Source organism: Streptomyces sp. Ag109_O5-10 (assembly GCF_900105755.1).
Taxonomy (GTDB): Bacteria; Actinomycetota; Actinomycetes; order Streptomycetales; family Streptomycetaceae; genus Streptomyces.
Genome location: NZ_FNTQ01000001.1, coordinates 563,832 through 621,502, shown reverse-complemented (window position 1 = coordinate 621,502; position 57,671 = coordinate 563,832). Strand labels below are relative to the sequence as shown.

44 protein-coding genes and 3 pseudogenes (1 of these 47 only partly in view) are annotated in these 57,671 nt (G+C 72.2%); 32 read left to right on the top strand and 15 right to left on the bottom strand.

Translation table 11 applies throughout. The features are described from left to right. Together BLW82_RS02990 and BLW82_RS02985 are read right to left on the bottom strand one after the other, a co-directional pair. On the bottom strand, positions 1-308 hold the start of the coding sequence (locus BLW82_RS02990) for an N-acetylmuramoyl-L-alanine amidase (protein WP_093497332.1). It extends 1,711 nt beyond the left edge of the window; only the first 308 of its 2,019 coding nucleotides appear in the window; it begins with the start codon at positions 306-308; its stop codon lies beyond the left edge, outside the window. A 275-nt stretch (positions 309-583) separates the two neighbouring features. Further along, positions 584-1,723, bottom strand: a complete 1,140-nt coding sequence (locus tag BLW82_RS02985) for an aminoglycoside phosphotransferase family protein (RefSeq protein ID WP_093497331.1) — start codon at positions 1,721-1,723, stop codon at positions 584-586. Between the two features lie 265 nt (positions 1,724-1,988). Here BLW82_RS02985 and BLW82_RS02980 point away from each other — a divergent pair, with 265 nt between their 5' ends. Continuing rightward, complete coding sequence (locus BLW82_RS02980) at positions 1,989-3,485, top strand: DNA-binding protein NsdB (RefSeq protein WP_093497330.1); 1,497 nt, start codon at positions 1,989-1,991, stop codon at positions 3,483-3,485. Between the two features lie 80 nt (positions 3,486-3,565). On the opposite strand, the gene BLW82_RS02975 is transcribed toward BLW82_RS02980, so the two are convergent. Then, positions 3,566-4,987, bottom strand: coding sequence for a PP2C family protein-serine/threonine phosphatase (locus tag BLW82_RS02975; RefSeq protein WP_093497329.1), 1,422 nt, complete (start codon positions 4,985-4,987; stop codon positions 3,566-3,568). 348 nt (positions 4,988-5,335) lie between these two features. Between BLW82_RS02975 and BLW82_RS02970 the strand changes: the two genes are divergently transcribed. Beyond that, positions 5,336-5,749: an SsgA family sporulation/cell division regulator gene (locus BLW82_RS02970; RefSeq protein ID WP_093497328.1), complete on the top strand. Its 414-nt coding sequence runs from the start codon at positions 5,336-5,338 to the stop codon at positions 5,747-5,749. A 140-nt stretch (positions 5,750-5,889) separates the two neighbouring features. Beyond that, positions 5,890-6,096: pseudogene (locus tag BLW82_RS45085) on the top strand (alkaline phosphatase family protein); the annotation flags it as partial. A gap of 102 nt (positions 6,097-6,198) precedes the next feature. On the opposite strand, the gene BLW82_RS02965 reads toward BLW82_RS45085, so the two are convergent. Together BLW82_RS02965 and BLW82_RS02960 are read right to left on the bottom strand one after the other, a co-directional pair. Continuing rightward, complete coding sequence (locus tag BLW82_RS02965; RefSeq protein ID WP_093497327.1) at positions 6,199-7,224, bottom strand: Gfo/Idh/MocA family protein; 1,026 nt, start codon at positions 7,222-7,224, stop codon at positions 6,199-6,201. A 66-nt stretch (positions 7,225-7,290) separates the two neighbouring features. Continuing rightward, positions 7,291-8,385, bottom strand: a complete 1,095-nt coding sequence (locus tag BLW82_RS02960; protein ID WP_093497326.1) for a baeRF3 domain-containing protein — start codon at positions 8,383-8,385, stop codon at positions 7,291-7,293. A gap of 168 nt (positions 8,386-8,553) precedes the next feature. Between BLW82_RS02960 and BLW82_RS02955 the strand changes: the two genes are divergently transcribed. Beyond that, positions 8,554-9,333, top strand: a complete 780-nt coding sequence (locus tag BLW82_RS02955; RefSeq protein WP_093497325.1) for an alpha/beta fold hydrolase — start codon at positions 8,554-8,556, stop codon at positions 9,331-9,333. Between the two features lie 323 nt (positions 9,334-9,656). Further along, on the top strand, positions 9,657-11,495 hold the full coding sequence (gene asnB, locus BLW82_RS02950) for an asparagine synthase (glutamine-hydrolyzing) (RefSeq protein ID WP_093497324.1): 1,839 nt from the start codon (positions 9,657-9,659) through the stop codon (positions 11,493-11,495). Positions 11,496-11,521: 26 nt separating this feature from the next. On the opposite strand, the gene BLW82_RS02945 is transcribed toward asnB, so the two are convergent. Next, complete coding sequence (locus BLW82_RS02945; RefSeq protein WP_093497323.1) at positions 11,522-13,141, bottom strand: alpha/beta hydrolase; 1,620 nt, start codon at positions 13,139-13,141, stop codon at positions 11,522-11,524. Positions 13,142-13,455: 314 nt separating this feature from the next. On the opposite strand from BLW82_RS02945, the gene BLW82_RS02940 reads away from it, so the two are divergent. From BLW82_RS02940 to BLW82_RS02930, 3 genes are all read left to right on the top strand, one after another. Beyond that, positions 13,456-14,136 carry a chaplin gene (locus BLW82_RS02940; protein ID WP_093497322.1) on the top strand — a complete coding sequence of 227 codons (681 nt, stop codon included), beginning with the start codon at positions 13,456-13,458 and terminating at the stop codon, positions 14,134-14,136. Between the two features lie 626 nt (positions 14,137-14,762). Further along, positions 14,763-15,617: a GNAT family N-acetyltransferase gene (locus BLW82_RS02935; RefSeq protein WP_093497321.1), complete on the top strand. Its 855-nt coding sequence runs from the start codon at positions 14,763-14,765 to the stop codon at positions 15,615-15,617. Positions 15,618-15,691: 74 nt separating this feature from the next. Next, positions 15,692-16,468 carry a GNAT family N-acetyltransferase gene (locus tag BLW82_RS02930; protein ID WP_093497320.1) on the top strand — a complete coding sequence of 259 codons (777 nt, stop codon included), beginning with the start codon at positions 15,692-15,694 and terminating at the stop codon, positions 16,466-16,468. 104 nt (positions 16,469-16,572) lie between these two features. Here the strand turns inward: BLW82_RS02930 and BLW82_RS02925 are convergent, their stop codons facing one another. Then, positions 16,573-16,836, bottom strand: coding sequence for a hypothetical protein (locus tag BLW82_RS02925; protein ID WP_093497319.1), 264 nt, complete (start codon positions 16,834-16,836; stop codon positions 16,573-16,575). Positions 16,837-17,053: 217 nt separating this feature from the next. On the opposite strand from BLW82_RS02925, the gene BLW82_RS02920 reads away from it, so the two are divergent. Continuing rightward, positions 17,054-18,487 carry a hydrolase gene (locus tag BLW82_RS02920; RefSeq protein WP_093497318.1) on the top strand — a complete coding sequence of 478 codons (1,434 nt, stop codon included), beginning with the start codon at positions 17,054-17,056 and terminating at the stop codon, positions 18,485-18,487. Here BLW82_RS02920 and BLW82_RS02915 read toward each other — a convergent pair. Beyond that, positions 18,474-21,221: a glycoside hydrolase family 2 protein gene (locus BLW82_RS02915; protein WP_093497317.1), complete on the bottom strand. Its 2,748-nt coding sequence runs from the start codon at positions 21,219-21,221 to the stop codon at positions 18,474-18,476. The genes BLW82_RS02920 and BLW82_RS02915 overlap by 14 nt on opposite strands. Positions 21,222-21,333: 112 nt before the next feature. Continuing rightward, the gene (locus BLW82_RS02910) at positions 21,334-22,521 is read right to left on the bottom strand and encodes an ROK family transcriptional regulator (protein ID WP_093497316.1); all 1,188 of its coding nucleotides are present in this window, start codon (positions 22,519-22,521) and stop codon (positions 21,334-21,336) included. Between the two features lie 140 nt (positions 22,522-22,661). On the opposite strand from BLW82_RS02910, the gene BLW82_RS02905 reads away from it, so the two are divergent. From BLW82_RS02905 to BLW82_RS02895, 3 genes are all read left to right on the top strand, one after another. After that, the gene (locus BLW82_RS02905; protein ID WP_093497315.1) at positions 22,662-24,131 is read left to right on the top strand and encodes an APC family permease; all 1,470 of its coding nucleotides are present in this window, start codon (positions 22,662-22,664) and stop codon (positions 24,129-24,131) included. 60 nt (positions 24,132-24,191) lie between these two features. After that, positions 24,192-24,704 carry a GNAT family N-acetyltransferase gene (locus BLW82_RS02900; RefSeq protein WP_093497314.1) on the top strand — a complete coding sequence of 171 codons (513 nt, stop codon included), beginning with the start codon at positions 24,192-24,194 and terminating at the stop codon, positions 24,702-24,704. An 84-nt stretch (positions 24,705-24,788) separates the two neighbouring features. After that, entirely contained in the window at positions 24,789-25,556 is a 768-nt protein-coding gene (locus BLW82_RS02895) for an ArsR/SmtB family transcription factor (protein ID WP_093497313.1), read from the top strand. Between the two features lie 76 nt (positions 25,557-25,632). Here BLW82_RS02895 and BLW82_RS45080 read toward each other — a convergent pair whose 3' ends face one another. Then, positions 25,633-26,073 (bottom strand): SPW repeat protein, encoded by a 441-nt coding sequence (locus BLW82_RS45080; RefSeq protein WP_256215609.1) that lies wholly within the window; start codon positions 26,071-26,073, stop codon positions 25,633-25,635. A 171-nt stretch (positions 26,074-26,244) separates the two neighbouring features. Then, a pseudogene (locus tag BLW82_RS46155) lies at positions 26,245-26,490 on the bottom strand (FAD-binding domain-containing protein); the annotation flags it as partial. A gap of 272 nt (positions 26,491-26,762) precedes the next feature. Here BLW82_RS46155 and BLW82_RS02885 point away from each other — a divergent pair. After that, entirely contained in the window at positions 26,763-26,966 is a 204-nt protein-coding gene (locus tag BLW82_RS02885; RefSeq protein ID WP_093497311.1) for a hypothetical protein, read from the top strand. On the opposite strand, the gene BLW82_RS02880 is transcribed toward BLW82_RS02885, so the two are convergent. Further along, the gene (locus BLW82_RS02880) at positions 26,952-29,393 is read right to left on the bottom strand and encodes a SpoIIE family protein phosphatase (RefSeq protein ID WP_093497310.1); all 2,442 of its coding nucleotides are present in this window, start codon (positions 29,391-29,393) and stop codon (positions 26,952-26,954) included. The genes BLW82_RS02885 and BLW82_RS02880 overlap by 15 nt on opposite strands. Positions 29,394-29,643: 250 nt before the next feature. Between BLW82_RS02880 and BLW82_RS02875 the strand changes: the two genes are divergently transcribed. The 4 genes from BLW82_RS02875 to BLW82_RS02860 all read left to right on the top strand — a co-directional run bounded on the left by BLW82_RS02875 (position 29,644) and on the right by BLW82_RS02860 (position 33,699). Continuing rightward, entirely contained in the window at positions 29,644-30,729 is a 1,086-nt protein-coding gene (locus BLW82_RS02875; protein ID WP_093497309.1) for an S-(hydroxymethyl)mycothiol dehydrogenase, read from the top strand. A 261-nt stretch (positions 30,730-30,990) separates the two neighbouring features. Continuing rightward, positions 30,991-31,353: a bifunctional 3-phenylpropionate/cinnamic acid dioxygenase ferredoxin subunit gene (locus BLW82_RS02870; RefSeq protein ID WP_093497308.1), complete on the top strand. Its 363-nt coding sequence runs from the start codon at positions 30,991-30,993 to the stop codon at positions 31,351-31,353. Further along, positions 31,350-32,513, top strand: a complete 1,164-nt coding sequence (locus BLW82_RS02865; protein ID WP_093507814.1) for an NAD(P)/FAD-dependent oxidoreductase — start codon at positions 31,350-31,352, stop codon at positions 32,511-32,513. The genes BLW82_RS02870 and BLW82_RS02865 overlap by 4 nt, the downstream gene beginning before the upstream one ends. Positions 32,514-32,565: 52 nt before the next feature. Beyond that, positions 32,566-33,699 carry an aromatic ring-hydroxylating oxygenase subunit alpha gene (locus BLW82_RS02860; RefSeq protein ID WP_093497307.1) on the top strand — a complete coding sequence of 378 codons (1,134 nt, stop codon included), beginning with the start codon at positions 32,566-32,568 and terminating at the stop codon, positions 33,697-33,699. Positions 33,700-33,758: 59 nt separating this feature from the next. Here BLW82_RS02860 and BLW82_RS02855 read toward each other — a convergent pair whose 3' ends face one another. Next, positions 33,759-34,556, bottom strand: coding sequence for an IclR family transcriptional regulator (locus tag BLW82_RS02855; RefSeq protein ID WP_093497306.1), 798 nt, complete (start codon positions 34,554-34,556; stop codon positions 33,759-33,761). A gap of 149 nt (positions 34,557-34,705) precedes the next feature. Between BLW82_RS02855 and betA the strand changes: the two genes are divergently transcribed. The 11 genes from betA to BLW82_RS02800 all read left to right on the top strand — a co-directional run bounded on the left by betA (position 34,706) and on the right by BLW82_RS02800 (position 52,098). Further along, the gene (betA, locus tag BLW82_RS02850) at positions 34,706-36,376 is read left to right on the top strand and encodes a choline dehydrogenase (RefSeq protein WP_093497305.1); all 1,671 of its coding nucleotides are present in this window, start codon (positions 34,706-34,708) and stop codon (positions 36,374-36,376) included. Positions 36,377-36,382: 6 nt separating this feature from the next. Next, positions 36,383-37,219, top strand: coding sequence for a methylenetetrahydrofolate reductase (locus BLW82_RS02845; RefSeq protein WP_093497304.1), 837 nt, complete (start codon positions 36,383-36,385; stop codon positions 37,217-37,219). Between the two features lie 142 nt (positions 37,220-37,361). After that, positions 37,362-38,831: an aldehyde dehydrogenase family protein gene (locus BLW82_RS02840; protein WP_093497303.1), complete on the top strand. Its 1,470-nt coding sequence runs from the start codon at positions 37,362-37,364 to the stop codon at positions 38,829-38,831. A gap of 21 nt (positions 38,832-38,852) precedes the next feature. Next, the gene (locus tag BLW82_RS02835) at positions 38,853-39,944 is read left to right on the top strand and encodes a quaternary amine ABC transporter ATP-binding protein (protein ID WP_093497302.1); all 1,092 of its coding nucleotides are present in this window, start codon (positions 38,853-38,855) and stop codon (positions 39,942-39,944) included. Then, positions 39,944-41,917 (top strand): ABC transporter permease, encoded by a 1,974-nt coding sequence (locus BLW82_RS02830; protein WP_093497301.1) that lies wholly within the window; start codon positions 39,944-39,946, stop codon positions 41,915-41,917. The genes BLW82_RS02835 and BLW82_RS02830 overlap by 1 nt, the downstream gene beginning before the upstream one ends. Positions 41,918-41,930: 13 nt before the next feature. Then, positions 41,931-42,896 (top strand): ABC transporter substrate-binding protein, encoded by a 966-nt coding sequence (locus BLW82_RS02825; RefSeq protein ID WP_093497300.1) that lies wholly within the window; start codon positions 41,931-41,933, stop codon positions 42,894-42,896. A gap of 232 nt (positions 42,897-43,128) precedes the next feature. Next, positions 43,129-45,567, top strand: coding sequence for a GcvT family protein (locus BLW82_RS02820; RefSeq protein ID WP_093497299.1), 2,439 nt, complete (start codon positions 43,129-43,131; stop codon positions 45,565-45,567). 142 nt (positions 45,568-45,709) lie between these two features. After that, positions 45,710-46,993, top strand: coding sequence for a serine hydroxymethyltransferase (gene glyA, locus BLW82_RS02815; RefSeq protein ID WP_093497298.1), 1,284 nt, complete (start codon positions 45,710-45,712; stop codon positions 46,991-46,993). Continuing rightward, the gene (locus BLW82_RS02810; RefSeq protein WP_093497297.1) at positions 46,990-48,222 is read left to right on the top strand and encodes a sarcosine oxidase subunit beta family protein; all 1,233 of its coding nucleotides are present in this window, start codon (positions 46,990-46,992) and stop codon (positions 48,220-48,222) included. Before glyA ends, BLW82_RS02810 begins: the two co-directional genes overlap by 4 nt. Positions 48,223-48,233: 11 nt before the next feature. Continuing rightward, a complete protein-coding gene (locus tag BLW82_RS46030; protein ID WP_093497296.1) occupies positions 48,234-51,497 on the top strand; it encodes a sarcosine oxidase subunit delta family protein in 3,264 nt (1,087 codons plus the stop codon). After that, positions 51,490-52,098 (top strand): sarcosine oxidase subunit gamma, encoded by a 609-nt coding sequence (locus BLW82_RS02800; RefSeq protein WP_093497295.1) that lies wholly within the window; start codon positions 51,490-51,492, stop codon positions 52,096-52,098. Before BLW82_RS46030 ends, BLW82_RS02800 begins: the two co-directional genes overlap by 8 nt. A gap of 59 nt (positions 52,099-52,157) precedes the next feature. Here the strand turns inward: BLW82_RS02800 and purU are convergent, their stop codons facing one another. Beyond that, on the bottom strand, positions 52,158-53,030 hold the full coding sequence (gene purU, locus BLW82_RS02795) for a formyltetrahydrofolate deformylase (RefSeq protein WP_093497294.1): 873 nt from the start codon (positions 53,028-53,030) through the stop codon (positions 52,158-52,160). Positions 53,031-53,171: 141 nt separating this feature from the next. Next, positions 53,172-54,224, bottom strand: coding sequence for an acyl-CoA dehydrogenase family protein (locus tag BLW82_RS02790; protein ID WP_093497293.1), 1,053 nt, complete (start codon positions 54,222-54,224; stop codon positions 53,172-53,174). Positions 54,225-54,381: 157 nt separating this feature from the next. Here BLW82_RS02790 and BLW82_RS02785 point away from each other — a divergent pair, with 157 nt between their 5' ends. The 4 genes and pseudogenes from BLW82_RS02785 (at position 54,382) to BLW82_RS02770 (ending at position 57,568) form a co-directional block, all read left to right on the top strand. Next, positions 54,382-54,732, top strand: a complete 351-nt coding sequence (locus tag BLW82_RS02785; protein WP_093497292.1) for a YciI family protein — start codon at positions 54,382-54,384, stop codon at positions 54,730-54,732. After that, positions 54,732-55,925, top strand: a complete 1,194-nt coding sequence (locus tag BLW82_RS02780) for an RNA polymerase sigma factor (RefSeq protein ID WP_093497291.1) — start codon at positions 54,732-54,734, stop codon at positions 55,923-55,925. Before BLW82_RS02785 ends, BLW82_RS02780 begins: the two co-directional genes overlap by 1 nt. Positions 55,926-56,064: 139 nt before the next feature. Further along, a pseudogene (locus BLW82_RS02775) lies at positions 56,065-56,286 on the top strand (aldehyde dehydrogenase family protein); the annotation flags it as partial. Positions 56,287-56,662: 376 nt separating this feature from the next. Continuing rightward, positions 56,663-57,568, top strand: a complete 906-nt coding sequence (locus tag BLW82_RS02770; RefSeq protein WP_093497290.1) for an aldo/keto reductase — start codon at positions 56,663-56,665, stop codon at positions 57,566-57,568. Positions 57,569-57,671 lie beyond the last annotated feature (103 nt).

The window sequence follows — 57,671 nt, the reverse complement described above, 5'->3', positions numbered from 1 at the left end:
AGCGCGGTGTGCGCGTCGGTGAGGTGCATCGGGCCGTAGCCGCCGGTGACGCTGGGCGCGCCGCCGTGGCTGTCCCAGCGGGACTGGAGGTAGGAGACGGCGAGCAGCACGCTCTGCGGCACGTGGTACTCGTCGGCGGCGGACGCGAACGCCTGCTGGAGCGGTCCGGCGGACGACTCGTCGGTGTCCGGTGGGGGTGCCGCGCCCAGCAGCGGCAGCAGCAGGGCCGCGGCGGCGACGGCTCCGGCCGTCCTGCGCCTGCGTCTGCCGCTGTGTGGGGGTGCGGGCTCGGTGACGGATCCGCGCAAGGCAGCCTCCTGGGGCGATGGGGCGCGACGGGGCGTGCGGGGCTGAGCGTGGCTCAGTGGTACCGGCTTGCCGACGATCCGTCAATCATGCCCAGCGAGGCCTGAATTCCCATGTCATGCGGTGATCGTGGGAGTTTCGCGGTGGCGGCCCGCGGGCCTGCGGGGCGTCAGTGGCGTACACCAGTGGACGGCCGTGACACCCTCGCGGACACCCCGGACATGCGAGGACCCGCGGCGCGCAGTTGCCCTGAGCGCACCGCGGATCCTCGTCCCCGTCAGCGAGTGCCGACCGCCGCGCGCACGGCCCGTCGGGCCAGCTGGCAGTCGTCGTGCAGCCGCCGGAGCAGCAGCCGCTGTTCCTCGCCGGTCGGCGCGGCGCCCGGGTGGGCCGTACCCGGTGCCGCCGGGGTCGCGTCGTGCATCGAACGCTGCACGGCGGTCTCGTAGGTCCGGATCTCCCGGGTGAGCACCAGCATCAGGTTCACCAGGAAGGCGTCCCTGGACGCGGGCCCCGCCGACTGGGCGATCTGGCTGATCTGACGGCGCGCCACCGGGGCATCGCCGAGGACCGACCAGAGCGTGGCCAGGTCGTACCCCGGCAGGTACCAGCCCGCGTGCTCCCAGTCCACCAGCACCGGACCGGCCGGGGACAGCAGGATGTTCGAGAGCAGGGCGTCGCCGTGGCAGAACTGGCCCATCCCCTGGCGGCCCGCCGCGACCGCGATGCCGTGCAGCAGCTTCTGCAGGTCACCCATGTCCCGGTCGGTGAGCAGACCCAGCTCGTGGTACCGGGCGATCCGGGCCGGGTAGTCCACCGGGGCGTCGAAGGTGCCCGCCGGGGGCCGCCACGCGTTCAGCCGGCAGATCGCCCCCAGGGCGGCCCGGATGTCCGCCCGGGGCGGAGCCTCCGCCGGGTGGCGCTGGACCGCCGCCACCCGGCCGGGCATCCGCTCGATCACCAGCGTGCAGTTGTCCGGGTCCGCCGCGATCAGCCTCGGCACCCGGATCGGCGGCCGGTGCCGGACGAACGAGCGGTATGCGGCTATTTCGTGGCGGGTCCGCTCCGCCCAGGCGGGGGAGTGGTCCAGCAGACACTTCGCCACGGCTGTGCTGCGCCCCGTCGTGCCGACGAGGATCACCGACCGCCCGGTGCGGCGCAGCACCTGCACCGGAGCGAACTCCGGACAGATCCGGTGCACCGACGCGATCGCGGTGCGCAACTGCGCACCCTGGGGGCCGGACAGGTCGAGTCTGCCGCTGAGGGGCTGGGGGCCGAGACCCGCGGGGCGGCGCTGCCGGCCCACGACCGGTACGGCGGCCCCCGGACGTGCGGGGTCGAGGTAGGGTCCGCCGCCCGCCGGGCGGGGGCGCAGCGACCGGGGCGGAGCGGACACGGAGGACGATGCTGCGTACATGGGAGATACAGATCCCTTCGTGTGCCTGCGGTGCCTGCCTGAGAAGTCCTGTGAGGGGTTCTCGCGCCCAGCCCGTCCCGGCCGCCAGGGCACACCCTGGGGAGTGTGCCCGTCAGTGGCGACCGGGTCGGGGTGGCGCGTTCCTACCTGACACCCGTTGCCCACTGGCACACCATCTGGCGCACCCTGGCGAACCGTGGCGAATAGTCGCCCGGCAACCGGCACCGGGCTACTGTCAACTCAGCCGAGAACCTGGGGGCTTGACGTGACCGGAGAACCCAACACCCGCCTCTCGGACCTGTTCGGCCTGGCCGGCTGGTCCAAGGGCGAACTCGCGAGGCTGGTCAACCGGCAGGCGGCGGCCATGGGCCACCCCCAGCTGGCGACCGACACCTCCCGGGTGCGGCGGTGGATCGACATGGGAGAGATCCCGCGCGATCCGGTGCCGCGGGTGCTGGCGGCTCTGTTCACCGAGCGTCTCGGCCGTGTCGTGACCATCGAGGACCTCGGTCTGGTACGGCACGGGCGTACGGGAAAACGGCCGGACGGCGGGAACGTGGAACATCCCGACGGCATGCCGTGGGCGCCCGAACGAACCGCCGCGGTCCTCACCGAATTCACGGGAATGGACCTCATGCTCAACCGACGCGGCTTGGTGGGCGCGGGTGCCGCGCTCACCGCGGGATCCGTACTCAGCAGCGCCATGTACGAGTGGCTGCACACCGACCCCACACTCAAGGCCGACGCCCCCGTCCTCGACGATCCTCTGCACGCCGACCCCGCCGGGTTCGACCGCTACGAGGCCGCCCCCATCGGGTCCGAGGAGATGGAGGAACTGGAGCGCTCCGTGGAGGTGTTCCGTGCCTGGGACGCGGCCCGCGGCGGCGGCCTCCAGCGCAAGGCCGTGGTGGGACAGCTCAACGAGGTGGGCGGCATGCTCGCCTACCGCCACCCCGAGCACCTCCAGCGGCGCCTGTGGGGCGTCGCCGCCAACCTCGCCGTCCTCGCGGGCTGGATGTCGCACGACGTGGGCCTGGAGCCCACGGCCCAGAAGTACTTCGTCATCGCCGCCCACGCGGCCCGTGAGGGCGGCGACCGGCCGCGTGCCGGGGAGGCGCTCTCCCGAGCGGCTCGCCAGATGGTGCACCTCGGCCGGCCCGACGACGCACTCGACCTGATGAAGCTCGCCAAGTCCGGCTCGGGCGACGAGGTGCTGCCGCGCACCCGGGCGATGCTCCACACCATCGAGGCCTGGGCACAGGCGTCGATGGGCAAGGGCCAGGCGATGCGCCGCACCCTCGGGCAGGCGGAGGACCTCTTCGTCTCCGACCGGGGCGACGTGCCGCCGCCGAGCTGGATGCAGATGTTCAAGGAAGAGGACCTGTACGGCATGCAGGCCCTCGCCTACCGCACGCTGGCCGAGCACGACCCGGCCGCGGCCGTGCACGCCCAGCACTACGCGGAGAAGGCACTGGCCCTCAGGGTCGACGGCCGGCAGCGGTCGAAGATCTTCGACTTCCTGTCCATGGCCTCCGCCTGCTTCATCGCGGACGACCCCGAGCAGGCTGACCGTTACGCCCGGCTGGCCCTGATGTCGATGGGGTCGAACTCCTCCCACCGCACCTGGGACCGGCTGCGCGAGATGTACCGGCTCACCGCCGAGTATTCGAGCTACCCGAGGATCCAGGAACTGCGGGAGGAGATCAAGCTGGCCCTGCCCAGGGCCAGGACCAAGGGGAGCCACAACAGCGCACAGGCATAGGGGCCGGTGCGCCCGACACGGGCCGGCTGACCGCAGCAGGGCGGCACCCGCTGCCTCGCTCCGCGCTGTCTTCCGCCTGCCTATTCACTCACCTTGGCGACGAGCACGCAGGCCTGGTCCGCGCGGCCGCTCTCGCCGAACTCCTCGACCACGGCCCGGACACAGTCCTGGGCGGTGCGCGCCGCCCCGAACCGGGGGGCCAGGCCGAGGAGCGCGTCCAGGGAGTCCGCTGCGCTGTGCCCGGGCACCACTCCGTCGGTGTGCAGCAGAAGCAGATCGCCCGGTTCCAGGGTCACTTCGGCCTGCCCGTAACCGGCTCCCGAGGTGACACCGAGCAGCACGCCGTCCGGCGCGCTGAGCGCACGCCCCGTCCCGCCGCGGAACAGCAGCGGGGCGGGGTGTCCTGCCTGCGCCCAGGCCAGGGTGCGGGTGGCCGGCCGGTAGCGGCAGCAGACCGCGCTGCCCAGCGCGGGTTGCACGGTGGCGTCGAGCAACTGGTTCAGCAGGGACATGAGCTGCCCCGGCCGGGTGCCGGCCATCGCCATCCCGCGTACGGCGCCCAGCAGCATCGTCATGCCCGAGGCGACGGCGACGCCGTGGCCGGTGAGGTCGCCGACGCTCAGCAGGGTGTCGCCGTCGGACAGCTCCAGCGCGTCGTACCAGTCGCCGCCCAGCAGGGCTCCGGCCCCCGAGGGCAGATGGCGGGCGGCGACGTCGAGCGTGCCAGGACCCCGGCCCGGCAGCCGCAGGGCATCGCGTCCGGGCGGCAGGACGGCCTCCTGGAGCTGGACGGCGAGCCGCTGTTCGGTCTCGGCCCGGCGGCGGTGCCGCTGCATCGTGTCGCGGGTCTCGCGCACCGTCCGCTGGCTGAGCCGCAGTTCGCTGACGTCGCGCAGCACGGCCCACATCGAGGCGGTACCGCCGTCGCCGTCGAGCACCGGTTCGCCCATCATGTGGACCGTCCGCACGCTCCCGTCGGGCCGCAGGACACGGAACTCGCCGTCGATCGGCCTGGCGTCGACCAGGCAGTCGGTGACCATCGCGGTCAGCCGGGGCCGGTCCTCGTCCAGGACCAGGGCGGGCAGCTCGTCGAGGGTGAGCGCCGACCCGGCCGGGTCGCGGCCGAGGATCTGGAAGAGCTCGCCGGACCAACTCGCCTCGTCCGTCAGGAGGTTCCACTCCGCGCTGCCGACCCGGCTGAGCAGCGAGCCCGCAGCGGGCGCGGCGCCGCCGGCGGGTGGCGCCTCCGCGCGGGCCGGCAGGGGTGCCGGTCCGTCCCGCAGCTGGGCCAAGTGCTCGTCCAAATCGTTGAGCTGATGGAGTGCCAGGTCGTACAGGGCCCGCTGCCAGCGCTCCTCGGGGTCCGAGCCCGCGCTTCGGGTGTCCCGCCGCACCGCGTCCACGTCGCCCTTGAGCCGCCGTGTCTGCGATATCAACGCCTCGACGGAGCCGCGCCCGGGCGGCTGCGCTGCGGGGCGGTCCGCGGAGACATGGGACGGCATGACGCACTCCGATGCGGGGACTGAACGGCCAAGGCGGACGGGGGGACCTGTTACGACTGTTGCACAGCCTGCGACGCCCTGTAAGGGATTTGGCAACACACGATACGGTGGTGCTTCTGGCATATGCCAGAGTCTTCATGGGCTGGTCGACACCCATGAAGGGTGTACGCGAGCGGTGGCGCACGTCGTAGTGGGACTACGTGATTCGGCGGACTTCGCGAGCTCTCCGTGTCGCGCTCGGTCGACTGTTCGACGCCTCTGTGTTCACAGTGTCGCGGTCTCGGCCAACCGCGGCAACTCTGTCCGGATTTCGCGTCATGCGGGGAGCCCTCCCGGAGTCCTACAGGCATGGACATCTCTTTCGAGCAAGCCGCCCGCGCCCGGCTGATCACCGCCGAGGACGAGGAGGTCCCGGTGCCCGCCACGCTCCGGTACACCTCCGGTGACCCGCTGGCCGTCTTCGTCGACTTCCCGGCCGAGGTCACCCTCGGCGGCGAGGAGGTCACCTGGACCTTCGCCCGCTCGCTCCTCGACCAGGGGATCAGTGCTCCGGCCGGGCGCGGGGACGTCCACATCTGGCCCTGCGGACCGGGCCGTACGGCCGTGGAGTTCCATTCGCCGCACGGCCTCGCCCTGCTCCAGTTCGACACCCAGGCCCTCTTCCGGTTCCTGCAGCGCACCCATGAGGTGGTGTCCCCGGGACAGGAGGACGTCGAGGCCGTCGTCGAGCGGGGCCTGAGCGCGCTCTTCGGGGGCGTGTGAGGCGCACGGCGCGCTGCCGACCCGGACCTTGACCTCTGCTCACTCCCGCCTCACCGATCCGGCCCGGAGCCTGCCGACCGCCTGGTGCACCCTGTCGCGCGGCGCGCCGCACGGGCGCTCCGGTGACGAGGACGGGGACAATGACGCCGATCAGCCGAAGAGGCTTCGTAGAACTGGGCGCTTCCGTCGCGGCGGCCATGACGGCGGGCGACGCCGGCCCACGGACCGCGGCCCGGAGCACGGCGACCGGCACGGTCCCGGACGTCGGGCACAGGGTGATCCTCATGCAGGAGAACCGCAGCTTCGACCACTGTTTCGGGCGTCTCAAGGGCGTCCCCGGCTTTCGCCGTCCGCGGCGCCCCACCCTGAGCGGCGGCTGTCCGGTCTGGACTCCGACGCGCCCTGGTCGCCCCGGTTCACCGGCCACCTGGAGACCGGCGCCGCGTCCGTCAGCGGCCGGCGTCCGCGTACAGCTCCGGGCGCGGGGCGAGCCCGACGGCCGTACGGCCGCCGCTCTCCAGTGCCCGGACCCCGGCCTCGGCGACCGCCGAGGAGGCGTAGCCGTCCCAGGCGCTGGGGCCGGTGACCCGGCCCTGCCGGGTGGCGTCCACCCAGGCCTGCACCTCGCGGTCATAGGCGTCGGCGAACCGCACCAGGTAGTCCTGGGCCACCTCCTCGCGGGCGCCGCCGGCCGCGGTGACCAGCATGCCGTGGTCCTCGCCGATCCGGGCGCTGCCCTGCTCGCACACGGCCTCGCAGCGCACCTGGTAGCCGAAACCGCAGTTCACGAAGACCTCGACGTCGACGACGGCGCCCCCGTCGGTCTCGAAGAGCACCAGCTGCGGGTCGAGCAGCCCCTCGGGGGCGCCCGCGGAGGGCCGTGGCCGCAGCACGGTCACCGCGGTCAGCTCCTGGTCGAGCAGCCAGCGGGCGGCGTCGATCTCGTGCGACACCGAGCTGTTGATCAGCATGGCGCTGGTGAAGCCGGGCGGCGAGGACACGTTGCGGTGGGTGCAGTGCAGCATCAGCGGCCGGCCCAGGCTGCCGCCGTCCAGCAGCGACTTCAGGCGCCCGTACTCGGCGTCGTAGCGGCGCATGAACCCGATCTGCGCCAGCCTGCGCCCGAGTCCCGCCTCGGCCTCCACCACCCGCAGCGCACCGGTGGAGTCCGGCACCATGGGCTTCTCGCACAGCACCGGGAGCCCGCGCTCGAAGCACGAGAGCAGCGGTTCCTCGTGCGCCGGGCCCGGAGAGGCGATCAGCACGGCGCCGACCCCCGGCGCGGCCAGGGCGGCCAGCGGATCCGCGTGCACGGTGACGCCGTCCAGACCGGCCGCCGCCTCCTTGGCGCGGTCGAGGTCGGGATCGGCCACCGCGGCCACCCGCGCACCGCTCACCACCTGGTCCAGCCGTCGTATGTGGTCGGCTCCCATGTGTCCGGCACCCAGCACCGCGACGCCCAGCAACTCAGCCACGCCCACACACTCCCTCTCGGCCGACGATCACGCTCCAGAGCCTACGTCGGCCGGTAGGGGGGCCCGTCAGTAGCGCAGCACGCCGGCGATGCCGTCCTCGTCGCCCAGGGTGCCGTCCGGGACGAAGCGGACGTCGGCGCCGGTCTCCAGGCACTGTTCGACGATCTCGTCCACGATGTCGTCACGGGCGTCGAGGTCGCCGCTGGCGGCCGGGACCAGGTGGTCGCCGTCGTCGCGGACGGTGGTGCGGTAGTTCTCCTCGACGGCGAGCAGCCGGATGCGGCCCTCGCGGGCGCTCTGCCAGACCTCGTCGACACCGGCCGCGAACGTCTTGTGGCCCCGTGCGGAATCGAGCTCCCGGGTCACCGACGCGGTGTTCCGGCGGGACTCCGCCTGGAGAAGCGGGGTGATCGCCTGCCACACGGCCTCCGGGCCGGCGTGCGAGAGACCGCCGTGCCGCACGGGGACGCTGTGCTTCGCGACGTTGCCGAGCTCCTCCCACAGCGAGAGGGCGGCCTGCTCGCCGGTGACGTACAGCGGCCGCGGCTCGTCGCGCAGCAGCGCGGCCATCGCGGTGTTCGCGTCCCGCAGGAAGTGCTTGGTGCCCTCGTCGCGGAAGGTGCTGGGCGTGTCGCCGATCTGCTCCTGGCGCTCGCCGTCGGCGTTCCGCAGCGGGCGGGTCATCGGGAAACCGCCGGTCCGGCTCTCGGTGACCCGGTCGACGCCGCCGTTCCACAGCGTGATGCGATCGGCCGAGATCGAGAGGACCCAGAACGGGCGCTCGGCGGCGTGTGCCGAGACCAGGTTGCGGGTCAGGAAGGTGTCCGAGAGCACCACGCGCTCGGGCACACTGCGGGCCAGCGACCACACCTGGTGCTCACCCGGCGCGGCGAAGATCACCAGGCCGTCCTCGGTGTAGGTCAGGTCGACCTCGGCGAGCGCCTGTTCGAGCTGGCCGACCACGTCGGAGCGCCGGTCCCGGGTGACCGCGGGATCCGCCTCCAGCTGCTTCTTGGCCTCGGCCACGACATTGCGCAGCCGGACGGGGTCCTGGGCGCTGTCGGGCTCACGGCGGTGCGTGGGAGTCAGCACCGACACGGCCGGATAGGGGCGCGGGCGGCGCAGCTCGGCAAGGGTCGAAGGACTGAGTGCGTGCTCCATACCAGCACCATAGGACCGATTCGCCATTGCGGCATTTGGGGTAATTCTCCAGCGCCTTCGGATCCGCGGTGCGCCGTAACCGTGTTGAGGCCCGGCGGCCGGTGACGGCGGGCGGGACGGGCGGTTACCGTACCCGGCAGTAACCGGATCACGCCCCAGGAGGCCCGCATGCCGCAGCTCGAAGTCGACGGAGCGGCACTGACGTACGACGACGAGGGCCCCCGCGACGGTGGCGCCGCGCCGCTGGTGTTCATCCACGGCTGGACCGCGAACCGGCACCGCTGGGACCACCAGGTGGCGCACTTCGCCGCAGACCGCCGGGTGATCCGGCTCGACCTGCGCGGCCACGGCGAGAGCACCGGGGCCGGTGTGCGGACGGTCGCCGAGCTGGCCCAGGACGTGGTCGCGCTCCTCGACCACGTGGAGGTGGACCGTTTCGTCCCCGTCGGCCACTCCATGGGCGGCATGATCTCCCAGACCCTCGCGCTGGCCCACCCCGAGCGGGTCGAGCGGATGGTCCTGGTCAACTCCATCGGCCGGATGACGTACAGCCGCGGTCGCGGGCTGCTGCTGGCGGCCTCGGCCCTCGTGCCGTTCAGGCTGTTCGTCGCCGCCAACATCCAGCGCGCCTTCGCCCCCGGCTTCCCGCGCGAGCAGATCCGGGAGTACGTCCGCGCCTCCGCCGGCACCCCGCGCGAGGTCGTCATGACGCTGTACGGCGCCATGCGGGCCTTCGACGTCCTCGACCGGGCCGGCGAGATCACCGCGCCCACCCTGATGGTGCACGGCTACCACGACATCCAGCTGCCCGTGGGGCAGATGCTGCGGATGGCCAAGGCCTACCCGGACGCGGAGGTCCGGATCATCGACGCGGGCCACGAGCTGCCGGTGGAGCGGCCGGCCGAGCTGACGGCGGTGCTGGACAGGTTCCTGACCCCGGCCGCGTAGCGCGAGCTCCCGACAGCACCAGGCGACCGGCGCCCGGCGAAAGCCGCGGCGCCGACCCGTTTGGGGAACTTTTTGCGCTTGGCCTGTTCGTGGCGGAAGGGGCCTGCCGTGAGGCGGCTTTGCGGGCCTCGCGCGGGCAAAACGCGTCCGAAAGTGGAGGCGGGGTACTCCGTTCGTGTTACGGCCAGGTTGACCGGCCCGGGTCCCGGGCGCACGCTCGTCATATAGGTGCTGAATACAAGTGGTTCGCTCGGGCAATTGCCTGCGCCGCAGAACCGCAGGTGGCGCGCATGACCCGGCTGACCGGCAGCAGGAGGTAACGCATGTGTGGCATCACCGGCTGGGTCTCCTTCGACCGTGACCTCACCACCGAGCAGCGCGCATTGGATGCGATGACGGAGACCATGGCCTGCCGCGGCCCCGACGACCGCGGCACCTGGAGCGAGGGGCCCGCGGCCCTGGGGCACCGCCGGCTCGCGATCATCGACCTGCCCGGCGGCCGGCAGCCGATGACCGTCCGCACCCCGGACGGCACCGTCGCGATGGTCTACTCGGGCGAGGCCTACAACTTCACCGAGCTCCGCCGCGAACTCGCCGCCCGAGGACATGAGTTCACCACCGACTCGGACACCGAGGTCGTGCTCCGCGGCTACGTGGAGTGGGGCGACGCCATCGCCGAGCGGCTCAACGGCATGTACGCCTTCGCCGTCTGGGACGCCCGCCGCGACGAACTCGTGATGATCCGCGACCGGATGGGCATCAAGCCCTTCTACATGTACCCGACCCCGGACGGCGTCCTGTTCGGCTCCGAGCCCAAGGCGATCCTGGCCAACCCGCTGGTCCGCCCCCGGGTCGGCCTGGACGGCCTGCGCGAGCTGTTCACCATGGTGAAGACACCCGGGCACGCCGTGTGGGAGGGCATGCGCGAGGTGGAACCCGGCACCGTCGTCACCGTCGACCGCCACGGACTGCGCACCCGCGCCTATTGGCGGCTGGAGACCCGCCCGCACACCGACGACCGTGCCACCACCGTCGCCACCGTCCGTGAACTCCTCGACGACATCGTGCGCCGCCAGTTGGTCGCCGACGTGCCGCGCTGCACCCTGCTCTCCGGCGGGCTCGACTCCTCCGCCATGACCGCGCTGGCCGCCCGCCAACTCGCCGTGCAGGGCGAGAAGGTCCGCAGCTTCGCCGTCGACTTCGTCGGCCGGACCGACAACTTCGTCGCCGACGAACTGCGCACCACCCCCGACACCCCCTTCGTGCACGACGTGGCCCGCCTGGCCCGCACCGACCACCAGGACATCGTCCTCGACGTGGCCAGCCTGGCCGACCCCGCGGTCCGCGAGCGGGTGATCGGGGCCCGCGACCTGCCGGCCGGGTTCGGCGACATGGACACCTCGCTCCTGCTGCTGTTCCGGGCCGTCCGCGACCAGTCCACCGTCGCGCTGTCCGGGGAGTCCGCCGACGAAGTGTTCGGCGGCTACCTGCAGTTCTTCGACGAGGAGGCGCGCACCGCCGACACCTTCCCGTGGCTCGTCCAGTTCGCCCGGCACTTCGGCGACGACGCCGGCGTCCTGCGCGCGGACCTGGCCAAGTCCCTCGACCTGGAGCACTACATCGCCGACGCCTACCGCTCCGCCGTCACCGGCGTCGAACGCCTGGACGGCGAGAGCGACTTCGAGTTCCGGATGCGGCGCATGAGCTACCTGCACCTCACCCGCTTCGTCCGCATCCTGCTCGACCGCAAGGACCGCACGAGCATGGCCGTCGGCCTGGAGGTCCGGGTGCCGTTCTGCGACCACCGGCTCGTGGAGTACGTCTACAACGCGCCCTGGGCCCTCAAGTCCTTCGACGGCCGCGAGAAGACCCTGCTCCGGGAGGCCACCCGGGACGTCCTCCCGCAGTCCGTGTACGACCGGGTCAAGAGCCCCTACCCGTCCACCCAGGACCCGGAGTACGGCCGCGCCCTCCAGGAGCAGGTCAAGGACCTGGTCGCCCGGCCCGACCACCGGGTGTTCGACCTCGTCGACCGGGAGAAGGCCGACCGGGCGGCCCACCGGACCGCGCTGAGCACCCAGGCCGACCGGCGCGGCCTGGAACGCACCCTCGACCTGGCCCACTGGATCGACCTGTACGACCCGGAGCTCACCCTCTCCTGAGCCCGGAGCCCCGGCCCCCGGCGGCCTCAGCCCGGCGAGTCGGTGACGGAGCCGCGGTCGTCGTCCGCCGGACAGGAGCTGCCGTCGGGCGGCAGCGTGCCGTACAGCAGGAAGTCGTCGATCTTGCCGCGCACGCACCTGGACGACGTGTACCCGGTGTGGCCGTCGCCCCGGTTGTCCAGCACCACGGCCGAAGGACCGAGCCGCTTCGCCGTCTCGACCGTCCAGCTGTACGGCGTCGCCGGGTCACCGCGGGTGCCCACCAGCAGCATCGGCGCGGAGGGCACGTCCTTCACCTCGTTCCGGATGAAGTCCGTGCCGCGCGGCCGGCCGTAGCACAGCAGCACCTGCGTCAGCCGGAACCGGCCGAACACCGGGGACGCCTGCTGGTACTCCTGGTTCAGCCGGGCGAGATCCCGGGTGAGCCGCAGGGCGCTCGGCCGGTCCGGGTCGTCGGCGCAGTTGATCGCCATCAGCGCGGCCGACAGGTTGTCCACGGGGACGGCCGCGCTGTCCACGAGCCCCCCGTCGTGCGCGTGCCCGTGCCCGTGCGGCAGCGCGGAGCCGCCGGACGCGAGGTTCTGCACCCCCCGGGTGTCGCCGTCCTCGATCAGCGAGGCCAGCGCCCGCTCCATCAGCGGCCAGAGGTCCTTGCCGTAGAGTCCCTGCCCGATGGCGTCCACGAGGTCCTGGCCGGTGAACGGGCCGCCGAAGTCGGAGGGCACCGGGTCCTCGTCCAGGGAGCGCACCAGCTTCACGACCGCCTCCCCGGCCTTGCGCCGGTCCTGCCCGAACGGGCACCCCCGGTCGGTGACGCACCAGTCCAGGAAGTCGTCCAGCGCCGTCTGCTGCCCCCGGGCCCCGGCCACCCCCTGCTCGGCCAACGACTCGGTCAGCGTGTCCACTCCGTCCAGCGCCATCCGGCCCACGTTGTACGGGAACTGCGCCGCGTACACGGCGCCGAGCCGGGTGCCGTACGAGAAGCCCAGGTAGTTCAGCTTCCTGTCGCCGAGCGCCTGGCGGATGACGTCCAGGTCCCGGGAGGCGTTCACGGTGCCTATGTGGGACAGCACCGGCCCGGAGTTCCTGGTGCACCGGAGCGTGAGCTGCTTCAGCTCCTTCATCAGGGCCTGCGGGCGCGCGACGTCGGGCGGCTCGTCGTCGCTCGCGCCGTCCGAGGGGCTGCCGGTGCCGTCGCCGCAGCTGACGGGGGAGGAGCGGCCGACACCGCGCGGGTCGAAACCGACCACGTCGTAGCCGTTGGTCAGGCTCATGAACTCCTTGCCGTCCTGCCCGAGCTGGCTGACGCCCGAGCCGCCCGGGCCGCCGAAGTTGAGCAGGACCGAGCCCTGTGACTTCCCGGTCGCCCGGTAGCGGGCCAGCGCCAGATCGAGGGTGCCGGCGGCCGGGCGCGCGTAGTCGAGGGGGACGGTGACCCTGGCACACTGCATGTCCTTGGGCAGCTCCACGTCCTTGCACGCCGCCCACCTGACCTTCTGCCGGTAGAACAGGGTCAGGTCCGGCTGCTCCCCATCGCTCTCGGCCGCCGTGGTCGCGGGCAGCCCGCCGCCCAGCAGCGCCAGCGCCAGGGCGCCGGTGCCGGCGCAGCGCCGCAGGGCGGGCCGGGTACGGGGCACGGCAGGCATCGAGGGCCTCCAGGGACGCTCCGTGGCGGACCGGTTACAGGGCTTTCGCTCACCATAAGCGGGGTGCGCGGGGCCCGCCTCCCGGCGGGCGGGCCGGGCCGGGTGTCCTGCTCTCCGCCGGTCCGCCGCCCGCCCTCGCACGGGCGTCCCTCTCGGCCGCCCCCTTTCGATGACCTTGCATACTTTTACTGCCGGTTCGAGTTCACTGTCGCTCGATGGGGTGAAATGTGGATAAGCCATAACTCAGATGGTTCGTCTGCGTTTTAACCGTTGCGGGCGAGCGCCCGCAATCATGTCTGGAAGGCAGGGAACCTATGAAACGGGTTACCCGAAACGGTGTGATCGCAGTCGCTGCCGCCTCTGGGGCGATGGCCGTGGCGGTTCCGGCCTGGGCCGACGCGGGCGCGGACGGTACCGCGGCCGGTTCGCCCGGGGTGATCTCCGGCAACGGCATCCAGTTGCCGGTCGACCTCCCGGTGAACGTGTGCGGGAACACCGTGAACGTGGTGGGGCTCCTGAACCCGGCGGCAGGCAACACCTGCGTGAACGAGGGCGGCGGCGACGCCACCGACGGCGCGCCCGGCGGTTCGGCCACATCCGGTGGCGCGACCGCACAGGGCGCAGAGGAGGGCTCGCCCGGGGTGATCTCCGGCAACGGCGTCCAATTGCCGGTCGACCTCCCGGTGAACGTCAGCGGCAACAGCGTGAACGTGGTCGGCGCCCTGAACCCGGCCACCGGCAACACGTCGGTGAACACCTCGGGGGACCACCCGAGCCCGCCGAAGACCTCAACCCCGGAGCCGCCCGTCAAACCGCCGGCCCCGCCGAAGACCCCCACGGAGCCCAAGGCGCACCACCCCGCCGCGCCGCCGCCCCGGGCCACCCTCGCCCACACCGGCGCGGACCTCACCGGTGCCGCCGCGGCGGGCAGCGCGGCGCTGCTGCTCGCCGGGACCGCCCTGCACCGGCGCTTCCGCCCGGGCCGGACGCACTGACCGGCGTGATACCGAGGCGGGCCGAGGCACCGCGCACCAGCAGGCCCCACCGGACCAGAGCCGGTGGGGCCTCCGCCGTTTCCGCGGGTCGCCCGACCGGCAGGCCGGGAGCCCGGCAGCCCCGCAGGCCCGCAGACCGGCAGGCCGGGAGCCCGGCAGCCCCGCAGGCCCGCAGACCGGCAGGCCGGGAGCTCGGCAGGCCCGCAGACCGGCAGGCCGGGAGCTCGGCAGGCCCGCAGACCGGCAGGCCGGGAGCTCGGCAGGCCGGCAGGCCGGGAGCTCGGCAGGCCGGCAGGCCGGCAGGCCGGGAGCTCGGCAGGCCGGCAGGCCGGGAGCTCGGCAGGCCGGCAGGCCGGCAGCCCCGCAGACCGGCAGTTCGGGAGCCCGGCAGGCTGGCAGCCCCGCAGCTCGGCAGCCCGGGAGCCCGGGAGCCCGGGAGCCCGGGAGCCCCGCAGACCGGCAGACCGATGAGACCGGCTGTCCGGCGGACCGGACCCGGAACCGTGCGCAGCACGTCAACGGCTTGATCCCGTCGTGGCACGGCGCCCGGTGATCGGGAAGGATGCTGCGGGCGCGCGGCGCCGGTCGCCGCGCGAACGGACCCCGTCACGGAATGGAGCGCATCGATGACCTCTCCGGCCCCGCAGGACCTCGTCGTCACCCGGGCCACGCCCGACGACTGGCCGGTGATCGTCGGCTGGGCGGCGGACGAGGGCTGGAACCCCGGTCTGTCGGACACCGCCGCCTTCTTCGCCCAGGACCCCGACGGGTTCTTCGTCGGCCGGATCGACGGCGAACCGGTGTCGGCGGTCTCCGTCGTCAACCACGGCGCCGACTACGCCTTCCTGGGCTGGTACCTGGTCCGCCCCGACCTGCGCGGCCAGGGCCACGGCCTCACCACCTGGAAGACCGCACTCGCCCACGCGGGCAACCGCACCGTCGGCCTGGACGGCGTGGTGGCCCAGCAGGACAACTACCGCCAGTCCGGCTTCGAACTCGCCTACCGCACCGCCCGGTTCGTGGGCGAGGCCCGCGCCGCCGGGACCCCGGCCGGCGTCCGGCCCGCCCGCGCCGCCGACCTGGCCGCCGTCACGGCGTACGACAGCGCCTGCTGCCCGGCCGACCGGCCGCGCTTCGTGGCCGCGTGGCTGACCACCCCCGGGCACCGGGCGCTCGTGCGCCACGACGGCGACCGCCTCACCGGTTACGGCGTGATCCGCCCCGGCCACGACACGCTGCGCATCGGCCCCCTCTTCGCCGACACCGCCGAGGACGCCCGCGCCCTGTTCACCGCCCTCACCGCCGAGGCGGCGGGCGGCCGGGTCGCCATCGACGTACCCGAGACCAGCACGGCGGGGATCGCCCTCGCCGAGCAGGCCGGGTTCACGCCCTCGTTCGAGACCGCCCGCATGTACACCGGCCCGGTCCGCGACCACGCCCGCGAGCGGGTCTTCGGGGTCACCACACTCGAACTGGGCTGACCTGCGGGCCCGGCCGTCCGGCGGCCACGGGAAAAGGTGTTGCCGCCGTCGCGCCCGGATGGTGGAGTGCTCGGATGGATCACCGAGCCGTACTCGCCCTGTACGACCGCGACATGCGCGAGGGTGCCAAGCCCGACGGGCCCGGCGCCCGGATCGAGCGCGTGGGCGCGGTGGTGCGCCACGTGGCGGACGCCGGGGGATGGAACGGCGTCCTCTGGTCGGACCTGGACGCGGCGACCGCGGACCGGGCGATCGCCGCACAGGTCGAGTTCTTCGCCGCCCGCGGGCAGGAGTTCGAGTGGAAGGTCTACGGCCACGACCTGCCGCCGGACCTAGGTGACCGGCTGACCGCGGCCGGGTTCCGGCCGGAGCCGCAGGAGACGCTGATGATCGGTGAGGTCGCCCGGCTGAGCCTCGACACCGGACTGCCGGACGGCGTGCGCGTGGTGCCCGCCACCGACCGGGCGGGCATCGAACTCGTGGTGGACGTGCACGAGAAGGCCTTCGGAACCGACGGTTCGCGGCTGCGCCACCAGCTGCTGACGCGGCTCGCCGACCAGCCGGACAGCATGGTCGCGCTGGTCGCGCTCGCCGGGGACGAGCCGGTCAGCGCGGCCCGGGTGGAGCTGGTGCCCGGGGCGAGGTTCGCCGGTCTGTGGGGCGGCGGCACGGTGGCGCAGTGGCGCGGACGCGGTGTGTACCGTGCCCTCGTCGCCCACCGGGCCCAGGTCGCCGCCGCCCACGGTTGCCGGTACCTCCAGGTGGACGCCTTGCCCACGAGCCGGCCGATCCTCGAACGGCTGGGCTTCCACGCCCTGACCACGACCACCCCGTACCTCTCCCCGGTGTAGCCGACACGAGGCGTCGGCCGCCGCCGGCCGGGTGCGGGGCGTGCCCGCGCGGCGGGGCCGCACCACCTCCGATGCCGTCCCGCCGCGCCCGGGGCGCGCTCAGGTCACCGGCGTGCCCTGCTGCGGTCGAGCGCCGCGATCCCCAGCGCCGCCAGGGCGATCTGGATGAACCACTCGATCCAGTCCGGGCCCTTGGTGTCGGCCACACCGAAGCCCGCCGCGAGCGCCGAGCCCAGCAGCGCCGCCACGATGCCGACGACGATGGTCCACAGAACGCCGATGTGCTGGCGGCCGGGGACGACCAGGCGCCCCAGCACACCGATGATGAGTCCGATGATGATGGCGCTGATGATGCCCGAGATCTCCATTTCCGCCCCTCTTCGTCTGTACCCCGCTGCTGTCCAATCTGCCCGCTGAATCCGGCGGCAGTCCCGTCCGGTTGTTACAGCGGTTTTCTGTTCACCGACCTGACATGCCATGTACCTTTCAATGAGTTGACGCGTGTAGAAATCTCAAGCACGTTCTACGCGCGCAGAGTTGGCGCCCCCACCGCCCCTACCCCACCCCCTCACGGAGGTTCGCCGGATGCTTGGATCCAGCAGATCCCGCCACAGACTCACCACCGCCCTGGCCGGGTTCGGACTGCTCGTCACGGGAGCCGCCCTCCAGGTCGGCACCGCGGCCGCCCCCGCCCACGCGGCCACCACCTACCGCGTCCTGTTCGACGACGGCCACGCCGAGGAGGCCGGCAACGCGGACTGGATCATCTCCACCAGCAAGCCCGACCCGCTCGCCCAGAACTCCTCCCCGTCCTCGGACAAGGACTGGACCGGCGCGCTCTCCTCGTGGGGCGTGGCCCTGCAGAAGACCGGCAGCTACAGCCTGAAGACGGCGACCAGCGCGCTCACGTACGGGGGTTCGTCGACGACCGACCTGTCGAAGTTCGACGCGCTGGTGCTCCCCGAGCCGAACACGCTGTTCACGACCGCCGAGAAGACGGCGATCATGAACTTCGTGAAGAACGGCGGCGGGCTGTTCATGATCTCGGACCACACGGGGGCCGACCGCAACAACGACGGCTACGACGCGGTCGAGATCCTCAACGACCTGATGACGAACAACAGCGTGGACTCGACCGACCCGTTCGGCTTCTCCATCGACTCGCTGGACATCAGTTCCGGCTACCCGGCCGCGATCAGCGACAGCGGCAACGCGGTGCTGCACGGCGGGTTCGGCACGGTCACCAAGAGCCTGATCGCCGACGGGACGACGGCCACGCTGAAGCCCTCCGACAACTCCGCCGTCAAGGGTCTGGTCTACCGCAGCGGTTACTCCGGCAACACCGGCGCCTTCTTCGCCACCAGCACCTTCGGCAGCGGCCGGGTCGCCTTCTGGGGCGACAGCTCGCCCATCGACGACGGCACCGGCCAGTCCGGCAACACGCTGTACGACGGCTGGAACGACAGCGGCGCCACCAACGCCGCCCTCGCCCTCAACGCCACCGCCTGGCTCACCGGCGCGTCCAGCGGCGGTGGCGGTGGCGGTGGCGGGGGTGGCGGTGGCACCTGCACCTCCGCCCAGATCCTCGGCAACCCCGGCTTCGAGTCCGGCAACACCACCTGGACCGCCGGCAGCGGGATCATCACCAACTCCAGCGGCGAGGCGGCCCGCACCGGCTCCTACAAGGCCTGGCTCGACGGCTACGGGTCCGCCCACACCGACACGCTGTCCCAGTCGGTGACCATTCCGTCCGGCTGCTCCGCGACGCTCAGCTTCTACCTGCACGTGGACACCGCGGAGACCACCACGAGCACCGCCTACGACAAGCTGACCGTGACCGCCGGATCCACCACCCTGGCCACGTACTCCAACCTCAACGCGGCCTCCGGATACGTCCTCAAGAGCTTCGACGTCTCCTCCCTGGCCGGTACCACGGCCACCATCAAGTTCTCCGGTGTCGAGGGCTCGACCCTCCAGACCTCGTTCGTCGTCGACGACACCGCGCTCAACGTGAGCTGAGCGGGACGGACGGTTCCGGCGCTCCCGCCGGAACCGTCCGATCCAGCGCGTTCCAGCCGGAGACCCGCACCTGGGGCGACGACCCGTGCAGGTCGGCGGTCCGGTAGGTGGCCGTCAGGGTCGCCGACTCGCCCGGCCACAGGCTGACCGCGTTGTCCGACCACCGGACCGGCAGCACGGGCCTGCCGTTCGCGTCGACCAGATGGACGTCCGTCAGCAGGGACGGGGTCTTGCCGGTGCCCGTGTTGCGGACGGTGACCGTGGTCGTCGACATGCCGTCGGCCTCCGTGGTCGACGCCGTCGCCGTGACCGGGACCTGGGCCATCGAGGACAGCCCGGTCAGGTCCGCGTAGCCCGTCGTCGGCGTGTGCCACCAGTCGGTCTTCGCCCAGTCGAGGGTGTCGGACCTGGTGGAGAGCCAGTAGACGTTGCGGCTCACCTCCCTGCCGTCGGCGTCGGTCAGCGTCAGCCGGGCCAGGTAGGTGGACGCCAGCCCGCTCACCGACGCCGGCAGCGCGAGCGCGGTGCTGTGCGCGCCATCGCCCTGGACCGAGACACCGGTGACCGTCCTGTCGTACTTCTGGGTGCCGTCGGGGTTGAACAGGGTGGCCCGCGCGGTGAGCCCCGAGACCGGCGTGTGCCGGTTGTTCACCACGGCCACCGAGCGGTCGTCGTACGAGTACTGGACGTGCAGCGGCTCGTTGGCCTTCTTCGCGCCGAAGTAGGCGCCGCCCTGGTCCAGGTAACGGTCCATCAGCTGCCAGTGCAGGGAGGTCCAGCCGCTGTTGAACATCCAGTACACGACCCCGGTGGACGGCTTCGAGGCGTCGGTCTGGTGGCGTTCGTACGCCTCGTACTGGGCGCGGACGTTCTCGTACTGGGCGAGCTGGGCCTTCCTGACGTAGTCGGTGAGGCTCTTGGGGGCGCCGTAGCGGCCGGTGAGGGCGGCGTCGTAGACCTTCAGGGTGCCGAAGGTCGCGGACGGCGAGCGGTGGTACTGCTTGGCGTCCGGGTTCTTCCAGAGGGTGTCGAGTTCGGCCGGGGTCATCATCCGGCGCAGGGTGTCGAGGGTGGGGATGTCCGGTCCCGCGCTGGTCTCCGAGTTGAAGCCGGTGGCGCCGCCCTCGCGCTTGGCGTACCAGTAGCCCGGCGGGACCCAGTCGTAGGGGCCGGTCATCTTCATGCCCGAACTGCCCAGCTGGGGCGTCGACTTGTCGGAGGCGGCGGGCACCACCGGGACGGTCCAGTCGGCGGCGTCCAGGGCGTCCAGATAGTTCTTCTCGATCGTCGCGTCGGGCGCGGCGTCGCTGCCGATCAGGAAGGAGGCCACGCTCGGGTGGTCCCGCAGCCGGGCGGCCTCGGCGGCCATCGAGGCCTGGGCGACCCGGTAGTCGGCGGCGGTCCACTTCTCACCGCTCTCGCCGGGGTTGGTCTGGCCCTCCCACTTGTCGCAGCACTCCCAGCCGGGCAGGGTGAGGACGCCGAGGCGGTCGGCGAGGTCGAAGAACTCGTCGGGCTCGATGTGGCCTTCCAGCCGGATGGCGTTGAGGCCCAGATCCACGGCGTACTTGAGCCGGTCCTCGACGTACGCGCGGTCCCACCGCAGGAACTCGTCCGGTGACCAGCCACCGCCCTTGATCAGCAGCCGGCGGCCGTTGATCGAGTACTGGCGGGCGCCGTCGGAGTTCAGCGGGGCCCGGACGTCCCGGATGCCGAAGCTCTCGTGGGCGGTGTCCGAGGCCGTGCCGCCCACGGACGCGGTGAGGTCGAGGTCGTAGAGGGGCTGGCCGCCCATGCCCGCGGGCCACCACACCTTCGGGGAGGTCAGGTGCAGCCCCGGCGTGTCGGTGGGGGCGAAGGTGACGGTCCTGGTCTGGTGGGCCGCGAGCTCGACCGACCTGGTGAGGGTCACCCCGGCGACGGTGCCGGAGACCTCGGCGGTGACGGGGGCGTCCGAGTCGTTGCGGGCCTGTGCCTTCACCGTCAGGTCGGCCGTCTCGAGGGACGGCACCGCGAGCTTGGTCACCACGTGCGCGTCGCGCAGCGCGACCGGACCGCCGCGCCGGACCAGGACGTCACGGACGATGCCCATGTTCTGGTCGGGCGGGGGCTGGAGCCAGTCGAGCCAGCCCATGGTGAGGTTCTTGTTGGGGTTGTTGGGCTGGATCCGGAAGGCGACCGTGTTCGTGCCGTCCTTCACCAGCGAGGTGACGTCCAGCTCGTGACGGGTGTAGGCGCCGGTGACGTCGGCGGTGGTGGCGACCTGACGGCCGTTCACGTACACGTCGGCCGCCGAGATCACCCCGCTGAAGTCCAGGTAGGTGCGGTGCGCGGGGTCGGCCACCGTGAAGTCGCTGCGGTACCACCAGGGGACCTGGAAGAGCGACTTGGGGATCTTCTGGAGGTTGGTGGAGACGAACGGGTCGTCGTAGACGCCGTCGGCGAGCAGCGCGGCCAGGACCGTGGAGCGGGGGCCCGCCGGATACCAGCCCTTCGCCGGGTAGCCGGGGGAGGAGACCGCCGCCGCGGAGTCGCCCACGTCTGCCGTCGACCGGATCGCGAAGCCCGACAGCGGGGTCTCGGAGCCGGCGGCGGACGGCACACGGGTGATCCGGGCGGACCCGTGGGCCGGGTCGCGGGCCCCGGCCCAGGCGCTGGTGTTGAGTGAGCAGAGCAGTCCCAAAGCCACGGCGGCCGTGGCGAGGCGGTGTCCGGGGGCACGGCGAGGGAACACGATGGTCTCCAGGCTCGTAAAGTTAGGAAACTTTACTAACCCGGCTCAAGCTAGGGTGCCACGGAGACCGTGTCAATCACCGTGGCGCCCGCGCGAGTTGGTGGCGCGGTGCTCAGGAAGCGCCCGACCTGCGATCGAACACCATGTCACGGGCGGTGCCCAGGGCGGTCGCCACCGCGCCGAGCAGCACCGCGTCCTCGCCGAGCCGGCTCGGTGCCAGCTTCGGGCGCAGCGGGGTGAGGGTGCGCAGGTGCTCGCGCACCGGGCGCAGCAGCAGGTCGACGCTGTGTCCGACGCCGCCGCCGAGCACCACCAGGTCGGGGTCGAGCACGGCCGCGGCCGCGGCCACCGTGTGCGCGATCCGCTCGCCCTCGAGGCGTACCGCCTCGGCGGCTGCCGGATCGCCCAGGCGGGCCGCGTCGAACACGGACTTCGCGGTGAGCTGCCCGGTCATCCCCAGCCGCCGCGCGGTCTCGACCACGGCCACCCCCGACACCGCGTCCTCCAGCCGCTCCGGCCCCCGCTGCCGCCCCGGCCAGGGCAGGAAACCGATCTCCCCGGCGAGCCCGCGCGCCCCGGTGAACAGCCGCCCCTCGCTGACCACGCCCATCCCGAGACCGGTGCCGATCATGATGTACGCGAACAGCCGGCTGCCCGCCCCGACGCCGTACGTGTACTCGCCGAGGGCCGCCAGGTTGGCGTCGTTGTGCACCTCCAGCGGGACGCCCAGCTCCTCGCGCATCCGGTCGAACAGGCCCGCGCGCCCCCACCCGGGCAGATGCATCGCGTACCGCACCCGGCGCTGCCGCTCGTCGTACACGCCCGGCGTGCCCACCACCCCGTGCACCACCGCGGCCGGATCCACCCCGGAGCCGGCGACCACCTGCCGGGCGGTGGCGACCAGCAGGTCGGCCATCGCCCCCGAGCCCCGGGCCCGGTTGCGCACGTCCGAGCGGGCGACCAGGGTGCCGTCGAGATCGGCGACCGCCACCCGCAGCCAGCCGCGGCCCACGTCGATGCCGAGCGCGAACCCGGCCGCCGGGTCCGGCGCGTACAGGACGGCCGTGCGGCCGCGCTCGGGCACGTGGGTGCCGACCTCGTGGACCAGGCCCGCCGACTCCAGCGCGGCGAGCGCGCTGGACACCGTCGGCTTCGACAGGCCCGTCTCGCGGGCCAGCTGGGCGCGGGAGGCGGAGCCGAGCAGGCGCAGCCGGTCAAGCAGCAGCCGCTCGTTGGCGCTGCGCAGGCGCCGCCGGCTCCAGGGCTGCTCCTGCTCCTCTACGACGTCGCTGGCGGCCATCGCACCATTCTCACCGATTCCCGACGCATACTTGACGCATCTAGTAAGGCTCCTTAACTTTATCGGCCATCCCGCCGAGTCGGTCCCCGCCCGTCGTACGCGTCCTCGCCCGCCTCCCCGTGTCCCGTCCAGGAGCCCTCATGTCCGCAGGTCCCGGTAGTCCTCTCGTCCCGGGCGGTGCGCCGCCGGCCGGCGGCTTCGTCCGCCGCGTCGGCCTGTTCCAGGCCACCGCCATCAACATGAGCCAGATGTGCGGCATCGGTCCGTTCGTGACCATTCCGCTCATGGTCGCCGCGTTCGGCGGCCCGCAGGCCGTCATCGGCTTCGTCGCGGGCGCGGTGCTCGCGCTCTGCGACGGCCTCGTCTGGGCGGAACTCGGCGCCGCGATGCCCGGCTCCGGCGGCAGCTACGTCTATCTGCGGCAGGCCTTCCAGTACCGCACCGGACGCCTGATGCCGTTCCTGTTCGTCTGGACGGCGATGCTCTTCATCCCGCTGATCATGTCCACCGGCGTGGTCGGCTTCGTCCAGTACCTGGGCTACCTCGCCCCGGGCCTCGGCCAGACCTCCGGCGACCTCATCGGGCTCGGCGTCATCGTTCTCGTGGTGCTCCTGCTCTGGCGCGGCATCGAGCACATCGCCAGGATCACCGCCGTCATGTGGACGGTGATGATCGCCTCGGTGCTGCTGGTGATCGTCGCCGCGGCGAGCGACTTCAGCCCGCACCTGGCCTTCACCTACCCGGCCCACGCCTTCGACCTGACGAGCGACCACTTCTGGCTCGGTTTCGCCGCGGGCCTGACCATCGGCATCTACGACTACCTCGGCTACAACACGACCGCGTACATGGGCGCCGAGATCAAGGAACCCGGCCGCGTCCTGCCGCGCTCCATCCTCTTCTCGATCCTCGGCATCATGGCGATCTACCTGCTGCTCCAGATCGGCACGCTCGGCGTCGTCGACTGGCACCGCATGACGAACCCGGACGACATCGCGTCGACTTCGGTGGCCTCGGCGGTCCTGGAGAAGACCTGGGGCAAGGGCGCCGCCGACACGGTGACCGTGCTGATCCTGATCACCGCCTTCGCCTCGGTCTTCACCGGCCTGCTCGGCGGCTCCCGGGTGCCGTACGACGCGGCCCGCGACCGCGTCTTCTTCCGCCCCTACGAGAAGCTGCACCCCAAGCACCGCTTCCCGATGCTGGGGCTCGCCACCATGGGCGTGATCACCGCGATCGGGTTCCTGATCGGCCGGCACACCGACCTGGCGACCCTGATCCAGCTGCTCACCACCGTGATGGTGATCGTCCAGGCGCTGGCCCAGATCGTGGCGCTCACGGTGCTGCGCCGCCGGCAGCCGACGCTGAAGCGGCCGTACCGCATGTGGCTCTACCCGCTGCCGAGCATCGTCGCCTTCGTGGGCTGGTGCGTGATCTACGGCTACGCCGACCGGAACTCCCCGGGCCGTCACCCCATCGAGTGGTCCCTGGCCTGGCTCGCCCTGGGCTGCGTGGCGTTCCTGGTCTGGGCGCGCCTGGAGAAGGTGTGGCCGTTCGGGGCCAGGGAGATCAGCGAGGAGTACCTGACGCCACAGGAGCCGTCCGTGGTGTAGTGTCCCGATCACACGTCAGCCTCACCCGGCGGCCAACTGCCGCCGGGTGAGGCTTTTTTCATGACCGAAACCACCGCAGCGGATGTCGTCGTCCGCCCCGCCGTCCCCGGGGACCGATCCACCGTCGACCGTCTGTGGCTGATGTTCCGCCACGACCTGTCCGAGTTCCGCGGACTCCTGCCGGGGCCCGACGGCTCGTTCCGCGGCGAGCGCGTCGAGGACGCGTTCGCCGCGCCCGGCTGGGCGCCCTATCTCTTCGTCCGGGGCGGGCGCCCGGTCGGCTTCGCGTTCGTCCGGGCGCTGGACGCGCCCGTGCGGGTGCTCAACAGCTTCTTCGTGGTGCGCGGCGCGCGGCGGACGGGCGTCGGACTGGCTGCCGTCCGCGAGGTCCTCGCCCGTCATCCGGGGCGCTGGGAGATCGCGTTCCAGTACGAGAACCCGGGCGCCGTCGCCTTCTGGCGACGGGTCGCGGCCGAGGCCGCGGACGGCGCCTGGACGGAGGAGACCCGGCCGGTTCCGGGCATGCCGGAGCTGCCGCCCGACGTGTGGATCTCGTTCGGCACGGCTCCCTGAAACGCACCGCGCGGGCCGCCCGCATTGACATGCAGGCAATCACCTGCATAACTTTGAGTAGTGGGATCCGAGAGCGACAGCGGGATGGACCAGGTCTTCAGGGCGCTGGCCGACGACACCCGCAGGCGGCTGCTGGACCGGCTGCACGAGCACAACGGCCAGACACTGGGCGAGCTGTGCGAGCGCATCGCGATGACCCGGCAGTCGGTGACCCAGCACCTGGCCGTCCTGGAGGCCGCCAACCTGATCAGCACCGTGCGCCGGGGGCGGGAGAAGCTGCACTACCTCAATCCCGTGCCGCTCCACGAGATCCAGGAGCGGTGGATCGACAAGTTCGAGCGCCCGCGTCTGCGCGCGCTCGGCGACCTGAAGCGACGAGCCGAGGAAGCCATGAGCGACCAGCCCAGCTATGTCTACGTCACCTACATCGCCAGCACCGCCGAGAAGGTCTGGGACGCCCTCACGGACGCCGACCTGACCGCCGCCTACTGGGGGCACTCCAACGTCTCCGACTGGCGGCCCGGCTCCCGCTGGGAGCACGTCCGCACCGACGGCTCCGGCATCGCCGACGTGGTCGGCACCGTCGTCGAGAGCGAGCGCCCGACCCGGCTGGTCGCCACCTGGGCCGCGCCCGCGGACGAGGGCGACCCCGGCCGGCACTCCCGGGTCACCTTCGACATCCGCCCGCACGCCGACATCGTCAAGCTCACCGTCACCCACGAGGACCTCAACGACGAGGGCGAACTGCAGGGCGTCTCGGCCGGCTGGCCGGCCGTGCTCTCCAACCTGAAGTCCCTCATCGAGACCGGCAGCCCGCTCCCGCAGGAGCCCTGGCTGGTCCCCGGCCGCTGAGCGGACGCGCGGCGGGGCCGGTCCGCCGTCATCGGACCGGCCCCGCGTCCTCCCTTCCAGGGGATGTCCGGTGTGCCTAGGTCATGGGCGTCCGCCTGGCCGCCGAAGCGGCGCACACCAGCCCGAGGCAGAGGGCCAGCGCGCCGATGATGACGTTGTTGATGATGACGCCCGTGTCCGGGCTGCTGCCGACCACCCAGGGGGCGATGATCATCCAGATGCCCAGTGCGCACATGGCCCAGCTGAGGCCGTACATGCGCTCCGGTGCCCTGGTGAAGCCCAGTGCCAGCAGGCCTATCGCTATGCCCATGATCAGGTTGTGGGGCACGAGCGCGGGCTGGCTCGCCGTGTAGTGGAGGATCCACGGGGACGCCGCGCAGTACAGACCGAGCAGGAACACCGGTCCGTCCACGAGCGCCACATCACGGCCGCCGAGCATGCGGGCGTAACGCTCCCGCATCTCGGAGACATCGGGGTGGCTGGTTATGTCACTTCTGCCGTGCGAGACGTTGGCCATGACTCGTCTCCTTCTCGACTTGCAGGCCTGACCGCGTCTGGTGCGTACGGTAAACGCCGCTACATAGCATTCTGCTCTTATTTCTTCTTTATGTGTAGTTCTGGGCTCGATCGCGCTCCCGTGCCTGGCGGAACCGGGCGCGTCCGTCGGCCCATCGACGACGGGCTCCGGGCAGCCGGGCGCCGCCGGGTCCTGGCCGCCCGGCTTCCACGGCTCGTGCGCGTTCGCCCCCGGCAGCCCCGCAAACTCCGGCACCCGGCGCCGGACGTACGCGCCGTCGGCGTCGTAACGCGCCCGGGTCACCGGGTTGAGGACGCGGCTGGAGCGGGTGTCGGTGCCGGTGGCCGCCCCCACCGCCAGTTGAGCTGTTGTTCGCCACGTCCCCGTCGACCAGCAGCTCCCGGGTCGTGCATCCATGCCCTCGTGCCGCAGCCGGCGCATCGCCACGTCGACGACCGGGTAGCCGGCGCCGGCCGGTTGGCCACGGCGGAACCGGCCCGGTCCACCGCGCGGTCCCGCACGAGCAGCGGCACGACCTCTTTCGAGCCGAGACGGCCCCGCGCTCCCACCTTCCGGGCCCCGCGTGACGGACCGGGGGCCGGTGTCCTTCCGGCGTCTCCGGCATGTCCGCGTAGATCGGGGGCAGCCGCAGGAAAAGCGAAGACCGACTCGGGAGGTGCAGGACCACTATGAGCGCGAGGGTGCTGGAGCGATTTCCCGCCGGGGCTCCCCGGGGTTCGTGGCCGGCCGAGGAGTACGCGGCACGGTGCCGGGCCGAGGGCGGCCGGGCGACCGTGGTGATGGACCTCGGCTCGGACGCCTTCCTGGTCGTCGTGCCCGGCCCGGACGACGACCGGCCGCCCGCCGCGGCGCGCACGTCAGCGGGGGAGTGACTGCTCGGCCCAGATGGTCTTGCCGCGCGCGTTGTACCGCGTCCCCCAGTTCTGGGCGAGCTGGGCGATGAGGTAGAGGCCGCGCCCGCCCTCGTCCGTTTCCCGGGCGTGCCGCACGTGCGGCGAGGTGCTGCTGCCGTCCGAGACCTCGCAGATCAGGCTCCGGTCCCGGATCAGGCGGAGCGCGATCGGCGCACCGCCGTACCGCAGCGCGTTCGTCACCAGCTCGCTCACGATGAGCTCGGTGGTGAACGACTCCTCCGCCAGCCCCCAACGCACCATCTGACGTGCCGTCAGTTCCCGTGCCCGGCCGACCATCTGCTCCTGCGCCTCGATCGCCCAGGTGACGTGGGCGTCCGGGGCCAGAGCGCTCATCCGGGCCACCAGGACCGCCACGTCGTCCTGGTGGCCCGGCGGGAGCAGCTCACCGACCAGTGTGTCGCACACCTCCTGAGGGGCGGCCGACGCGGGGGTGCGGGAGAGCGTGGCGCGCATCCGGCGCAGCCCGGTGTCGAAGTCCTGCGCGCGTGATTCCAGCAGCCCGTCCGTGTAGAGGACCAGGAGGTCCCCGTCGGCGAGGGCGATCTCGCGCTCCTCGAACACGACGCCGCCGAGCCCGAGGGGCGGACCGCCGGGCAGGTCCACGAAGTCGACGGCGCCGTCCGCCGAGACGACCGCCGGGGGCGGATGACCGGCGCGGGCCAGCTGGCACAGCCGTGACACCGGGTCGTACACCGCGTACAGGCAGGTCGCCCCGGTCACCAGGGAGACCTCGTCGCCGCGCTCGTCGAGGAACCGGTTCATCTGGTCGTCCAGGTGGGCGAGGAGCTCCGCCGGGGACAGGTCGAGGTCCGCGAGGGTACGCACGGCACCACGCAGCCGGCCCATGGTCACCGCGGACTGCAGTCCGTGCCCGACCACGTCGCCCACCACGAGCGCCACCCGTGCCCCGGACAGCGGGATCACGTCGAACCAGTCCCCGCCCAGACCGGTGTGCTCGCTGGCCGGCAGGTAGCGGGAGGCCGTCCGCACCGCCGACGGCGACGGCAGCCGCTGGGGGAGCAGACTGCGCCGCAGGGTCCGGGCCGTCGTCCGCTCCCGGTGGTAGCGGCTGGCGTTGTCGACGCACACCGCGGTACGGGTCACGATCTGCTCGGCCAGCAGCACGTCCTCGGGCTCGAACCGGCGGTGGCTGCGCGAGCGCATGAAGAGGGCGGTACCGAGGGCGACACCCCGCGCGAGCATGGGGACGAGCAGCCAGGAGTGCACCTCCGGTCCGGCGCCCGGTGCCCGCACGGGGTCGGTGGCGGCGGGGCGCAGCTGCTCGTCCGCGAGGAGAATGGACCCGCCCTTCGCCAGGGCGTCGAGGAACGGCGAGCCGGGTGCCGTAGCCGCCGTGTCGAGGTCGCCCACCCGCACCGCCCGGACCCCGCCGGTGCCCGGCTCCGCGGCGGCCACTCCGTCGGACGCGGCCCGGCGCAGCAGCGGATGGCGCGGCCGCGCGTCGTCGGCCGGCTCCCGGCCGTCCGCGTCGGCACCGTCGGAGAAGACGGAGTCCAGCAGGTCGACGTGGCAGGTGTCGGCGAACCGCGGCACCGCGACCTCGGCCAGCTCCCGGGCCGTCTGCCACAGGTCCAGGGTGGTGCCGATCCGGGTGCCGGCCTCGTTGGCCAGGACCAGCCGATCGCGCGAGCGGACCCGGTGGGTCACGTCGGAGATCACATGGGCCAGCGCGATCACCGTCCCGGACGGGTCCCTGAGCGGCAGGATCGACTCCGACCACACGTAGTCGTCGGGCGAACCGGGTACGGGGTGACCGACGACCTCGGTGTCGAGCAGCGCCCTGCCGGTCTCCAGCACCCGCCGCTGCCGCTCCTCCAGCGCGTCGATGTCCAGCAGGCCGGGCGGGGCCATCTCGCGCATCGTGTGCCCGGAGTACTCGGCGTCCCGGAAGACCCCGGCGCGCCGCTGCGCCAGGTTCTGGGCGATGAACCGCTGCCCCGTGTCGAAGAGGTCGATGTGGAAGGGGATCTCGGTGAACAGCCCCTGCAGCAGGGCCCGGCCGAACTCGAACGTGCGGTACGACTGCGCGCCGGCCGCCTGGACGAGCCACCGCTGCCCGCCGTCCGCGGTGGTGAGGGAGCGCACCCAGACCTGGACCTCGACCGGGTCCCCGCCGCGCCGCCGCAGCACCAGCGGCCCCTCGCGGGCCCCCTCCTCCCACCGCCGGACCAGATGCGCGGCCTCGGCGGGGTCATGGAGCAGGTCGTCCGCGCGCCGCCCGAGCACCTCGCGCGCCGGGTGCCCCAGCAGCGCCTCGGCGCCCGGACCCCAGGCCGTCACCCGGCCCCGCGCGTCCAGCAACGCCTCCGCCTCGCCCCCGGGCTCCGGGAGCTCGCCGCGGTCGTCGAAGGTGATGTCGCGCATCCTCACCTCGGGCACATCCGTGCCGGACTCGGGATGTGGGTGTTTGTACTGTTTATGGAATAAATGATACCTGCGAGTGCGGTACCGGCACCGGCCGCCGTCTGCGCGGTGAAGGCCCGCACGTGCCCGGAGCCGGGTCGCCGACGGATTCTTGACCCCCGGTTCGGCCTCCGCGATGCTGTGTTGCGAAACGCGAGATGCGTGCCGTATTGGGCAACGTCTCGCCACCTCTTTCAGCAGAGGAGCGGCCATGTCCCAGCAGGTCCGTGCCGTCGTCGCGCGGAGCAAGGGCGCCCCCGTCAGCCTGGAGACCATCGTCGTGCCCGACCCCGGTCCGGGGGAGGCGCTGGTCGGGATCGAGGCCTGCGGGGTCTGCCATACCGATCTGCACTACCGCGAGGGCGGCATCGGCGACGACTTCCCCTTCCTGCTGGGGCACGAGGCGGCGGGGGTCGTCGAGGCGGTCGGCGACGGCGTCACCGACGTGGCGCCCGGCGATTTCGTGATCCTCAACTGGCGTGCCGTGTGCGGGGCTTGCCGGGCCTGTCTGCGCGGGCGTCCCTGGTACTGCTTCAACACCCACAACGCCGCGCAGAAGATGACCCTCACCGACGGCACGGAACTGTCGCCCGCCCTCGGTATCGGCGCCTTCGCCGAGAAGACGCTGGTGGCGGCCGGGCAGTGCACCAAGGTCGACCGGCGCGCGTCGGCGGCGGCCGCCGGGCTGCTGGGCTGCGGCGTGATGGCGGGCCTCGGTGCCGCACTGAACACCGGCAACGTCGGCCGCGGCGACAGCGTCGCCGTGATCGGCTGCGGAGGCGTCGGCGCGGCGGCCGTCCTCGGCGCGAACCTGGCCGGCGCGGCACGCGTCATCGCCGTGGACATCGACGACCGCAAGCTGGACACCGCGCGCGGCCTCGGCGCCACCCACACGGTCAACTCCAAGGAGAAGGATGCCGTCGCGGCGGTGCGTGAGCTGACCGGCGGCTTCGGCGCCGACGTCGTCATCGAGGCGGTCGGCCGTCCGGAGACCTACCGTCAGGCCTTCTACGCCCGCGACCTCGCCGGCACCGTCGTCCTGGTCGGCGTGCCCACCCCCGAGATGAAGCTGGAACTGCCGCTCCTCGACGTCTTCGGCCGCGGCGGGGCGCTCAAGTCGTCCTGGTACGGGGACTGTCTGCCCTCCCGTGACTTCCCGGTGCTCATCGACCTGTACCTGCAGGGCCGCCTCGACCTGGACGCCTTCGTCACCGAGACCGTCCGACTCGACGAGGTCGAGAAGGCCTTCGGGCGCATGCACCACGGTGACGTGCTGCGCTCGGTGGTGCTCCTGTGACGGTCGGCCGCGGTCTCTGACCGACCGCGGGCGAAGCGGCCCTGCCCCGGTGACGGCACCGGGGCAGGGCCGTACCCGCACCTCAGGCAGGGCCTGTTCGCCCTGCTCACGCCTGCTTTCCAGGGCGCTCCCGCGGGCCCGGGCAACCACGGTCGTGGCCGGGGCGAACCGGCGCGTGAACTCCTTGACAACGCTTCGCGGCGGCCCCCAGACTGACGTTGCGCTAACCGCAATCCGTTTCGCTATACGCACCGAGGTGTCATGATGATTCCCGCGTGCCGTCTCGCGGATCTGCCGCGAGGCGAGGCCCACCGGCTCGACATCGACCCGCCCGTCTCGGTGTTCCACACCGAGGACGGCGAGCTCTTCGCCATCGACGACACCTGCACCCACCAGGACGCCTCGCTCGCCGACGGCTGGCTGGAGGGCTGCGAGGTCGAATGCCCCCTGCACGCCTCCAAGTTCGACCTGCGCACCGGCGCCGTGGACGCACCCCCGGCCAAGCGCCCGGTCCGCACCCACGAGATCGTCGTGGAGGACGGAACGGTCTACGTCCGGCTGTCCCACGACGCGCCCAACCTGCCGCCGTGCGTCACCGCCCGCCTCGCCGGGGGCGCGGCGTGAGGACCGTCGCCGTGGTGGGCGCCTCGCTGGCCGGACTGTCGGCCGCGCGCTCGCTGCGGCAACGGGGGTACGACGGCCGGCTGGTGGTCGTCGGTGACGAGCCCCACCGCCCGTACGACAGGCCGCCGTTGTCCAAGGAATTCCTGGCCGGCACCCTCGGCGAGGCGGACCTGGCGCTGGAGCGGGACGACGAGGACCTGGGGGCGCAGTGGCTGCTCGGCTCCCGGGCCGTCGGTCTCGACCGCACCCGGCGTGCGGTCCGGCTCGCCGACGGCGGGGAGGTCCGGGCCGACGGCCTGGTCCTCGCGACCGGCGCCGCCGCCCGTACCCTGCCGGGCACCGCGGGCCTCGCCGGAGTCCACACGCTGCGCACCCTCGACGACGCCCGCGCGTTGCGGGCGGACCTCGCCCGGGGCGGCCGTCTGGTGGTGATCGGCGGCGGGTTCGTCGGCGCCGAGGTCGCCTCCACCGCGTACTGCCTCGGCCTCGACGTCACCGTGATCGAGGCGGCCCCGACCCCGCTGGCCGCGCCGCTCGGCGAGGCCATGGGCGCGGTCGTCTCCGCGCTCCACGCCGACCACGGGGTACGGCTGTTGTGCGGGGTGGGGGTCAAGGGGCTGAGCGGCGAGCGCCAGGTCGACGGCGTCCTCCTGGCGGACGGCCGCTGCGTGGCCGCCGACACCGTCGTCGTCGGCGTCGGGGCCCGTCCCTGCGTCGAGTGGCTGCAGGGTTCCGGCGTCGAACTCGACAACGGCGTCAAGTGCGGCGCCGACGGCCGCACCAGCGTCGCCGGGGTGGTCGCCGTCGGCGACTGCGCCAACTGGTACGACCCGCACACCGGCGCCCACCGCAGGATCGAGCACTGGACCGGCGCGCTGGAGCGGCCGGACACCGCCGTCGCCACGCTGCTCGCGCACGGCGCGCGGGAACCGGGCACGCCCCGGCCGCCGTACTTCTGGTCCGACCAGTACGGCGTGAAGATCCAGTTCGTCGGCCACGCCGCCGGGGCCGACAGCGTCACGGTCGAGGAGGGCTCGACCGAGGACCGCAGCTTCCTCGCCGTGTACCGGCGCGCGGGCCGGCCGGTCGCCGTGCTCGGGATGAACCAGCCGCGGCTGTTCACCCGCGCCCGCAAGCAGTTCGGCACCGCCGCGTCCTGACCCGGCGCCCGCGCCACCCCACCGATCCACGACGTCCCTGGAGGAGTGCACCGTGACCTCGACCAGCCTGCCGGACAGCCTGATCGCCACCCTCCCCGGCTCCGCCTACACCGATCCCGGGATCTTCGCCCAGGAGCAGGAGCACATCTTCGAGACGATGTGGTTCTGCGTGGCCCGCGCCGCCGATCTGCCGAAGCCCGGCGCGTTCCGCACCGTCGACGTGGGCCGCGAGTCCATCCTCGTCACCCGGGCCCGGGACCGGTCGGTCCGCGCGTACTTCAACGTCTGCCGGCACCGGGGCGCCAAGCTCTGCACCGAGGAGGCCGGTGAGGTCGCACGCGCCTTCCAGTGCCCGTACCACGCCTGGACCTACGGGCTCGACGGCAGGCTGGTCGCCGCGCCCAACCTCACCAAGATGCCCGACGTGGGCCGGACCGAGTTCGGCCTGGTGAACGTCGCCGTCCGGGAGTGGCTCGGCTATGTGTGGGTGTGTCTCGCGGAGAACCCGCCGTCCTTCGAGGAGGACGTGATCGGGGCGGCCGTCGAGCGGCTGGGCGACGTCGAGTCGATCGAGCGCTACGGGGTGGAGGACCTCTCCGTCGGGCGGCGGATCGTCTACGACGTCAGGGCCAACTGGAAGCTCATCATCGAGAACTTCATGGAGTGCTACCACTGCGCCACGATCCATCCCGAACTCACCGAGGTGCTGCCCGAGTTCGCCGACGGCTACGCGGCCCAGTACTACGTGGGGCACGGCGCGGAGTTCGGCGCGGACGTGCAGGGGTTCACCGTCGACGGATCCGAGGGGCTCGACCGCATTCCGGGGGTCTCGGCGGACCAGGACCGGCGCTACTACGCGATCACCGTCAAACCGCAGGTGTTCATCAACCTGGTCCCGGACCATGTGATATTCCACCGGATGTACCCGGTCGCCGTCGACCGCACGATCGTCGAGTGCGACTGGCTCTACCTCCCGCACGTCGTCGAGAGCGGCAAGGACGTCAGCCGGTCCGTGGAGCTCTTCGACCGGGTCAACCGCCAGGACTTCGAGGCCTGCGAGCGCACGCAGCCCGGCATGAGCTCACGGCTGTACGCCAAGGGCGGGGTGCTGGTGCCCAGCGAGCACCACATCGGCGCCTTCCACGACTGGGTCCAGGAGAGGCTCGGCACCCCGCGGCCGGAGTGACGCCGTGGCCCGCGCGGAAGGGCCGGACGCGGGCCCCACGACGGTCGGCCGGCGGGCGCTCAGCCCAGGTAGCCCATGCGGTGACTGATCTCCTCCGCGCCCTTGACCAGCACCGGAGCCAGCTCGTGCATGCGCTCCTCGGTGAACCGGTAGGACGGCCCGGACGCGCTGATCGAGGCGATGACCACCCCGTCCCGGTCCCGGATCGGCGCGGCCATCGCGTGCAGGCCGATCTCCAGCTCCTCCAGCGTCCAGGCGTAACCGCGCTCCCGGGCCTCGGCGAGGTTCTTCTCCAGCTTCGCCTTGGAGGAGATGGTGTGCGGGGTCAGCTTCTTCAGACCCCCGTCCGAGATCAGCGCGGCGCGCTCCTTGGCGGGCACGTGGGCCAGCATGATCTTGCCGCTGGAGGTGGCGTGCAGCGGGGTCAGCTGGCCGACCCAGTTGTGCGCGCTGACGGCGGCGGCGCCGCGCACCTGGTAGAGGTTGATCGCGTAGTGCTCCTGCATCACCGCGATGTTGACCGTCTCGCCGATCTCCTCGGCCAGCCGCTCGCACGCCGCCCGGCCCTGCTGGGTGACGTCGATGCGTCCCGTCACCGCGCCCGCCAGGCGTACGATGCCGAAGCCGAGCGAGTACTTGCCCCGCTCGCCCGACTGCTCCACCAGACCGCGCGCCTCCAGGGCGCCGAGCAGCCGGAACGCGGTCGACTTGTGGACGTCGATCTCGGCGGCCACCTCGCTCACACCCGCCTCGCCGCGCTGGGCCAGGATCTCCAGGACGCTGATGGCGCGGTCGACGGACTGCACGCCCCCGGACGATGAGCCGTTCGTTTCGGTATCCGGACTGAAGTTGCTCATAGCGAAACTATACGCGCAGTAAACAACGCGCTCCAAGTAACGCGATGTGAACAAAGATCTTACAAGTTGCGTTGTTCGCAACCTGGTGCGTATAGCGATACCCGTACTAGCATGCCGCGCAATCGACGGCGCGAGCGAGACGAGGCACCATGGCTCCCTTGCAGTACGACTTCGTCATCGTCGGCGGCGGCTCGGCCGGCAGCGCACTGGCGAACCGCCTCTCGGCCGACCCCGGCAACCGGGTGCTCGTCCTGGAGGCAGGCCGCCCCGACTACCCGTGGGACGTCTTCATCCACATGCCCGCGGCGCTCACCTACCCCATCGGCAGCCGTTTCTACGACTGGAAGTACGAGTCCGAGCCCGAGCCCCACATGGGCGGCCGCCGGATCTACCACGCCCGCGGCAAGGTGCTCGGCGGCTCCAGCAGCATCAACGGGATGATCTTCCAGCGCGGCAACCCCATGGACTACGAGCGCTGGGCCGCCGACCCCGGCATGGAGAGCTGGGACTACGCCCACTGCCTGCCGTACTTCCGCCGGATGGAGAACTGCCTCGCCGCCGACCCGGACGACGAGTTCCGCGGCCACGACGGTCCGCTGGTCCTGGAACGCGGCCCGGCCACCAACCCGCTCTTCTCCGCGTTCCTCAAGGCCACCGAGGAGGCGGGCCACGCGCCCACCGACGACGTCAACGGCTACCGGCAGGAGGGGTTCGCCAAGTTCGACCGCAACGTGCACCGCGGCCGCCGCCTGTCCGCGTCGAAGGCGTACCTCAAACCCGCAAGGAAGCGCCCCAACCTGACCGTGAAGACCCGCGCCCTGGTCACCCGCGTCCTCTTCGAGGGCAGGAAGGCCGTCGGCGTCGAGTACCGGCGCGGCAGGGGCGCCCTCCAGCAGGTCCGCGCCAGGGAGGTCGTCCTCTGCGGCGGCGCGATCAACTCCCCGCAACTGCTCCAGCTCTCCGGCATCGGCAACGCGAAGGAACTCACCGCCCTCGGCATCGACGTCGTCCACGACCTGCCCGGCGTCGGCGAGAACCTCCAGGACCACCTGGAGGTCTACATCCAGTACGCCTGCAGGCAGCCCGTCTCCGTCCAGCCGTACCTGGCGAAATGGCGGGCCCCCTTCATCGGCCTGCAGTGGCTGTTCCGCAAGGGGCCCGCCGCGACGAACCACTTCGAGGCCGGCGGCTTCTGCCGCAGCAACGACGACGTGGACTACCCCAACCTGATGTTCCACTTCCTGCCCGTCGCGGTCCGCTACGACGGCTCGGTGCCGGCCGGCGGGCACGGCTACCAGGTCCACGTCGGGCCCATGTACTCCGACGCCCGCGGCTCGGTGAAGATCAGGAGCAAGGACCCGCGCGAACACCCGGCGCTGCGCTTCAACTACCTCTCCACCGAGCAGGACCGCCGCGAATGGGCCGAGGCGGTCAGAGTCGCCCGCGACCTCCTCAACCAGCCCGCCCTCGCCCCCTACAACGACGGGGAGATTTCACCCGGCCCGTCCGTGGCGACCGACGAGGAGATCCTCGACTGGGTCGCCAAGGACGGCGAGACCGCCCTGCACCCCTCCTGCACCTGCAGGATGGGCACCGACGAGATGTCCGTCGTCGACCCGGCGACCATGCGGGTGCACGGCGTGGAAGGACTGCGTGTGGTGGACGCCTCGGTGATGCCGTACGTCACCAACGGCAACATCTACGCCCCGGTGATGATGATCGCAGAGAAGGCCGCGGACCTGATCCTCGGCAACGACCCGCTGCCGCCGTCCAAGGCCGTGTACTACCGGCTCCGCGACGCCCAGAAGCAGGCCGGGTAGACCGCCGTGGGCGCCGAGGCGCTGCGGGCGCTGCTCGCCCACGCCCGCTACGAGGTGCTGCCGGCGCGGGCGACCGAGGAGAAGGTCCTCGCCCATGTACCGCGCGACGTCGTGGTCACGGTCACGGCGTCGCCGGTCAGGGGCCTGGAACCGACCCTCGGCCTCACCGAGCGGCTCGCGGCGCACGGTTACCGGGTCGTCCCCCACGTGCCGGCCCGCCTCCTGCGGGACGACACTCACCTGAAGGACGTCACCGAGCGGCTGCGCGCGGCGGGCGTCGACGACCTCTTCGTCCCGGCGGGCGACGCCGACCCGCCCGCCGGGACGTACGAGGGAGCCCTGCCGGTGCTGCGCCGGCTGACCGAACTGGGCAGACCCTTCACGGAGACCGGGATCACCGGCTACCCGGAGAGCCACCCCCTCCTCCATGACGACCTCACCGTCCAGGCGATGTGGGACAAGCGCGCGCACGCCACCTACATCGTCAGCAACCTCTGCTTCGACCCGCGCGTGCTCGGTGACTGGCTCGCCCGGATCCGGCGCCGTGACGTCACCCTCCCCGTGTACGTAGGCGTCGCCGGGCCCGTCCAGCGGGCCAAGCTGCTGTCCATGGCGACGAAGATCGGGGTGGGGGAGTCGACCCGCTTCCTCACCGGGCACGCCTCCTGGTTCCTGCGCCTCGCCGCACCCGGCGGATACGACCCCGAGCGGCTGCTCACCCGCGGCGCGGCGGCGTTCACCGCGCCGTCGGCGGGCGTGGCGGGCCTCCACCTGTTCACCTTCAACCAGGTTGCCGAGACCGAGCGGTGGCGCCGTGCGCTGCTGGACCGGCTGGGCGGCTGACCGGCCCCCGAGGGCGCCGTTTTCGCGGCCGAATCGGGATACGCGCAGACCTTGACGGGTGTCGGCACATTCGGTCAGGGTGTTCCACCAAAAGCAATCCAATGCACAATGCGCAACGAATTCGGGCTCGAAGGGCGCGGCCGTGGCAGATCTGTACGTGGATGGGAAATGGCGCGCGGCGCTGGCCGGCGGCCACCGCGAGATCCGCTGTCCGGCGGACGGCACCCTCGTCGCGACGGTCTGCGAGGCGACCCGCCCCGACACGGAGGCCGCGATCGCCGCCGCCCGGCGGGCGTTCGACGAGGGCCCCTGGCCGCGCACCCCCGAGCGTGAGCGCGGCGCCCTGCTGCTGCGCACCGCCGGCATCATCGAGCGCGACGCCAAGGAGTTCGCCCGCGCCGAGTCCCTGGACACCGGCAAGCGCCTGGTGGAGAGCGAGTACGACATCGCCGACGTCGTCTCCTGCCTCCGCCATTACGGCGGCATCGCGGGCACCGACGCCGGCCGGGTGATCGACACCGGGCGGGCGGACGCCGTCAGCCGCGTCGAGTACGAGCCGGTCGGCGTGTGCGGGCTGATCACCCCGTGGAACTACCCGCTGCTGCAGGCCAGTTGGAAGGTCGCGCCCGCCCTGGTCGCGGGCAACACGTTCGTGCTCAAGCCCAGCGAGCTGACCCCCTCCACCGCGATCCTGCTGATGAAGGCCCTGGAGGAGGCGGGACTTCCGCCGGGCGTCGGCAACCTCGTGCTCGGCGCCGGGCCCGAGGCCGGTGCCGCGCTCTCCGAGGACCCCGCCGTCGACATGGTCTCCTTCACCGGCGGTCTGGAGACCGGCAAGCGGATCATGGCCGCCGCCGCGGCGACCGTGAAGAAGGTCGCCCTCGAACTCGGCGGCAAGAACCCCAACGTGGTCTTCGCGGACGCCGACTTCGACACCGCCGTCGACTTCGCGCTGACCGCCGTCTTCCTGCACTCCGGGCAGGTCTGCTCGGCCGGCGCCCGGCTGATCGTCGAGGACTCCCTGCACGACGCCTTCGTCGCCGAGGTCGTGCGCCGGGCCCGACTCATCCGCCTGGGCGGCCCCTTCGGCCCCGAGGCCGACACCGGTGCGCTGATCTCCGCACAGCACCGCGAGAAGGTCGAGGCCTACGTCGCCGCGGGCCTCGCCGAGGGCGCCGTACTGCGCTGCGGCGGCAGCCGCCCCGGCGACCCCGCGCTCGCGAACGGCTTCTACTACCCGCCCACGGTCCTCGACGAGTGCCGCCAGGACATGCGCGTGGTGCACGAGGAGTCCTTCGGACCCGTGCTCACCGTCGAGCGCTTCCGGGACGAGGACGACGCCGTCCGCATCGCCAACGACACGGAGTACGGCCTCGCGGGAGCCGTCTGGACGCAGGACGCGGGAAAGGCGCAGCGGGTCGCCCGCCGGCTGCGCCACGGCACCGTGTGGATCAACGACTACCACCCCTATGTGCCGCAGGCGGAATGGGGTGGCTTCGGGCACTCGGGTGTGGGCCGCGAGCTGGGACCGACCGGCCTGGACGAGTACCGAGAGCCCAAGCACGTCTGGCAGAACATCCAACCCCGGCCGCAGCACTGGTTCCGCGGCTGACGCCGAAGAGAGGTCCCCACCATGCCCCCAGCCCAGACCGAGGCGTCGCAGCGGCGCGACACGTCCGAGGAACCCCGGGACCGCACCCCGGTCATCTCCGTGCGCCGGCTGTGGAAGGTGTTCGGGCCCAGGGCCGACGAGGTGCCGGGCTCCGAGGAGTTGTGCGGGCTCTCCCGCCGCGAGCTGATGGACCGCACCGGCTGCACCGCCGCGGTGCGGGACGTCAGCTTCGAGGTGTCGCCCGGCGAGGTCTTCGTCGTCATGGGCCTGTCCGGGTCCGGCAAGTCCACCCTGGTGCGATGTCTGACCCGGCTGATCGAACCCACCGCGGGCGAGATCGTCTTCGAGGGCGAGGACATCCGGGACGCCGACGCCCGGCGGCTGCGGGAGTTGCGGCGCAGCAAGTTCTCCATGGTCTTCCAGCACTTCGGCCTGCTGCCGCACCGCAAGGTCGTCGACAACGTGGCGTTCGGCCTGGAGATCCGCGGCATGGGCAGGGCCGAACGCGTGAAACGCGCGATGGAGACCGTCGAACTCGTCGGCCTCGCCGGCTACGAGAACTCCTACCCCGACCAGCTCTCCGGAGGCATGCAGCAACGCGTGGGCCTGGCCAGGGCGTTGGCCGGCGACCCGGACGTCCTCCTCTTCGACGAGCCGTTCTCCGCCCTGGACCCGCTGATCCGCCGTGACATGCAGAGCGAGGTCGTCCGCCTGCACCACGAGGTCGGCAAGACCATGGTGTTCATCACCCACGACCTCTCCGAGGCCCTCAAGCTCGGCGACCGCATCCTGATCATGCGGGACGGCAGGACGGTCCAGTGCGGCACCGGCGACGAGTTGGTGGGCGCCCCGGCCGACGACTACGTGCGGGACTTCGTCAAGGACGTGCCGCGCGGCGACGTCCTCACCCTGCGCTGGATCATGCGGCCCGCCGAGCCGGACGACGCCCTCGACGGACCGGAGTTGGGCCCGGACGTCGTCGTACGCGAGGCGACCCGCGCGGTCCTCGCCGCCGAGAAGCCGGTCAAGGTCGTCGAGAACGGCAAGCTGCTCGGCATCGTCGGCGACGAGGAGATCCTCGCCGTGGTCGCCGGGCAGGACGGCGGCGCCTGATGGCCGCCGTCGCCGTCGCGACCGCGCCGGTCGCGACGCCACGCAGGAAGGTCGGCCGCCCGATGGTGGTGGCGGCGATCCTGGTCCTCTGGCTGGTGCTCTTCGCCGCGTTCCGGGGCCGCCAGACGCTGACCCTGGCCGCCGCCGACCTCACGGGCCTGCACCGCTGGCTCAACGACGTCAACGACAGCATCGGCGCCAACCGCAACTCCAACCCGGTCTTCCTGTACTTCTTCAACGAGATCCGGCTGGTCATCGACAACCTGGTCACCTTCGTCCAGTCGCTGATCTCCCAGCCCACCGACGGCCGTCCGGTCCCGCAGATCGGCTGGCTCGGCGTCGTCGGCATCACCGGCTACGTCTCCTGGGCCGTGGGCAACTGGCGGGTCGCCCTGCTGGCCGTCGCCGGGTTCACCTTCTTCGGGCTCCAGGGACTGTGGCAGGAGAGCATGGACACCCTGGCGCTGACCCTGTCGGCGGTCCTGGTGGCCCTGCTCATCGGCATCCCGCTCGGCGTGTGGGCGGGGCTCTCCGACCGGGTCAACCGGATCACGACGCCCTTCCTGGACTTCATGCAGACGATGCCGACCTTCGTCTACCTCGCCCCGCTCACCCTGATCTTCCTGATCGGCGGCGCCTCCGCCGTCATCACCACCGTCATCTACGCGGCCCCGCCCGCCATCCGCATCACCGCGCACGCCATCCGCTCCGTCCCCGAGACCACCGTCGAGGCCGCCGACTCGATGGGCACCACCCGCACCCAGCAACTGGTCAAGGTGCTGCTGCCGATGTCGAAGCGCACGGTCGTCATGGGCGTCAACCAGACCATCATGGCCGCCCTGGCCATGGTCACCATCGCCGCCCTGATCGACGCGCCCGGCCTCGGCAAGACCGTCGTCCAGGCCCTCCAGTCGCTCGACGTCGGCACCGCATTCAACGCGGGACTCGCCATCGTCGTCATGGCGATCGTCCTCGACCGGGTCACCACCGCGGCCGCCGCCCGCACCGAGACCCGCCGCGCGGACGGGCGGTTCGCGAGGTGGCGCCGCCCGCTGCTCGGGGCCGGCGGGATCGCGGCCGTCGTCCTGGCCTACCTCTCCCACACCTACGTCTGGGCGGCCGAGTTCCCCGGCGACGGCACCGTCGGCAGCCACATCGCGAGCGCCGCCGACACCGCGACCACCTGGCTGCAGGACCACCTCTCCGGCCTCACCAACGCCCTGCGGGACGCCCTCACCAACGGCCTGCTCAACCCCTTCCAGACGCTGCTCACCGACTCCCCGTGGTGGCTGGTCGGCGCCGTCCTGGCCGGGCTGGGCGCGGTCCTCGGCGGCTGGCGGGCCGGGGCGACGGCGGCCGCCTGCGTCGGTCTCCTGGTCGGCACCGGCCTGTGGTCGGACAGCATGACCACCCTCGCCTCCACCGCCGTGGCCACCGTCCTGGTGATGCTGGTCGGCGTCGTCTTCGGCGTGTGGATGGGCCGCAGCACGCTCGTGGACCGGCTGATCCGGCCCACCCTGGACGCGGCGCAGGTCATGCCGCCGTTCGTCTATCTCGTACCGTTCCTGGCGCTCTTCGGCGCCACCCGCTTCACCGCGATCGTCGCCGCGGTCGTCTACGCGGCACCCGTCGCCGTCAAGATCATCGCGGACGGGGTGCGGAACGTGTCCGCACCCACCGTGGAAGCGGCCACCTCGGCCGGGTGCAACACCTGGCAGATCATCACCAAGGTCCAGCTGCCGATGGCACGAAGCGCCCTGACCCTCGCGACCAACCAGGGCCTGATCTACGTGCTGTCGATGGTTGTGGTGGGCGGCCTGGTAGGGGCCGGCGCCCTCGGCTACGACGTCGTGGCCGGTTTCTCGCAGGGCGAGCTGTACGGCAAGGGGCTGGCGGCAGGGCTGGCCATCGTACTGCTCGGAGTCATGTTCGACCGGATCACTCAGGCTGCGGCACGACGCACCAGGGCATAAGGAGCTCGACACCATGGCACAACACTGGCGAGCCGGCGCGGCCGGCCTGGCCGTCCTCGGTCTCACCCTCACGGCCTGCGGCGGCGCGAAGGTCGGCGGCAGCGGTTCCGCGGGCTCGACGTCCTCGGGCGGCAAGTGCGGCACCTTCAACCTGGCCGTCAACCCCTGGGTGGGCTACGAGGCGGACGCCGCGGTCGTCGCGTACGTCGCGCAGCACGACCTCGGCTGTACGGTCGACAAGAAGGACCTCAAGGAGGAGATCGCCTGGCAGGGCTTCGGGACCGGCGAGGTCGACGCCGTCCTGGAGAACTGGGGCCACGACGATCTGAAGAAGAAGTACATCACCGGCCAGAAGACGGCCGTCGAAGCGGGCTCCACCGGAAACAAGGGCATCATCGGCTGGTACGTGCCGCCGTGGCTGGCCAAGGCGCACCCGGACATCACCGACTGGAAGAACCTCAACAAGTACGCCGCACAGTTCAAGACCTCCGAGTCCGGCGGCAAGGGCCAGCTCCTCGACGGCGACCCGTCGTACGTCACCAACGACGCCGCGCTGGTGAAGAACCTGAAGCTGAACTTCAAGGTGGTGTACGCGGGCAGCGAGACCGCGCTCATCCAGGCCTTCAGAACGGCCGAGAAGAACAAGCAGTGGCTGATCGGCTACTTCTACGAACCGCAGTGGTTCCTGTCCGAGGTGCCGCTGGTCAAGGTCAACCTGCCCAAGTACACGGCGGGTTGCGACGCCGACGCGGCGAAGGTGGCGTGCGACTACCCCGTCTACGACCTCGACAAGATCGTCAGCGCGAGCTTCGCCAAGTCCGGCGGCCCGGCGTACGACCTGGTGAAGAAGTTCAACTGGACCAACGACGACCAGAACACCGTGGCCAAGTACATCGCCGTGGACAAGATGTCGGACGACGCGGCGGCGAAGAAGTGGGTCGACGCCAACCCCGACAAGGTCAAGGCCTGGCTGAACTAGCGGAGGCCGCAAGAACAGCCGTTCCGGGACGCCCGGCGGGCGGTGCGCAGCTGTGCGCGCCGCCCGCCGGGCGTTGCCGTTCCCCGGCCGTCACCGGCTTGTTCCGGGTCCGGTTCCGCCGGGTCGCCACCCCCTTGACACCCCTCCTGGGCGGCGGGCACATTGAGTTGCGCAGCCTGAATCACGTTGCGCACAAAGCAACTGCACCGGTCTCAAGTTCGGAGGTTGGGCGATGGCGGGACCCCGAGTGGTCATCATCGGAGCGGGCGTCGTGGGGGCGGCCCTCGCGGACGAGATCTCCGCACGCGGCTGGACCGAGGTGACCGTGGTCGACCAGGGCCCCCTCCCGGCCACCGGCGGCTCCTCCTCACACGCCCCGGGACTGGTCTTCCAGACGAACCCCTCGAAGACCATGACGGAGCTGGCCCGCTACACCGTCGAGAAGCTCTGCTCCCTCGACGTCGACGGCAAGCCCTGCTTCCTCCAGGTCGGCGGCCTCGAAGTGGCCACCACCCCGGAGCGGCTCGCCGAACTCCACCGCCGGCACGGCTGGATCACCGCGTGGGGCATCGAGGCGCGGATCCTCACCCCCGAGGAGTGCGTCGAGCTGCACCCGCTGGTCAACCCCGACCGGGTCCTCGGCGGCCTCCACGTCCCCACCGACGGCCTCGCCAAGGCCGTCCTGGCCGTCGAGGCCCAGATCCGCCGCGCCACCGAGCGAGGCGTCCGCTTCCTCGCCCGCCACGAGGTCCTGGACGTCCGGCAGAGCGCGGGCCGGGTCACCTCCGTACTGACCGACCAGGGCGAACTCCCCGCCGACATCGTCGTCTGCTGCGCCGGCATCTGGGGCCCGAGGATCGCCCGCATGGCCGGCATGAACCTGCCCCTCACCCCGCTCGCCCACCAGTTCGCCTGGACCGGCCCGGTCCCCGCCCTCGCCGGCCAGACCGAGGAGGCGGTCCGCCCGATCCTGCGCCACCAGGACGCCGACCTCTACTACCGCGACCGCTTCGACGCACTCGGCGTCGGCTCCTACGGCCACCGCCCCATGCCCGTCTCGGCGGACGACATCCTCTCCGTGGACGAGGCCGACCAGATGCCCTCCGTCCTGAAGTTCACCGAGGAGGACTTCGAGGACGCCTGGACCGAGACCCGCTCCCTGCTCCCCGCGACCCGCGAGGCCAAGGTCGAGGAGGGCATCAACGGCCTCTTCTCCTTCACCACCGACGGCTACCCGCTGCTCGGCGAGTCCCCGGACGTCAAGGGCTTCTGGGTCGCCGAGGCCGTCTGGGTCACCCACTCCGCGGGCGTCGGCCGCGCGGTCGCCGAGTGGCTGGTCGACGGCCACTGCTCGTCCTTCGACCTGCACGAGTGCGACGTCAACCGCTTCGAGCCGCACCAGCTCGCCCCCGAGTACGTCCTGGCCCGCGACTGCCAGAACTTCGTCGAGGTCTACGACATCCTCCACCCCCTCCAGCCGTCCGGGAAGCCGCGTCCGATCCGCACCAGCCCCTTCCACGCCCGCCAGCAGGAGCACGGTGCGTTCTTCCTGGAGGCGAACGGCTGGGAGCGCCCCCAGTGGTACGAGGCCAACGCGCGCCTGCTCGAAGGCCGTTCGATCCCCACCCCCAACGACTGGGCCGCCCGCTACTGGTCGCCGATCGTCGGCGCCGAGGCCCAGGTCACCCGGGAGACAGTCGCGATGTACGACATGACCGCCCTCAAGCGCCTGGAGGTCAGCGGCCCGGGCGCCGCCGGCTTCCTGGAGGGCCTCGTCACCGGCAAGGTCGCCAAGTCCGTCGGCTCGGTGACGTACACGCTGCTCCTCGACCACGACGGCGGCATCCGCAGCGACATCACCGTGGCCCGTCTCGCCCCCGGCCTCTTCCAGGTCGGCGCCAACGGCAACCTCGACCTCGACTGGTTCACCCGGCACCTCCCGGCCGACGGCACGGTCCAGGTCCGCGACATCACCCCCGGCACCTGCTGCATCGGCCTGTGGGGCCCCCTCGCCCGCGAGGTCCTCCAGCCGCTCACCGACGCCGACTTCTCCAACGAGGGCCTCAAGTACTTCCGTGCCAAGCGCGCCTACGTCGGCTCGGTACCGGTCACCGCCATGCGGCTGTCGTACGTCGGCGAACTCGGCTGGGAGCTGTACACGACCGCCGACCAGGGCCAGAAGCTGTGGGACACCCTGTGGCAGGGGGCCGAGCCGCTCGGCGGGATCATCGCCGGCCGCGGCGCCTTCAACAGCCTCCGGCTGGAGAAGGGCTACCGCTCCTTCGGCACCGACATGACCTACGAGCACGACCCCTACGAGGCCGGCGTCGGCTTCGCCGTCAGGCCCGACAAGGGCGACTTCGTCGGGCGGGACGCACTGGAGCGGCGCAAGGCGGATGTGCGGCGCCGGCTGAGCTGCCTCACCGTCGACGACCCGCGGGCCGTCGTCATGGGCAAGGAGCCGGTGTACCACGGCGAGCGCGCGGTGGGTTACGTGACCAGCGCGGCGTACGGCTACACGATCGGCAAGGGGATCGCTTACGCGTGGTTGCCGGCGGAGCTGGCGGTGCCGGGGACCGGCGTCCAGATCGGGTACTTCGACCAGCGCGTCCAGGCGGTGGTGGCCGAGGAGCCGTTGTTCGACCCGGGGATGAGTCGTCTCCGCGGGTGAGGGATTCGTGTGGCGTCGCTGTTCGGCTGCGGGCTCGCCGTGGCTGGTCGCGCAGATCCTCCCCCAGCCTTCGGCTGGGGATACCCCCAGCGCCCCTTGCGGGGCGCCTCGCCGAGGTCGCTGAAAGGATCGCGGAACCCGTATGAACGCGCTCAACTTGCCCCTGGCCGAGCTCGACCCCGAGGTGCACGCCGCTCTCCGTGGCGAGCTGCACCGGCAGCAGTCCACCCTGGAGATGATCGCCTCCGAGAACTTCGCGCCCGTCGCCGTGATGGAGGCGCAGGGTTCCGTGGCGACGAACAAGTACGCCGAGGGCTACCCCGGCCGCCGCTACTACGGCGGCTGCGAACACGTCGACGTCACGGAGCGGTTGGCGATCGAACGGGTCAAGTCGCTGTTCGGGGCGGGGTACGCCAACGTGCAGCCGCACTCGGGTGCCCAGGCCAACACCGCCGTCTTCTTCGCCCTGCTCCGGCCCGGCGACACGATCCTCGGCCTCGACCTCGCGCACGGCGGCCACCTCACCCACGGCATGCGCCTCAACTACAGCGGCAAGATGCTGAACGTCGTGCCGTACCACGTCTCCGAGACCGACAACCTCGTGGACCTGGACGAGGTGGAGCGGCTCGCCAAGGAACACCGGCCGAAGATGATCATCGCCGGCTGGTCGGCGTACCCGAGGCAGCTCGACTTCGCGGCCTTCCGGCGGATCGCCGACGAGGTCGGGGCCCTGCTCATGGTCGACATGGCGCACTTCGCGGGCCTGGTGGCGGCGGGGCTGCACCCGAGCCCCGTCCCGCACGCCCACGTGGTCACCACCACGACGCACAAGACCCTCGGCGGCCCGCGCGGCGGAGTCGTCCTCACCGACGACGCCGACCTCGCCAAGAAGATCAACTCGGCGGTGTTCCCCGGGATGCAGGGTGGCCCGCTGGAGCACGTCATCGCGGCGAAGGCCGTCTCGTTCAAGGTCGCGGCAACCCCGGAGTTCGCCGAGCGGCAGGCCCGCACCCTGGCGGGTGCCCGTCTCCTCGCCGAGCGGCTGACCCGGCCCGACGCGGCCGCGGCCGGAGTGCGGGTGCTGACCGGTGGCACCGACGTCCACCTGGTCCTGGTCGATCTGCGCAAGTCCCCGCTGGACGGCCGCCAGGCGGAGGACCTGCTCCACGGGATCGGCATCACCGTCAACCGCAACGCCGTCCCCTTCGACCCGCGCCCGCCGATGGTCACCTCCGGCCTGCGCATCGGCACCCCCGCACTGGCCACCAGGGGCTTCACGGCGGAGGACTTCGCCGAGGTGGCCGACGTCATCGCGCTCGCCCTCCAGCCCGAGCCGGACCTCGCCGCCCTGCGCGCCCGCACCGAGGCGCTCGCGGCCGAGCACCCGCTCTACCCGCACCTCTCGCACGACGGAGCCGTCCGATGAGCCCCCGCACCCCAGGCGCCGACCTCCCCGACCACCCGGACTTCCTCTGGCGCACCCCCGAGCCCGGGCGGTCGTACGACGTCGTCATCGTCGGCGGCGGCGGACACGGCCTCGCCACCGCCCACTACCTCGCCAAGAACCACGGCATCACCAACGTGGCTGTCCTGGAGAAGGGCTGGCTCGCGGGCGGCAACATGGCCCGCAACACCACGATCATCCGCTCCAACTACCTCTGGGACGAGAGCGCGGGCATCTACGAACACGCGCTGAAACTCTGGGAGGGGCTGGAGGAGGAACTCGACTACCCGATCCTCTTCTCCCAGCGCGGCGTCCTGAACCTCGCCCACAGCCTCCAGGACGTCCGCGACAGCGTCCGCCGGGTCGAGGCCAACCGCCTCAACGGCGTCGACGCCGAGTGGCTCGACGCGGACGGCGTCAAAGAGGTCTGCCCGATCGTCAACACCTCGCCCGACGTGCGCTACCCGGTCCTCGGCGGCACCTACCAGCCCCGTGCCGGCATCGCCAAGCACGACTACGTCGCCTGGGGCCTCGCCCGCTCCGCGGACGCGGCCGGCGTCGACATCATCCAGAACTGCGAGGTCACAGGGCTCGATGTGGTGGGCGGCCGGGTCGTCGGCGTCCGGACGACCCGCGGCCCGATCGCGGCCGGCAAGGTGGCCCTGTGCTCGGCCGGCCACACCTCCGTGCTCGCCGCGATGGCCGGCATCGAACTCCCCCTCCAGAGCCACCCCTTGCAGGCCCTCGTCTCGGAGCTGCTGGAGCCCGTCCACCCCACCGTCGTCATGTCCAACGCGGTGCACGTCTACGTCAGCCAGGCGCACAAGGGCGAGCTGGTGATGGGCGCGGGCATCGACGCGTACAACTCCTACACCCAGCGCGGTGCGTTCCACGTCATCGAGGAGCAGATGGCCGCCGCCCTCGAACTCTTCCCGGTCTTCGCCCGCGCCCACGTGCTGCGCACCTGGGGCGGCATCGTCGACGTCAGCCCCGACGCCTCACCGATCGTCGGCCTCACCCCGGTGAGCGGCCTCTACCTCAACTGCGGCTGGGGAACCGGCGGTTTCAAGGCCACCCCGGGCGTCGGCTGGGTCTACGCCCACACCATCGCCCACGACAGCCCCCACCACCTCAACGCCCCCTTCTCGCTCGACCGTTTCACCACCGGCGCGCTCGTCGACGAACACGGCGCGGCCGCGGTGGCCCACTAGGGAGCCCAACCATGCTGCTCATCCCCTGCCCGTGGTGCGGGCCCCGCGACGAGACCGAGTTCCACTACGGCGGCCAGGCCCACGTGCCGTACCCCGAGAACCCGGCATCCCTCACCGACGAGGAGTGGGCGCGTTACCTGTTCTTCCGGGACAACCCCAAGGGCCCGTTCGCGGAACGCTGGAGCCACGCGGCAGGCTGCCGGAGATGGTTCAACGCGGTCCGCGACACCTCGACGAACGAGATCCTGACGACGTACCGCCCACGCGACCCCCGGCCACCCCTCCCGGCCCGTCCGGCGGGGACTGGCCCGGCGGGGAGTTGCGGGCCGACTTCACCCCTGCCGGCCCGTCCGGCGTTCGAGGACGCGGCCGTTCAGGCCGAAGAGGGGGCCGGGGGCGCAGCCCCCAGCGGGGTGGAAGGGGCGGCGCCCCTTCAGGACGGGACGGGCAGGGGCGGCGGGGGCGACCGTCCCCACCGCACCCCCACCGGCGGCCGCATCGACCGCACCACCCCCCTCACCTTCACCTTCGACGGCACCGAGTACCAGGGCTACCGAGGCGACACCCTCGCCTCCGCCCTCCTCGCCAACGGCGTCATCCGGACCGCCACCAGCATCAAACTCGGCCGCCCCCGCGGCATCTTCTCCGCCGGCGTCGAGGAACCCAACGCGGTCGTCCAGATCGAGGCCCCCTTCCCCGAACCGATGCTCCCCGCCACCACCGTCGAACTCCACGACGGCCTGGTGGCGAGCAGCCTCCCCGGCCAGGGCCGTCTCGCCGCCACCCCCGACCCGGCCCGCTACGACGCCGTACACGCCCACTGCGACCTGCTGATCGTCGGCGCCGGCCCGGCCGGCCTCGCGGCGGCGGCGGCCGCGGCCACCACCGGCGCCCGCGTCATCCTCGCCGACGACCAGCCCGAACCCGGCGGCAGCCTGCTCGGCACCGGCGAGCACCTCGACTGGGTCGCCGCGACCCGCGCCCGCCTCGAAGCCGCCCCCGAGGTACGGGTCCTGCCCCGCACCACCGTCTTCGGCCACTACGACGACAACCACCTCCTCGCCGTGGAGCGCCGCACCCACCACCTCGGCGTCGCCGCACCACCCCACGTCTCCCGCGAACGCGTCTGGCGGATCCGCGCCCGGCACGTCGTCCTCGCCACCGGCGCGCACGAGCGCTCCGTCGCCTTCGGCGACAACGACCGCCCCGGCGTGATGCTGGCGGCCGCGGCCCGCACGTACCTCCACCGCTACGGCGTCCTGGCCGGCCGCCGGGCGGTCGTGTTCACCACCAACGACACCGCCTACGCCGCCGCCCTCGACCTCGCCGCCGCCGGTGTGACCGTCGCGGCCATCGCCGACACGCGCCCCGAACCGGGGGAGTGGGCCGCCCGCGCCCGGTCCGCGGGCCTCGAGGTACTGGCCGGCCACGCGGTCACCGGCACGGCGGGCGCGGAGCGTGTCACCGCTGTGACGGCCGCCCCCTGCGAAGGCACGGCACCCGGACGCGAGTTCGCCGCCGACCTCCTCCTCGTCTCCGGCGGCTGGAACCCGGTCGCGCACCTGTTCAGCCAGGCGGGCGGCAGGCTCCGCCACGACGAGGCGCTCGGCACGTTCGTGCCCGACGGCTGCCGCCAGGCGGTGACGGCGGCGGGCGCCGTGAACGGGGCGTCCGACCTCGCCACGGCCCTCGCCCAGGGCGCGGCGGCCGGCACCCGCGCGGTGGCGGCAGAGGGCCACACCGCCGAGCCCCCCGCCCTCCCCGCCGTCGCCGTACAGCCGTACACCCCGCCCATGCCGGTCTTCACCGTCCCCGGCGCGGCCCCCCGCTTCGTCGACCTGCAACGCGACGTGACCGTGGCCGACCTGAGCCGGGCGACCGGCGCGGGCCTGCGTTCGGTGGAGCACACCAAGCGCTACACCACCGCCGGTACCGCCAACGACCAGGGCAAGACCGGCGGCCTTCTGGCGAGCGGCGTCGTCGCCGAGCTCCTCGGCGTGGACATCTCGGCGCTCGGCCTGCCCACCTTCCGGCCGCCGTACACCCCCGTCTCCTTCGCCGCCCTCGCCGGGCGCAACCGGGGCGCTCTGCACGACCCGGTCCGCACCACGGCGCTGCACGGCCGGCACGTCGGGCACGGCGCGCTGTTCGAGAACGTCGGGCAGTGGAAGCGGCCCTGGTACTACCCGCGGGACGGCGAGGACATGGCGACCGCGGTGCTCCGCGAGTGCCGCGCCGCCCGCGAGGGCGTGGCCTTCATGGACGCCTCCACGCTCGGCAAGATCGACGTCCAGGGCCCGGACGCCGCACACTTCCTGGACCTGCTGTACACGAACATGATGAGCACCCTGAAGGTCGGCATGATCCGCTACGGCGTGATGTGCCGCCCGGACGGGATGGTGTTCGACGACGGCACGGTCATCCGGCTCGCCCCCGACCGGTTCCTGGTCACCACCACGACCGGCAACGCGGCCGCCGTCCTGGACTGGATGGAGGAGTGGCTGCAGACCGAGTGGCCCGACCTGCGGGTGCACTGCACCTCGGTCACCGAGCACTGGGCGACCGTCGCCCTGGTCGGCCCCGACTCCCGCGCGGTCCTCGGCTCGCTCGCGCCCGGACTGGCCGTGTCCAACGACGACTTCCCGTTCATGGCCTGGCGGGACACCACCGTCGCGGGCCTCGACGCCCGCGTGTGCCGGATCAGCTTCTCCGGCGAACTCGCCTACGAGATCAACGTGTCGCCGTGGCACGCGGTGGCGCTCTGGGACGCGCTGTACGAGGCGGGCGCCCCGTACGGCATCACCCCCTACGGCACCGAGACCATGCACGTGCTGCGCGCCGAGAAGGGCTACCCGATCGTCGGCCAGGACACCGACGGCACCGTCACCCCGCAGGACCTCGGCATGGGCTGGGCGGTCTCGAAGAAGAAGCCCGACTTCATCGGCAAGCGCTCCTACTCGCGGGCCGACACCGTGCGCCCCGGCCGCAGGCATCTCGTCGCCCTGCTCACCGACGACCCCACCGCCCTCCTTCCCGAGGGCACGCAGCTGGTCGCCGACGGCCGGCTGCCCGCCCCGCCCGTGCCGATGCTCGGCCACGTCACCTCCAGCTACCGCAGCGCCGCGCTCGGCCGGACCTTCGCCCTCGCCCTGGTCAAGGGCGGCCGGGACCGCATCGGCGAACGCCTCTACGCCCCCGTGGGCGAACAGCACCTGCCGGTGACTGTCGCAAACCCCGTCCTCTACGACCCCGAGGGAGCCCGCCGCGATGGCTGACACCGCCCCGACCGCATGCCGGCGCAGCCCCCTGGCCGACGCCGCGCCCCGCCTGGCCGCGGTGACCCGTTCCTCCCGTGGCGCGCTCCGCCTTGCCGAACTCCCTTTCCTGGCCCAGGTGAACGTCCGCCTCGACGCCAAGGGCCCGGCGGCGGACGCCGTCGGACCGGCCCTGGGACTCCAACTGCCCCTCGAACCCGACACCGTGGTGCACGCGGGGGAGGTGACCGCGGTCTGGCTCGGCCCCGACGAATGGCTGGTGGTGGGCCGGCCCGGCACCGAGCGGGACCTGGAGAGCCGGATCCGCGCGGCCGCCGGGGACGCACCGGGCGCCGTCGCCGTCACGGACGTCTCCGCCCAGCGCACCACACTCCTCGTCGGCGGCCCGCGCGCCCGCGACCTGCTCGCCCACGGCTGCGCCCTGGACCTGCATCCCCGCGTCTTCGGCCCCGGCCGCTGCGCCCAGACCATGCTGGCCCGCACCCAGGTCGTCCTGGTCGCGCGCGAGGAGACCGGGGCCGGCTTCTGGGTCCTGGTGCGCTCCTCCTTCGCCGGCTACCTGGCGGACTGGCTGCTGGACGCGGCCGTGGAACACGCGTGAGGCATCAGCGCGAGCGGGCCGTCACCTTCTCGGTGGCGGCCCGCTGTTGGTGACCGGTGTCAGCGGAAGACCACCGTGCAGCGGCCGTTGACCAGGACCCGGCTCTCGCTGTGCCAGCGCACGGCGCGGGCGAGCACCTGGGCCTCCACGTCACGGCCCAGCGCGACCAGCTCGTCCGGGGCGTGCGCATGGCTCACCCGGACGACGTCCTGCTCGATGATCGGGCCCTCGTCCAGGTCGGGCGTCACATAGTGCGCGGTGGCACCCACCAGCTTGACGCCCCGCCGGTGCGCCTGGACGTACGGCCGGGCTCCCTTGAAGCTCGGCAGGAACGAGTGGTGGATGTTGATGGCGCGGCCGTCGAGTTGCTTGCACAGGTCGTCGGAGAGGATCTGCATGTAGCGGGCGAGCACCACCAGGTCGACGTCCGTCTCGGCGACGAGCCGCAGCAGCCGGGCCTCCGCCTCCGCCTTGGTGTCGGGGGTGACCGGGATGTGGTGGAAGGGGATGCCGTACGTCCGGGCCAGTGGTTCGACGTCGCGGTGGTTGGAGACGATCGCCGGGATGTCGATGTTGAGCGCGCCCGTGGACCTGCGGAACAGCAGGTCGTTCAGGCAGTGGCCGAACCTCGACACCATGACGAGGGTGCGGGTCGGGGTCGACGCGTCGGTCAGCCGCCAGACGATGCGGTGCTCCTCGGCGACCGGGACGAAACCGGTGCGCAGGTCCTCCAGGGACACGGCGTCGTCCGGGACGTCGAAGTGCACCCGCATGAAGAAGCGGTCCTGGAGCCGGTCGTCGAACTGCTGGCTCTCCAGGATGTTGCCGCCGTGGCCCACCAGGAACCCGGTGACGGCGTGGACCAGACCGGCCCGGTCGGGACAGGACAGGGTGAGGACGAACTCGCGGCCGGGCTGCGGTCGAGGAGACATGACACCCTCCTGGTGCGCATCGCGCAACGACTTGAGTGATGCGCAACATCGTCCAGCCAAGGGGGGCGACGGGTCAAGAGGTCGCGTTCTGCCTGGCGCATCACTCTCTATGATGCGCAACAACCGTGCGGGCTGGTCCCGTCACCGGCCGCCGGAGCCGTGCCGCTCCGCGAGTGCCCTCAGATGCGCCGTGCGCGACTCGCTCGTCTGGCCCTGGACCAGCAGGAACAGGCCCTCCCTGGCCAGCCGTTGGGCACGGTGGTCCAACGACATCGCCCGCCCGCCGCCCGCCACCACGGCCGCCGTGGTGGCCGCCCGCATCAGCGCGAACGCCTCCGCCCGCAACGCCAGCCGCTCCTCCGCGTGTTCGGACGGCACCGGATGGTCCGCGAGCGCGTAGGCACGGCTGCGGATTCCGGCCAGGCGGTCCCGCAGGCCGGCCGCGTACTCCTCCGCCACCAGCGCCAGCGCCGCCTCCGCGATCCCGAAGACCGCCGGGCCGGCGTTGCGGGGCCGCGGACGGTCCGTCGCCGCCCACTCCTCGAACGGTGTCCGGAGCGCGACCGCCTCGTCCGGAACCCGCAGATCGTCCAGGTCCAGGGACACCGTCCGGGCCGCGGTGAGCGCGGCCAGACGCATCGGCTCCGACGGCCGCAGGCCCGGCTGCTCCCGTGCCTCGACGAACGCGAACAGCACCTCGTCGTCCTCGGTCACCCCGGCCAGCATCAGCACGTCGTTCAGGCCCCAGCCGGTGTACCAGGGCACGGTGCCGGAGAACAGCCATCCGCGCACCTCCCGCCGGACCCGCACGGGGACCCGCGGGTACGACCGCAGATGCGCGTACGCCACCCCCGACAGCAGCTCACCCCGCGCCAGCGGACCCAGCAAACGCTCCCGCACCGGCAGCCCGGACCCGGCCAGGGTCAGCACCGGTGTGTGGTGCTGCGTCTGCACGAACCAGGTCGAGCAGCACGCCCCGGCCAGGATCTCCGCCGTCTCACGCGCCACGGCCGCGGGCGCCGCCGAGCCGCCGTACGCCACCGGGGCGTTCAGTCCGAGCAGGCCCGACCGTTTGACCGCCTCGATGTGGCTCGCGGGGACACCCTCCTGGTCGACGCGCTCGGCGGCGGGGGAGAGGAGGCCGTCGGCGAGTTCCCGGGCGCGGGCGACGAGCGGATGTGCGGCGATGGTCATGGAGAAGATTCTTTCGGTTCCGCGGTGCGAGGTGTCGATCCGGGGGCCTGCCGTTCGTGTAGAAGGCGAGAACACCCCCGCGACGCGCACCGTCGCGGCGCACAGCTCACGACGCACACCTCACGACGCACACCTCACGACGACCGAGGAGAATTTCATGAAGCACTACCTGCTCAGCGTGGTCCAGCCCGCCGACGCCACCCCACCCTCGCCCGACGCGCTCGCCACGATCATGCGCGACGTCGAGGCCTTCAACGACGAACTGCGCGCGGCCGGCGCCTGGGTCTTCGCGGGCGGACTGCACGGTCCGGAGACGGCCACGATGCTGCGGCCCGAGGGCGGGGACGTGCTGATCACCGACGGTCCGTACGCCGAGGGCAAGGAGTACCTGGGCGGCCTCTGCCTGATCCGCGCCGAGGATCTCGACGCCGCCCTGGAATGGGGCCGCAAGGCCGCTCTCGCCACCACCCTCCCCATCGAGGTACGGCCCTTCGTGGACCAGCACTGATGGCGGAGTCCGCCGACGTCGAGGCCGTGTTCCGTGCCGAGTACGGGCGCGCGGTCTCGGTCCTCGTCCGCTTCCTCGGCGACATCGGCCTCGCCGAGGAAGCGGTCCAGGACGCCTTCACCACCGCGCTGGACAGCTGGCCGCGCACCGGAGTGCCGCCGAGCCCGGCCGGCTGGATCATCACCACCGCACGCAACCGCGCGGTCGACCGGCTGCGCCGCGAGTCCTCCCGGGCCGCCCGGCACGCCGAGGCCGCCCGGCTGTACGCGCCCGACACACCGGCCGAGGAGGGCCCCGTGCGCGACGAACGGCTCCGGCTGATCTTCACCTGCTGCCACCCTGCGCTCGCCCTCCAGTCCCGGGTGGCCCTGACCCTGCGCCTGCTCGGCGGGCTCAGCACAGCCCGGATCGCCCGCGCCTTCCTGGTCCCCGAGCCCACCCTCGCCCAGCGGCTGGTGCGCGCCAAGGCCAAGATCCGCGACGCGGGCATCCCCTACCGGGTACCGAAGGACGCCGACCTCCCCGACCGGCTGAACGGCGTCCTGGCCGTCGTCTACCTGGTCTTCAACGAGGGCTACGGCGGCGATCCCGGGCTGTGCACCGAGGCCGTACGGCTGGGCCGGCTGCTGTACGAACTGATGCCGGACGAGCCGGAGGTGGCCGGGCTTCTCGGGCTCATGCTGCTGGTGGAGGCCCGGCGGCCCGCCCGGGAGCCGGCGCCCGGCGAACTGGTGCCGCTGACCGGGCAGGACCGCCGGCGCTGGGACCGGCAGCTGATCGCGGAGGGGCAGGACCTCGTCCGGCGCTGCCTGCGGCGCAACCGACCCGGCCCCTACCAGATCCAGGCCGCGATCAATGCCGTGCACAGCGACGCACCGAGCGCGGATGCCACCGACTGGGGCCAGATCCTGGCCCTGTACGACCAGCTCATGGTGGCCGCCCCGAGTCCGGTGGTGGCGCTGAACCGGGCGGTCGCGGTGGCCGAGGTCCAGGGGCCGGACGCGGCTCTCGAACTGGTCGACGCCCTCGACCTGCCCGAGTACCACGTACTGCACGCCGTCCGCGCCGACCTGCTGCGCCGGCTCGGCCGGGAGCGCGAGGCGGCGGCCGAGTACGGTGCGGCCATCGCGCTCACCGGCAGCCTGCCCGAACGGGCACACCTCGCACGGCGGCGGGCCGAACTGACCGGCTGACCAGGTGTGCTCTTCGTCAAGCACAGGGGTTTCGGGGCGCCGGAACGTACTTCCGGGCATGAATGGTTGCAAGGTACATCTGACCGTTCGAGACCGTAGTCGGGCCCCCAGGCCCATGCGCCCCACCAGCGAGGCGTCCGTGAACCAGCCCACCCCCGAGCAGCGCGCCGACACCGTGGCGCGGCTGCGTGCCACCTTCCGCACCGGCCGCACCAAGCCCCTCGAGTGGCGCACCGGCCGGCTCCGCAGGCTGCGCGCCATGCTCACGGAGCGGGGTGACGAGGTCGCCGCGGCCCTCCACGCGGACCTGGGCAAGACCACCCGGCAGGCGTACGGCTCGGAGATCGACTTCACCCTCCGGCCTGCCGTTCGGCGGGGTGAGGGAGAGCGGCATTAGCTACCACGGCCGCTGCTCCATCGAGACCTTCAGCCATCGCAAGGCGGTCCTCGCCAAGCCCCTGAGCTGACCCTCCACCACCTTCCGGGCCCGACCGCGCCGCAGCGGCCGGGCCCGGCCGCCGCCGTGACCCGGGGACCGGCAGCGCCGGTTGACTGGTCTACACCCTTGACTGGTACAGACCAAGGCAGTTGAGTGTGCCTCACACCCCCCACCGCGGCCGCACCCCCTTCGAGGGGCGCGGCCGTGCTCCGCGGAGGAGTTGACCCGGCCGGCGGCAACCTCTCCTGCTGACCCCGCCGTCGGGGTCCTCGTCAGGATCGTGTGCCAGACTCCGTCGATGACCTCCGAAACGATCACCGCGGACGCCTCCGGCACCTGGAAACTCGGTGACCTGCCCGTCCACCGCCTCGGCTTCGGCGCGATGCGGCTGACGGGCAGCGCCGCCTTCCACCACGGCACCCCGAGCGACCGCGCCCGCTCGACCGCCGTCCTGCGCAAGGCCGTCGAGCTCGGCGTGAACCACATCGACACGGCGGCCTTCTACTTCTCCGCCCTGCGCTCCGCCAACGAACTCATCAACACCGTTCTCTCCCCGTACCCCGACGACCTGGTCATCGTCACCAAGGTCGGCCCCTACCGCGACTATTCGGGGGAATGGGCCACTTCCGCCCGTCCGGACCAGCTGCGCGGGCACGTCGAGGAGAACCTGCGCCAGCTCGGCCGCGACCATCTCGACGTCGTCAACCTGCGCCGGATGCGCCAGGAGTCGATCGCCGAGCACTTCGGCGCCCTCGCCGAACTGCGCGAGGCCGGGCTGATCCGGCACCTCGGCGTCTCCGACGTCGAACCGCGCCATCTCGACGAGGCGCTGGCCATCGCCCCCGTGGTGTGCGTGCAGAACCGGTGGGGGCTCGACGCGGCGAACCCGGCCACCGACGAGGTCGTGCGCATATGCGGTGAGCGCGGCATCGCCTTCGTGCCGTTCTTCGCCGTCGCCGGCGACGCAGGGGCGCTCGGCGCCACCACGAGCCACGACGACGAGGTCCTCGCCGTCGCCCGCGCCCACGACGCCACTCCCGCCCAGATCCGCCTCGCCTGGACCCTGCACCAGGGCCCGCACGTCCTCGCCATCCCCGGCACCGGGAACCCGGACCACCTGGCCGAGAACGTGGCGGCCGGTGCCATCCGGCTCACCGAGGACGAGCTGACCCGGCTGAACGCCCTCCACGCCGAGGCGGGCTGACCCTCCCGCCCGGACCGCCCGCACCCCGTCCCGCAGCGGGTGCCGGCCACCGCGGCTCGTGCTCCCCGTGCAAGGCCCGCACCGTGTACGGCCGGCTCCGGAA

Excerpts from the sequence above, each read along its gene's own strand:
- BLW82_RS02985 (WP_093497331.1), bottom strand. The coding sequence starts at position 1,723 with ATGTACGCAGCATCGTCCTCCGTGTCCGCTCCGCCCCGGTCGCTGCGC.
- BLW82_RS02975 (WP_093497329.1), bottom strand. The coding sequence starts at position 4,987 with ATGCCGTCCCATGTCTCCGCGGACCGCCCCGCAGCGCAGCCGCCCGGG.
- BLW82_RS02970 (WP_093497328.1), top strand. The coding sequence starts at position 5,336 with ATGGACATCTCTTTCGAGCAAGCCGCCCGCGCCCGGCTGATCACCGCC.
- BLW82_RS02960 (WP_093497326.1), bottom strand. The coding sequence starts at position 8,385 with ATGGAGCACGCACTCAGTCCTTCGACCCTTGCCGAGCTGCGCCGCCCG.
- BLW82_RS02955 (WP_093497325.1), top strand. The coding sequence starts at position 8,554 with ATGCCGCAGCTCGAAGTCGACGGAGCGGCACTGACGTACGACGACGAG.
- asnB (WP_093497324.1), top strand. The coding sequence starts at position 9,657 with ATGTGTGGCATCACCGGCTGGGTCTCCTTCGACCGTGACCTCACCACC.
- BLW82_RS02945 (WP_093497323.1), bottom strand. The coding sequence starts at position 13,141 with ATGCCTGCCGTGCCCCGTACCCGGCCCGCCCTGCGGCGCTGCGCCGGC.
- BLW82_RS02940 (WP_093497322.1), top strand. The coding sequence starts at position 13,456 with ATGAAACGGGTTACCCGAAACGGTGTGATCGCAGTCGCTGCCGCCTCT.
- BLW82_RS02935 (WP_093497321.1), top strand. The coding sequence starts at position 14,763 with ATGACCTCTCCGGCCCCGCAGGACCTCGTCGTCACCCGGGCCACGCCC.
- BLW82_RS02930 (WP_093497320.1), top strand. The coding sequence starts at position 15,692 with ATGGATCACCGAGCCGTACTCGCCCTGTACGACCGCGACATGCGCGAG.
- BLW82_RS02925 (WP_093497319.1), bottom strand. The coding sequence starts at position 16,836 with ATGGAGATCTCGGGCATCATCAGCGCCATCATCATCGGACTCATCATC.
- BLW82_RS02920 (WP_093497318.1), top strand. The coding sequence starts at position 17,054 with ATGCTTGGATCCAGCAGATCCCGCCACAGACTCACCACCGCCCTGGCC.
- BLW82_RS02910 (WP_093497316.1), bottom strand. The coding sequence starts at position 22,521 with ATGGCCGCCAGCGACGTCGTAGAGGAGCAGGAGCAGCCCTGGAGCCGG.
- BLW82_RS02905 (WP_093497315.1), top strand. The coding sequence starts at position 22,662 with ATGTCCGCAGGTCCCGGTAGTCCTCTCGTCCCGGGCGGTGCGCCGCCG.
- BLW82_RS02900 (WP_093497314.1), top strand. The coding sequence starts at position 24,192 with ATGACCGAAACCACCGCAGCGGATGTCGTCGTCCGCCCCGCCGTCCCC.
- BLW82_RS02895 (WP_093497313.1), top strand. The coding sequence starts at position 24,789 with ATGGACCAGGTCTTCAGGGCGCTGGCCGACGACACCCGCAGGCGGCTG.
- BLW82_RS45080 (WP_256215609.1), bottom strand. The coding sequence starts at position 26,073 with ATGGCCAACGTCTCGCACGGCAGAAGTGACATAACCAGCCACCCCGAT.
- BLW82_RS02885 (WP_093497311.1), top strand. The coding sequence starts at position 26,763 with ATGAGCGCGAGGGTGCTGGAGCGATTTCCCGCCGGGGCTCCCCGGGGT.
- BLW82_RS02880 (WP_093497310.1), bottom strand. The coding sequence starts at position 29,393 with ATGCGCGACATCACCTTCGACGACCGCGGCGAGCTCCCGGAGCCCGGG.
- BLW82_RS02875 (WP_093497309.1), top strand. The coding sequence starts at position 29,644 with ATGTCCCAGCAGGTCCGTGCCGTCGTCGCGCGGAGCAAGGGCGCCCCC.
- BLW82_RS02870 (WP_093497308.1), top strand. The coding sequence starts at position 30,991 with ATGATGATTCCCGCGTGCCGTCTCGCGGATCTGCCGCGAGGCGAGGCC.
- BLW82_RS02855 (WP_093497306.1), bottom strand. The coding sequence starts at position 34,556 with ATGAGCAACTTCAGTCCGGATACCGAAACGAACGGCTCATCGTCCGGG.
- betA (WP_093497305.1), top strand. The coding sequence starts at position 34,706 with ATGGCTCCCTTGCAGTACGACTTCGTCATCGTCGGCGGCGGCTCGGCC.
- BLW82_RS02835 (WP_093497302.1), top strand. The coding sequence starts at position 38,853 with ATGCCCCCAGCCCAGACCGAGGCGTCGCAGCGGCGCGACACGTCCGAG.
- BLW82_RS02830 (WP_093497301.1), top strand. The coding sequence starts at position 39,944 with ATGGCCGCCGTCGCCGTCGCGACCGCGCCGGTCGCGACGCCACGCAGG.
- BLW82_RS02825 (WP_093497300.1), top strand. The coding sequence starts at position 41,931 with ATGGCACAACACTGGCGAGCCGGCGCGGCCGGCCTGGCCGTCCTCGGT.
- BLW82_RS02820 (WP_093497299.1), top strand. The coding sequence starts at position 43,129 with ATGGCGGGACCCCGAGTGGTCATCATCGGAGCGGGCGTCGTGGGGGCG.
- glyA (WP_093497298.1), top strand. The coding sequence starts at position 45,710 with ATGAACGCGCTCAACTTGCCCCTGGCCGAGCTCGACCCCGAGGTGCAC.
- BLW82_RS02810 (WP_093497297.1), top strand. The coding sequence starts at position 46,990 with ATGAGCCCCCGCACCCCAGGCGCCGACCTCCCCGACCACCCGGACTTC.
- BLW82_RS46030 (WP_093497296.1), top strand. The coding sequence starts at position 48,234 with ATGCTGCTCATCCCCTGCCCGTGGTGCGGGCCCCGCGACGAGACCGAG.
- BLW82_RS02800 (WP_093497295.1), top strand. The coding sequence starts at position 51,490 with ATGGCTGACACCGCCCCGACCGCATGCCGGCGCAGCCCCCTGGCCGAC.
- purU (WP_093497294.1), bottom strand. The coding sequence starts at position 53,030 with ATGTCTCCTCGACCGCAGCCCGGCCGCGAGTTCGTCCTCACCCTGTCC.
- BLW82_RS02790 (WP_093497293.1), bottom strand. The coding sequence starts at position 54,224 with ATGACCATCGCCGCACATCCGCTCGTCGCCCGCGCCCGGGAACTCGCC.
- BLW82_RS02785 (WP_093497292.1), top strand. The coding sequence starts at position 54,382 with ATGAAGCACTACCTGCTCAGCGTGGTCCAGCCCGCCGACGCCACCCCA.
- BLW82_RS02780 (WP_093497291.1), top strand. The coding sequence starts at position 54,732 with ATGGCGGAGTCCGCCGACGTCGAGGCCGTGTTCCGTGCCGAGTACGGG.
- BLW82_RS02770 (WP_093497290.1), top strand. The coding sequence starts at position 56,663 with ATGACCTCCGAAACGATCACCGCGGACGCCTCCGGCACCTGGAAACTC.